The following is a 56,347-nucleotide window of genomic DNA, read 5'->3' as shown; positions in this document are numbered from 1 at the left end:
GCTTCACCGGGCAGCGCGGTCCCGCGCACGTCGCCGCAGCCGCAGAGCGCGGCCAGGGCGACGCACGCCAGCGCCAGCCCGCGCGTGATCGAGGCGGCCCGCATCAGCGCACCACCGGCAGGTTGCTCATGACGTTGCGCAGGATCTCCTGCGCGGCAAGACATTTGAACTCCGGATGTGCCGCCATGGCCGGATTTTCCACCTGGACCGTCACCACTTCCGCTGTCCCCTCCCGACCGGGCCGGTACACCGCCTGCCGGACACAGGCGGGTGCGCTCTGCTCCTGCTCGTCGATGTTGACGATGTTGCCACCACCGAGGTCGATCACGATCGGCTTGGGCGTCTCCGCGGGCGGCGCGGTCCGCTCCAGCCGGACCGCCACCGTGTTTCCCCCGGCCCACTTGCAGGAGTGCAACGTATCGGCATCGCCGCGCAACTGCCGGCCGATGCTGAGTTTCGCGACGTCGACGTCCACCAGTGCGCACGGATCGAGCCGGGCCAGCGACCGGCGCACGTCGGGCAGTTTCGGTCCGCCGCCGGCGAGGCGCGGCGCGAACCGCGTCACGGCTTCGTCGGCCACCGAGCACAGTTTGTCCGCGGCACCGGCGCCCTGCACCCTGGCGACGACGGCGAACTGCGGTTCGGTCGCGGCGGGCAGCAGCGCGCGCCCGCAGGTGCCGTCCGGCGCCGCGGTATCCCGCAGCACCGGTGCGCCGTCCACCGTTGCGCCGGTTTCCACGAAACCTTCGGTTCGCGCGATCTCGAAGCTGAATTGATAGCCACCGGCCGCCGCACCGCACGTGCCCCACCGGGTGGAGAGCGGTTTCTGCGTCCAGTCGCCCAGCGCGGGCACCAGCGGCTCCTTCATCGCCGCGCAGAGATCGACCGCCCGCAGCTTGGTCAGGTTCAGCGCACCGAGCGAATTCACCTGCGGCGCGGTCGATTCCTCGTCACCGCCCCAGGTGATCGCGCCGGCCACCACGGCGACGACCAGCAGCGCGGCACCGGCCAGCGCGCCGATCCGCAGCCGGGCCCGGCGTCGTCGCTCGTCGGTGATCCTGGCCGCGGCGACGAGCTGGCCCAGTCGCGTATCGAAGTCACCGCCCGGCTGGGTGGGCGGGGCGGCCGCACCGACGGTGGTGAACTGCGTCGCTTCGGGATCGGACCGCAATGCCGACAGTTCCGCGTCCTGTCGCCGGATCGCGTCGTGCACGGCGGCAGGCCACAGCGCGCCGCCGGTCCGCACGCCGCCGAGGAAGTCCAGGATCTGGCCGGGCGTCGGCCGGGCCTGCGGATCCTTGGCCAGACACGGTTCGACCAGCGCGCGGACCTCGGCGGGCAGGCCGGACAGGTCGGGATCGACATGCACGATGTTGTACAGCGTGGTCGGCAACGACGAGCCCGCGAACGGGCTCGTCCCGCCCGCCGCCATGGCGAGCACCGCGCCGAGGGAGAAGACATCGCTGGCGGGCGTCAACGGCAGTGATTCGGCCTGCTCCGGCGACATGAACGCGGGCGAACCGATGATCGATCCCGTCCCGGTCAGCTCCGAACGGCCCTCGGCGGCACGCGCGATACCGAAATCGATCACGCGCGGCCCGTCCTCGGCCAGAATGACGTTGGCGGGCTTGAGATCCCGGTGGATCAACCCGACGCCGTGAATCGCGTGCAAGGCCGAGGCCAGCCCGACGGCCAGGGTCCGGATCTGATCGGTGTCGAGCGGGCCGTACTCCTTCACCGCCTTGTCGAGCGGCACACCCGGCACGAATACCGAGGCCAGCCAGGGCATTTCGGAATCGACGTCGAAATCCACGACGGCGGCGGTGAACGCGCCCGACACCCGCGTCGAGGTCTGCACCTCGCGCCGGAAACGCGGCAGGAAATCCGCCTCGTCCACCAGGTGCGCATGCACCTGCTTGATGGCGACCAGGCGGCCGTCGGGTCCGACGCCGAGCAGCACCCGGCCCATCGCCCCGGCTCCGAGCTCGCCGAGCAGCCGGTACCGGCCGATCTGCGTCGGGTCTGCGGGCTCCAGGCGCGTCACCATCAGGACCTCCTCACTGCGTCGACAACTCCGGTCAGGACGGCTTCGGTAGTGGCACAGGCGGTATCGGCCGGCGCCCCCGCGGACGGACGCGCCGAGACGGCGATCAGGTCGCCGCGACCCCCGATGGTGGACCGCACCAGGTGAACCGTCACGCAGGTGCCGTCCTGATCGATCCGGCGGGCCGAGTCGAAGTCGCCGAGTTTGCCACCATCGACGAACAGTGTGGTGTATCTCGGGTCGGTATCGACGCGCTTCGCCTCGGTGAGCCGCACCGTGAGTTCGGTAGTGGTCCCGGACCAGGTGCAGGTGTGCACGTCTGCCGGGGTGGCACGGACGCCGGAGCCGAGCTGTGCGTCGAGAATGCCGGGTGCCACGGCGGCGCACGGATCCATCCGGACCACCGAGGGATCGGGCAGTTTCGCCTGCGGCGGATCCAGGACGAGCCGGGTGGCAACGGCTTTCAGGACTTCGGTCGCCGACCCGCACGAATCACGTGCGGCCGCACTGATCGTCACCTCGACCCCGACCGGGGCCCCGTCGCGCGCCGCGAGCGCGCGGCCGCACGAGCCGGTCTCCGCCGTGGTATCCAGCACGGTCCGGCCCGCGACCTGCTCGGACAGCGGTTTGCCGGACGCCACCGGGGTGCCGACCCGCACGCGCATCCGGGTCTGCCTGCCGTCCAATTCGATGAATCTGGTTTCGCAGACCGCTGATTCGGTCGGCTCGGCCTCCACCGGCTGCCCCAGTCCGCCGACCACATCGGGACCGAGCAGCGCACACGTGTCGATGAGCCGCAGCTGCGCGTCGGAAAGGTCCAGCGTGCGATTCGCCAGCGGATCGGGCCTGCTCGGCGGGTCGTCCCGGCTGAGCAGTACACCGGTGACCGTGCCCGCGGCCGCCAAGACCAGGACGGCCACGGCCGCAAGCCAGGTGCGGCCACGCCGTGGCGCCTCGGCGGCCGGATCCCCACCCGCGGCCGCCCAGCGGTCGGCGTCGGCCCGGTCCCGGGTGATCTGCTGCCGCACCGAGCCGGGCCAACCGGACCGGGCGGGCATCGTCGCCACCGAGTCGATCAGCTGGCGCGGCGTCGGCCGGTGCAGCGGATTCTTGTCCAGGCACGCCTCGACGACCGGGCGCAGCACCGGCGGGATCCGACTGGTGTCCGGCCGGTCGTGCACCACGTTGTACAGCGTCTGCGGAGCCGACGCGCCGAGGAACGGACTGTCCCCGGTCGCGGCCAGGTACAGCATCGCGCCCACCGAGAAAACGTCACTGGCGGTGCTGAGTTCGAGGCCGGACGCCTGTTCCGGCGACATGTACGCCGGGGAGCCGACGAGCGTGCCGGTGGTGGTCAGCTGGACATCGGCCTCTAGCGCCCGGGCGATGCCGAAGTCGATCACCCGCGGACCGTCCTCGGCCAGCAGCACATTCGTGGGTTTGAGGTCGCGGTGGATCATGCCCGCGCGATGGATCTCGATGAGCGCGGATCCGAGTCCGGCGGTGAGCAGGCGCAATCCGCCCAAGGGCAACGGGCCGTGCTGGTCGACGGCCTCGCGCAGGGCCGGACCGGGCACGAAAACCGAGGCCAGCCACGGATCCTCCGCGTCGGGGTCGGCATCCATGACAGCCGCGGTGTAGGCGCCGGTGACCCGTTGGGACGCTTGGACTTCCAAGCGGAAGCGGGCACGGAACTCGGCATTCCTGGCGAGGTGGCGGTGGATCATCTTGACCGCGACCAGGCGTCCGTCGGGAGCGCGCCCGAGCAGTACCCGACCCATCGCACCCTGGCCGATGACGGCGATCAACTGGTGCCGCCCCGCGGTGCGCGGGTCGTGCGGGCCGAGCGGTCTCACCGTGCGTCCTCCCCTGAAATGCTTGCCCCGGGATCGTACCGGCGCCGGTGCGAGGCGTCCCCACGAGCGGAATCCGGCCGCGATCCGTGTCACCGCTCGAGGCGAGGCGCGCAGTACTGACGCACTCGGCGCGCTGGTGTGACCTACACCCCCGTAAAGTCGTCTCAGAACAGCACCACACGAAGAACGCGGCACCCCGTGCAGCGCGAGGAGCACCAGTGTCACTCGATCAGCCACTCGCCCCGCTTCCCCAGGAGGGCATCGGCTTTGCCTCGGCGTGGCCCATCCGGGCGGGCGATGTGGACCCCTACGACCGGCTGCGGTTCGACGCCATCGCCCGCTATCTGCAGGACATCGCCTGGGAGAACCTGCACAAGACATTTCTGCACCACTCCGATCCGAACTGGATCGTGCGGCGCACGGTGATCGACGTCATCCGGCCGATCCTGTGGCCGGAGCAAGTGCAGCTACTGCGCTGGTGCTCGGCGATGTCGACCCGCTGGGCGAATATGCGCGTGCGGGTGACCAGCGGCAACGGCGGGCTGATCGAGACCGAGGGCTTCTGGATCAACATCAGCGAACTGACCCAGCGCCCCGCCCGGATCAGCGACGAGGGCCTCGCTTACCTGGCCCAGACCACCCAGGAACATCGGCTGCGCTGGCGGCCGTACCTCACCGACACCACCCCGATCGAATCCGACACCGATATGCCGTTTCCGGTGCGGGCGACCGATATCGACCAGTACAACCACGTCAACAACGCCTGTTACTGGCAGGCGGTGGAACAGTTCCTGGTCGAGTACCCGAAGCTGCTCGCAGGCCCGCACCGCGCGGTGATCGAGTACGTCGCGCCGGTGCTCGCCCGCCAGCACGTCACCGTGCGCAGCCGCTACGAGCCCGGCGACCGGACCGGACGGCCGGTGCTGCGGCTGTGGTTCGTGGTCGGCGGCACCACCACCACGGTCGTGCGCATCATGCCGCTGCCGCCGGAATAGCCCGCGCGACAGCGGAAGCCGACCGAGCGCCGCGCACCCGATCGGCTTCCCCGGCGTTCAGCCGCGCGCGGCCTTCAGCAGATCCGCCCGCGTGGTGAACTTGACCCGCGGCCGGCCCGCCGACTTGCCCGCGGCCCGTTCGGCCTGATCGATCGCCCGCCAGCCTTCCCGGTCCACCAGATCGGCCTGCCGCTCGCGCAGCAGCGATTTCAGCGCCGCCCGATCCGCTTCGGGCGCACCGAGTTTGCCCGCGGTGAAATCGGCGATGAGATGTTCGACGGTTTCCTCCGCATCGACCCGGTTCGAGCCGATCACGCCGCGTGGACCCCGCTTGATCCAGCCACTGACGTACACGCCCGGCAGCGGGCTGCCGTCCGCCTCGAGCACCCGGCCGTGCTCGTTCGGCACGATGCCGCGCCGCTCGTCGAAGGGCAGGTCCGCGACCGGTGCGCCGCGATAGCCGATCGAGCGCAGCACCAGTCCGGTCTCGATGGTCTCGGTGCGATCGGTCGCCCGGGCCATCAATTCGCCGCTGTCGGCGAACAATTCGTTGTGCGCGAACTCGATCGATTCGACTCTGCCGGTGCCGTGCAACGCCGTCGGCGAGGCCAGGTAGCGGAAGACGATCCGCTTGTTGGCGTCGTCGCGCGTGCCGCCCGCGTACTCCTCGGCGAGGGTGTACTTGAGCTTCAGCGACGGTTCGATGTCCGGGTCGTCCAGCACCGCCTGGCTCGCGTGATCGAGCTCCAGATCGGCCGCGTCGACGACGACATCGATGCCGTTGAGGTGGGCGAGCGCGAGGAACTCCGAGGACGTGTACGCCGCCTGCAGCGGGCCGCGGCGGCCGAGCACCACGACCTCGCGAATATTGCTACGCCGCAGCGCGTCCAGGGCGTGGTCGGCGATATCGGTCTTGGCCAGCTCGTCCGGGGACACCGTGAGCACCCGGGCCACGTCGAGTGCGACGTTGCCGTTGCCGACGATCACCGCCCGCTCGCCGGACAGGTCGAACTGCCGATCGGCGTAGTCGGGATGGCCGTTGTACCAGGCGACGAACTCGGTGGCCGAGTGGCTGCCCGGCAGTTCCTCGCCGGGCACGTCGAGGCGGCGATCGGTCGAGGCGCCCACCGCGTAGATCACCGCGTGATGGTGGCGCAGCAGCTCCTCGTGCGTGACGTGCGTGCCGACCTCGACATTGAGGTAGTACTGCAGCGTCTCACGCCGGAACGCGGACTCGAACAGACCCGACACCGTCTTGGTGCCCGGATGATCGGGCGCGACACCGCTGCGGACCAGACCCCACGGCGTGGGCACCCGGTCGAACATCTCGATCTCGACATCGGCCCGGCGCAGCAGCTCGTCGGCCGCGTAGCAGGCGGCGGGACCGGCGCCGACGATCGCGACCCGCAACGTGCCGAGATCCTTCGGCGGCCGCGGCGGCGTGACGATCGGGTCGAAGTTGGATTCGAGCGGATGCCGTTTGAAGTACGCGGCATTGATATCGCGGTATCGGGCCAGCGACGCGGTCAGATCGTCCTCGGAGAAGATGGCCTCCACCGGGCACGCGTCTACACACGCCCCACAGTCGATACAGGTGTCGGGGTCGATGTAGAGCATCTCGGTGGTCGCGAACTCCGGTTGGTCCGGGGTCGGACGGATGCAATCGACTGGGCACTCGGAGACGCAGCTGGCGTCGTTGCAACAACGCTGCGTGATGACGTAGGCCATATTGTCAAGATCCTCGAAATGTACGTGGGCTGTAGGCCACCCGGTGGGCAGAGGTGGACAAAAACGGCGCGTCGCGGAACCGTCGCGATGTGACGCCGCTTTCAGTTTGCCTCGAGTGTGGTCGAGGCCATGCGACTGGAGGCCTTACGGTATCTCCATGGTGCGGACTCTGATCCTCATGCGACACGGAAAGTCGGCATATCCCGACGGTGTCGGCGACCACGAACGCCCGCTCGCGCCGCGCGGGCAACGCGAAGCGGGATTGGCCGGCGAATGGTTGCGCCGGACCCAGCCACCGATCGACGCGGTGCGCTGTTCCACCGCGACCCGGACCAGGCAGACGCTGACGGCCACCGGCATCACCGCGCCGGTGGTCTACGAGGCGGGCATCTACGAGGCTTCGCCGCAGAGCCTGATCGAATTGGTCCAGCTCAGCGACGAGGAGGTCGCGACCCTGCTGGTGATCGGGCATGCGCCCGGAATGCCGTGGACGGCATGGGAGTTGGCGGGCAACCGCGGTTCGGCGCCGGCGATCGAACTCAGCCGGAAGTTCCCCACCTCGGCGCTCGCGGTGCTCGAGTTCGACCGGCCGTGGGCACAGATCGACCCGGGAGCAGGCGAGCTGGTGCGCTTCCACATCCCGCGCTGAGCGGCGCGGGCTCAGCGGAGCAGCTTGCCGCCGACCACCACGACCGCGCCGAGCACGACCAGCAGCACGAAGGCGGCGAATCCGCCGATCAGCCACCACACGAGCGCGACCGCGAGCACCACCGGCGCGACCGCGATCGCGGTGATCACGGGGCTTTCCTTGACCGTCGCCCAGGCCGAGCGGGCCCTGATCCGGTCGATGTCCTTACCTGGCATGTGACCAGGGTAGGCCCGATTCCAGGACTTTGTCGGACAGCGGTGCCATGCTCTGGCAATGGATTGGAAAATCGAGCTCATCGCGATCCCGGTCACCGACGTGGATCGTGCGAAGGACTTCTACACCAGCATCGGCTTCCACGCCGACCATGATCACCGGGTGGACGAGAACGTGCGTTTCGTGCAGCTCACCCCGCCCGGCTCGGGCTGTTCCATCTGCATCGGCGAAGGAGTCACCGACGCGGCCCCCGGCAGCGTCGTCGGCATGCAGATCGTCGTCGCCGACGCCGAGGACGCCTACAAACAACTGACCGCCGCGGGCGTCGCCGCCACCCCGGTCGAAGAACTCGCGTGGGGCAAGTTCACCTACTTCGCCGACCCCGACGGCAACAAATGGGCCATCCAGGAACTTCCGAACTACAGCTGAGCGCCAGGATCGGTTTTCAGCCCAGCTGCTTCAGATCGATGGTCAGCGGGCACGGCGACGACGTGGTGAAGGTGCCGGTCACCTCACCGTCGTCGACGTAGCCGAGTTCCTCGGTGAGCCGGAAGGCGACCAAGCTCAGCGGCTCGCTCAGGTCGATGATCCAGTACTGCGGGATGCCGGCGTCGGCGTACTCGCTCTTCTTCATGACGAAGTCGGTGCGCCGGGAGCCCGGCGAGATGATTTCGACGATGAGGCGGACGCCCGAGGCACGCAGGACCCCGTTCTCGGCATCGACCCGGTCGAACTCCTCCCGGTCCACCACAACCAGATCCGGTCGGCGGACCGTGGCCGGTCCGTCCTCCGGAACGAGCTGCAAATCGACATCGACATCGGGCACGGCGACCAGGTTCGCCGGAAGCTGCGCATCTACCTGGCTGGATAGCCGCAAGCCCGCGAAGTTGTGGCGCGGTTTCGGCGACGGCGAAATGGCGAGAACCCCCTCTTGCAACTCGTGGCGAACCAGCTCGTCCTCATCGAGTGCCAAATAGTCGGCAATCGTCAGCAGCCGCCACGGTTCCGGAAGTGCCGTCACCCTCGCTCCTCAGCTCGCCCCACCCGGTCGGCTCCAGTGTCCCACGCAAAGTACCGGATCGGCCGGAGGCTGTAGGGGGTCTTCGGCAGAATGGGGTTGCTTGGAGTGCACTCCAGGTGACTAGCGTCGACGGGGTTCAGACGGGAAGGCGAGTGTCGTGAGTGAAATGGCGCGGAGCGAACGGGACAGCGACTGGGAAACGCCGCGGTATTCGATCGGGGAGGTGTCCGAGCGGTCGGGGCTGACCCGGGACACGTTGCGCTGGTACGAACGGATCGGGCTGATGGACTACATCGGCCGCGACCACACCGGCAAGCGGCGGTTCAGTAATCGCGACCTGGAGTGGCTGACCCTGATCGGGCGGCTGCGCACCACCGGCATGTCGGTGGCGGACATGGTCCGGTACGCGGAGCTGGTGCGCGAAGGGGAATCCACGTTCCCCGAGCGGCTGGCGATGTTCCGGAAAACGCGGGCCGAAGTACTCGCCAAGATCGATGAACTCCATCAGACCGTGGCCGTGCTGGACTACAAGATCGACGTGTACGAGGGCAAAGCCCAGCCCGTGCGCCCGGCCCCGGTCACCGCACAGGAGAGCGAAGGGATCAGGGTATGACCGGCAACACGCTGCCCACCACCACCTTGGGCGCCAGTGGGATCGAGGTCGGCGGGCAAGGGCTCGGCTGCATGGGGATCAGCGCCTTTTACGGCAGCACCGACACCGTCGAGGCGCGGGCGATGCTGGACCACGCGCTCGAGCTCGGCGTCACGCTCTTCGACACGGCGGACGTGTACGGCGCGGGACGCAACGAGGAGTTCCTCAGCGAGTTCGTCCGGCGCAACCGCGAACGAGTGGTACTGGCAACGAAATTCGCGATCTACACCAAACCCGACGACCCGGCCTTCCGCGGTATCGACAACTCCCCCGCCTACATTCGGCGCGCCGTGGACGCCAGCCTGCGCCGGCTCGGCATCGACACCATCGACCTCTACTACATGCACCGCCGCGATCCCGCCGTACCGATCGAGGAGACCGTCGGCGTGCTGGCCGAACTGGTTGCGCAGGGCAAGGTCCGGGCGCTGGGCCTGTCCGAAGTGACCGGGCCGGAACTGCGCGCGGCGCACGCCGTGCATCCGATCGCGGCGATCCAGTCCGAATGGTCGGTGTTCTCCCGCGATGTCGAGCGGACGGCGGTGCCCGCCGCGGCGGAACTGGGCGTCACCTTCGTCCCGTATTCGCCGCTGGGCCGCGGCTTCTTGGCCGGATCATTCTCCTCCGCAAAGGAATTGGCGGACGAGAAAGACTTCCGGCACAGCATGCCCCGATTCACCGGTGACAACGCGGCGCACAATGTCGAGTTGCTGGCACCGCTGCGCCGGATCGCCGACGCGCGCGGGCTGACGCTGGCACAGGTCGCGCTGGCGTGGGTGCACAGCAGGGCGGCGGTGCACGGCGTGCCGGTGGTCCCGATCCCGGGGACCCGCAAGCGGACTCGGCTGGCCGAGAACGTGGCCGCCGCTACCCTGGCTCTGAGCGAGGACGAATTGGCCACGCTGGACCCGATCGCCGACCGGGTAGCCGGAAATCGTTACGCGGATATGTCTTTCAGCTCCGCGGGCCGGGAATAGCCACAACCACAACAGATCAGGAGTACGACGTGTCCACCCTGACACTCAATGTCCGCTTCACCGCCAAGCCCGGCCGGGAGGCCGACCTGCGCGCGGTGCTGGAGAACCTGGTCGGGCCGACCGTCGCGGAGCCGGGCTGCCTTCGCTACGAGCTGTACCTGCATCCCACCGACCCGGCCAAGGCCGTGCTGCTGGAGGAGTGGGTCGACGCCGACGCGTTGGCGGCGCATTTCGAGACCCCGCACCTGAAGCAGGGCGCGGCCGCGCTGGACGACATCCTGGTCGAACCGTTCCAGTTGCGACGGTTCACCGAGATCTAGGTCCGCGCCGAACCGGCGGCCCGGCTGCACCGATCGCGGTGTCGCCGGGCCGTTCTCGTACCCGGGCTCAGTGGCAGGTGCGCCCCCCGAGCGATGCGCTGATCACCGCGGGCGGCGTCCAGCCCGCGAGGAGATTCGCCCGCTCCTGCGGGGTGAGATCCTGCCGGGCCCAGATCCGGTGCGCGCTGCGGCGGCAGGCGGCGACCAGCGTGGGTGCGGTGCGGTTGCGGAACCTCATGGCATTTCTCCTTCGACGAACTCCCCATTCTTGTGCCGGGCACCGGCCGGCGGGAGGTCCACGCGACGATCTCTACGAGTTCTGTACAGCGCCGTAAATATGTGCGGACTCCGGTCCGCTTGAGCGTCACCCCACGGCACGCCCGGCCCCGAAGGGGGCTAGCATCCATGAAGGTGAAGCCCGATGAACCGCATGACCGCGTCTGGATCGACAAGCAGACGCCCGGCGTGTATCGCACCCTCGTGAAGGTCGCCGGCGAAGTGCGCGCCGCGGCCGCCGCCGTCGGCCTGGACCGCAAGCTCGTCGAGCTGATCAACATGCGCGTCTCCCAGCTCAACGGCTGTGCCGTCTGCCTGGACGTGCATCAGCGTGCCGCGCTCGCCGCGGGGAATACCGCACAGGAACTCGCGGTCCTGCCCGCGTGGGACCGCACGGATCTGTATTCACCGCTCGAACGGGCCGTCCTCCGGCTGGCCGAGGTCACCACGACGCTGCCGGACGAGGACACCGTGGACCGGGCGTACGCCGCGGCCCGCGAGGTCCTGACCGACGATCAGCTGTCCGTCGTCGTCTGGACGGCCACCACGATCGGCGCGTTCAATCGCGTGTCGATCCTCAGCAAGCACCCGGTACGCGCATCGAAGGAGAAGTCGACCATGACCACAGCCACTCCCGAAGCCAAGGTTGTCCGCAACGACGAGAAGCACCGCTACGAGGTGACCTACGGCGGCGAGCTCGCCGGGTTCGCCGAGTACGAGGAGCGCGGCGACGAGACGGTGTTCACCCACACCGAGATCGACGGCGCGTTCTCCGGTAAGGGGCTCGGCAGCGTGTTGGCGAAGCACGCCATCGAGGACACCGTCGAGCGGAAGCGGACGATCCGGCCGCTGTGCCCATTCATCAAGGCCTACCTGGACAAGCATCCGCAGTACGACGCGCATGTCGTCGGCAAAGGGATCCCTCAGTGAGTCAGCGCAGCGCACGAACCGAGGTCGCTGCGTCGGGAACGGCGGAGCCCAGCGTCAGCGAGGCACGGCCGTGAGCGATTTGGAAGCTCATCCAGAGGAAGCGCTCTGCGAACCGGAGCCCGGCCCGGGCCCGGTCGCGGAGTTCTATCCCGCGCGCGAGGTGCCGCTCGGCGGCGTGCGCGGCGTGTTCGTGGAACGCGTACTGCCGCAACGAGATCTGCCGACCGTGGGCGCGTGGTGTTTTCTCGACCACTTCGGCTCGCCCACGGTCACCACGACGGGCGCGTCCCCGGATATCGATCCGCACCCGCACATCGGTCTGCAAACGGTGACCTGGCCGTTCGACGGGAGGATTCGGCACCGCGACTCGGTGGGCTCCGATGTCGAGATCGAGCCGGGGCAGCTGAATCTGATGACCTCGGGGCACGGCATCGCGCACTCGGAATACGGTGTCGCGGGCGCGCACACCGGACACGGTCTGCAGTTGTGGATCGCGCTGCCCGGCAATCGAACCGGGATCGCACCGCATTTCGAGCAGCATCGTGCGCTGCCGATCTATCGGTCGGACGGCATCGAGGCGGTGGTGCTGATCGGCGCGCTGGCCGGACTCACTTCACCGGCGACCGCGTACACACCGATCGTCGGCGCGGACGTCCGGCTGGACGCGGGCGCCGAAGTCACCCTGCCCGTCGAGGCCGCCTTCGAGCACGCGGTGCTGGTGATCGAAGGCGAGGTGACGATCGACGGCACCCCGTTGACCGCGGGACCACTGCTGTATCTCGGCACCGAACGGACCGAACTGACGCTGTCCAGCACCGCGGGTGCGCATTTCGCGCTGATCGGCGGCGAACCGTTCGGCGAGGAACTGGTGATGTGGTGGAACTTCGTCGCGCGCAGTCACGACGAGATCGTCGCCGCCCGAAACGATTGGGAGAACCACGATCTCGAGCGGTTCGCCGATATCGCGGGTCACCGACCGGACCAGCGCATTCCGGCCCCGCCGCTGCCCGCGCTGCATTTGAAGCCGCGCAAGCGCCGGATCGGCCCGGCCCGCGGCTGATTCCGGCGCGGGCACCGGTCACGGTGCGGCGGTGAAGAATTCGTAGCTGTGGCCGTCCGGGGCGAGCACATAGACGCCCCGGCCGCCCGCGAGCTGGTTGACCGCGCGATCCCAGCCGTGCTCGACGCCGGACCCGAAGTCGACCTCGGGCCGCCGCGCGAGCCGCCGCAGCAGCGCGTCGAAGGTGTCGTCGTCGACCAGGAAACCGTAGTGGCCGGGCACGACGGTGACGCGATCGTCGAAATCGAGGGTGAGGTCGTCGTTGACCCACACCGGCGCGAAGGGACCGATCTGCCTGCCCACAGTCAGGCCGAGCAGATCAGCGAAAAACGTTGCGGCGGCATGCCGGTCGGCGGCGGGAACAATGGTGTGATTCAGGACTATGGTCACGGCTACCTCCGATAAGTATGCGATATGCATACGAATATACATGCGATACGCATACGACTGATAGCTGCGAGCTAGGCTGGGGGCATGAGCAGAAGGGCGATCGAACGCACCGGAAGCACCACCGACGGCGGGCCCGCACTGTTCCGGCTGGTGCGATTCTGGTCCCGGCGCTGGATCAACCGGACCTCGGCGGAGCTGCCCGACGAATTGCGCAGCGCCCAGCATGTACAGGTGGTCGAGGCGGTCGCGGCGACCGTCGAACTGGGCGGCGAGGCCACCATCGGCACCGTGGCACACCAACTCGGACTTGACCATTCGGGCGCGAGCCGGATGGTGCGCGATGCCACCGCGGCGGGCTACCTCGCCCGCGCCGCCGCCACGCACGACCGCCGCAAGACCTCCCTCGCGTTGACCGGCGACGGCGAACAGTTGCTCACCGAAGCCCACGTCTGGCAACGCCAGGTCTTCGCCGACCTCACCGCGGACTGGGACGACGCCGACCGCAAGCGATTCGCCGGTTATCTGCGCAGGCTCAGCGAGCAGCTACCGCGCTGAACCGAGTTGCGTTGCGCTCGAGGCCCTTCAGCTACGGGACCGCAGCGGGTATCGTGCCCGATCGAACACCGCGCAGGGGGCAGCGCCAGGAAAGAGCACGATGAGCATCTCCAGAATCTCCGCGACAATCTCCGCGACGACGATGTCGGCCATGGTGGCCACCGTCCTCACCGCGGGCACCGTCTACGCGGATCCCGCCGACACGCCCGACGGACCGCTCGATGTGCGCGGCATCTTCCAAGACATCGCCTACCAGGTCGCGGCGTCCCCGGACCGGCGGGCCGCCGTCACGACCATCGCGGACGGCCGTTTCGACGTGATCCGCGACGGACGGGTGGTCACACTCAGCGATCGCGACGGCAATGTCGTTGCCGCACTGCCGATGGCGCTGCGCGTCGGCGACCGGCGGGTCGAACTGCGGCCCGTGGTCGAGGACGCCGGACACCGCCTCGTGATCGACCCGGTCGGTCTGTCGGACGTGCCGCTGCGCGATGTCAGTGCCCAGGAGCGGTTCTTCGCCGAGGTGGAGAAGAACATGCCGATCGTATTGGCAGGGGCGGGAATCGGCGCCGCGGTCGGCTTCGTGCTCGGCTTCCCGCTCGGTCTGTTCGTGCTCGACTTCATCACGGTGCCGATCACGACGGTGCTCGGCGCCGCGATCGGCGCGGCGGCGGGCCTGGCCATGGCAGGCGGCCAGCCCGCGATCGACGCGGCGATGGACTACGCCTCCGGCGCACCTTGAGCACCGTCAGAGCGCGGTATCCGGGAGTTCGGCGAGTTGCTGGGTGCCGATGACCCGCAGCAGGTCCAGCTTGTCGGCGGCGTCGGTACCCGGACGCGGCAGGTAGACCAGGAGCCGTTGCGCGGCATTGGGCGTGAGCAGTGTTTCGCAGACCGTTTCGATCAGACCCACTTGCGGATGCAGGATGCGCTTGGTGTCCGAAAGACGCACCGCCACTTCGTGTTCGTCCCACAGCCGATCGAATTCTGTGCTCGCCGAACGTAAGACGGCGATGAACTCGGCGACATCGGCGTCGCCCGCCCGGCGGGCAGCGGTCGCGCGCAGATCGGCGACATGCTTACGACTCAGCCGATCCCAGTCCGGCGCCGGGAACACGGCGCGCGAATCAGGATCGGTGAACCAGCGGTAGGCGTAGTACCGATCCCACCCCTTGCGCGTGCCGTGGTCGCCGACCAGCAGGGTGTGCATACGGTTCTGCACCAGCACCTCGCCGAGATCGGTCACCACGGTGGCGGCCGTGTCGTCCAGTTTCGCCAGCAGATGCATCAGGCCGGGACCGACATGCCTGTCGTGCTGCTCGCGCGACGGCGCGGCGTGACCGCACAGGTGGTAGAGGTGGTCGCGTTCGTCGCTGCTGAAGCGCAGGCGCGAGCCAGCGCCGCCAGCACCTGGGTGGACGGCCGCGGCCCCCGCGCTTGCTCCAACCGGGTGTAGTAGTCCGTGGACATGCCCGCCAACAGGGCTACCTCGTCCCGGCGCAGGCCGGGTGTGCGCCGCCGGACACCGGGTGGCAAACCCACCTCCGCGGGCGTCAGCTGCTCACGGCGGCGGCGCAGGAAGTCGGCGAGCTCGGTGCGGTCCATGCCACCACTGTCCCCCGAAACGGCCGGCGCAACCAGGGATCGGCGATCCCCCGATCGCCCGTCTCTGGTGCGCATCGGGCGGTAGGTTCAGGCTGGTGCCATGACGACAGCTAAGATTCCCACAGTTCAGCTCGGTAAGGGCGGCCCCACCGTGAGCCGGATCGGGCTCGGTGCGATGGGCATGTCCGGTATGTATGGCGCCACCGACGACGCCGAGTCCACCGCCACCATCCACGCCGCGCTCGATGCAGGCGCGAACCTGATCGACACCGGCGACTTCTACGGCGCGGGCCACAACGAGCTACTGATCGGCAAGGCCATCGCGGCGCGGCCGCGCGAGGACATCGTGCTCAGCGTGAAGTTCGGCGGGCTGCGCGGACCGGGCGGCACCTGGGGCGGGGTGGACACCCGGCCCGCGGCCCTGCGCAACTTCCTGACCTACAGTCTGCAGCGACTCGGCGTCGACTACGTCGACATCTATCGTCCCACTCGCCTGGACCCGAACGTGCCGATCGAGGACACGGTCGGCGCGATCGGCGAACTCATCGAGGCCGGATATGTCCGGCAGGTGGGACTGTCCGAGGTGGGCGCGGACACCATCCGACGGGCCGCCGCCGTACACCCGATCACCGACCTGCAAATCGAGTACTCGCTGATCTCGCGGGGCATCGAAGCCGAGATCCTGCCGGTCTGCCGGGAATTGGGCATCGGCGTCACCGCCTACGGTGTGCTGTCGCGCGGGCTGCTGAGCAACTCGGTACAGGCCGGAACCACCTTCGCGGCCAACGATTTCCGAGCGCACAGCCCGCGGTTCCAGGGCGAAAACCTCGACCGGAACCTGGAACTCGTGGCCGCGCTCGCCGAGATCGCCACAGTCAAAGGGGTTTCGGTGGCTCAGCTGGCCATCGCCTGGGCGCTGACCCGCGGCGCGGACATCGTGCCGATCATCGGCGCGCGGCGTCGTGAACGCTGGACCGAGGCCGTCGGCGCGCTCGAGATCTCGCTCACCGAGGACGAGCTGGCCACCATCGAGGCCGCCGTGCCCGTAGATCGGATCGCGGGTACCCGTTATGCGTCGGAACAGATGGCCATGCTGGACAGCGAACGGTGAGTGCGCCCGCCGACTACTGGCGGCGGGGCCGGATCACCGCGGTGAATGCCGCTGTGGCGACGGACGTTCCGGAGGTGTCGGTGATGTTCACCGGCACCTCCAGCTCGATCGCCACCTTGGCGGCGATATCCGCGCGCACCCGCTGCAAGGTGTCGCCGGAGACTTCGGAGGTGGCGAGAAACGGTCCCGCATCGCCTTTGGCGCGGGCCCGGTATTCGATCCGCCCGTCCCTGGCCACGATGAAGGTCTCGCCCATCAGGTCGACGATCCCGGACACCGACGCACCCATCGCCGCGGTCTCGGCCAGCCCGAACAGCACCGCGGCGTGCAAGTCACCGTTGTGGTTCAGATGTTCCTCGCGCGGCGTCATGCGCACCACGTTGCGACCGGCATCGAACTCGACGCCTTCGATCCCCGTGAACTGGATGAACCCCAACTTCTGGAATCCCGCCATCACCAACTCCCCCATGGCCGCGCTGTCCATCGCATCTCCCGCCGAACTCCAGAACTGAAACGTGTTCTATTTACATACCCCGGCGGCGTGGGGGTTGTCTACGGTGTAGCGATTGTCTACGACGTAGTTTCACCGCGTACCGGTTACCGGTGCCGCGGCGTCGGCAGTTCGTAGCCCCGTTCGGCGAGGATGGCGCGCAACAGGTCCGGGCGGTTGGTGATCAGGCCGTCTATGCCGAGGTCGAGCAGAGCCGTTATAGTCGGCCGGTCGTCCACCGTCCACGGAATGACACGCATGCCGTGCCGGTGCGCGGCGTCGACCAGGTCGTCGGTGGTGAACGGCTGGTAAGCCGGATCTTCGATACTGCCGCTCTGCGGGTCGCCGTGCACCGGGGACACGGCATCGGCGCCGAAAGATGCTGCGGCGGCGACATACTGCCGCTGGAGCGAGCCCGGGAAGTCGTCGATGTCCAGGCCGCCCAGCCACGGTGAGGCGCCCGCTTGGCCCGCTTGCAGGAACTGCTGACCGTTCGTGAGAGCGACGAGCGGCAGCTCCGGAGCCACCTCCCGCATGCGCATCAACGCACCCCAGTCGAAACTCTGGATGGTGACCTGACTTTCGATGTGCGCGCGATGCACCTCGGCCGCGACGACCTGCACGAACTGCTCACGCGGAGCGGTCTGCTCCGGCGCGCCCGCCTCCACCTTCGTCTCGATGTTCAACCGCACATCGTCGGCGTGATAGCTGCGTACCAGGTCGAAAACCTCGGACAGCAAAGGCATGCGCGCACCCGGCGCGGTGCGCTGATCCGGAAAGGCGGCCAAACGCTGTGTGCCGCAGTCGATCGTCCGTACCTGCGCCAAGGTCAGGTCACGGATGTATCTGGTGCCGGGCACATACGGGAACTTCGGGTCACCGAGAAAGGCAGGCAGCGTGTCGATGCATTTGTCCGGGTTGGGATCTCGATCGTGGGTCACCACCGGGTAGCCGTCCGCGGTGATCTGCACATCCAGTTCCAGGGTGCTGACGCCGAGTTCCAGCGCGTTCGCGAAGGCGGGCAGGGTGTTCTCCACGACCAGGGCCGCACCACCCCGGTGCGCCTGCAGATCGAACTGGTGACCCGGGCCGTCGGCGGTGGCGGGGCCTGCCGCCGGCACACCGGCGAACAGGGCCAGCACCACCGATACCGCACACACATGCCGCATCCGTCCATCATGGCCGTCGCCGGCCACACCGCGGTGACAACCGGATGAATGTCTGCCGATCAGGACTCCAGCACCACTTTGCCGGTAGTCGCGCGCTGTTCGAGCGCGGCATGCGCGGCGGCGGCTCGGGCCAGTGGGAACGCTTGCACCGCAGGCACCATGCGTCCTTGTGCCGCGGCGGCCAGGGCGCGTTCCTCCTCGACGCGGACCTGTCGAGGCTTGGCCAGCAACAACGCCAAGGCATCGATGTACGTGATGCCCTGTTCCCGAAGCTTTTCCACATCGGGCGCGAAGGTCCCGCGTGAGGCATTGCCGTAGGTGAGGTATCGGCCGCCCGTACTGAGCAGATCTATTGCCGCCCGACCTTTTTCACCTTGCACGCCGTCCAGGACGACCGTCACGCTGCCGACCGCCCGCCGGACTTCGTCGACCCAGCCCGGCTCGTTGTAGTCGACGGCTAGATCGGCTCCGAGTGCGTCTACCGCAGCGACCTTCGCCGCACCGCCCGCCGCGCCGACTACTCGGGCACCGAGATAGCGCGCATGCTGCACGAGCAGTCTGCCGATCCCGCCCGCCGCCGAATGCACCAGCACCACATCATCGGCAGTGAGTTCGGCGATGTCGAGCACTTCGACCGTGGTGGTACCGGTGACGATCATGGCGACCGCCGACCCGAAATCGAGTTCGGCCGGAATCCGGTGCAGCATCGGCACTTCCGCGACCGCAAGCTCGGCGTATCCGCCGGACGCGCTCCGCGACGTCACCACCGGGACGCCGACCCAGTCGCCGGCGACGCCCGGGCCGACGGACTCGACGACACCGGCCACCTCGCCGCCGAAGATCGCAGGTAGTGCCGGCAGCGGTGGGCCGATCGGAAGACCCTCGCGCATCGCCGTTTCGATCAAATGCACGCCGGCCGCGCGCACCTCGATACGCACCTGCCCGGGGCCGGGAATCGGGTCCGGGACCGTCTCGTAGCGCAGGTTCTCCGCGGGACCGAAAGCGTGTAGGACTACGGCGTGCACAATGCCTCCTCGGCAGTTCGACTACTCGTCGAAGACAGCGTGCAACCTGAACATTAGTTCATGTCAATGACGGGGTCGGTCCCGGTCCCGGTCCGCCGCATGCTCCGGATAGTCGTCGCCCCGGTCGCGCACGTCGTCCCAGACCGCGAGCACCACGATGCCCGCCAACAGCAGCGGGCCGAGCACCGCCGCGACAATGCATTCCATGACCCGCCCGCTCAGGACGGTCCGCCAGGCCTTCTCGATAGCTCCGCTAGGACGGCGGCAGCGCGCGCCCCCTTTCGACCGTGACCCCGCGAGATCGCGATGTGCGGCGTGGTGAAGTCACCGAGATCGAAGATCTGGTGGTCGGTCATGAAGCGGCTCGCTTTCAACAACGGAGGGAACACATTTCGGCTGAGGCCACCAGCCGCAGTACCCGCCCACCCACAGCCAAACCCCATCAGCTGAAAATATTCTCACAGAAACTATTCCCCCCGAAGTAAACTTCTGGTCACGCTTCAGCCACTACCGAGTCCGGCCGGACAGGCTGCGCAAACGCTTCACCTCCCCCGATTTCCGACGTCCCGGACCGTGCCGTCGCGGTGCACGGACAGCAGCACGCCGGTCAACCCTCATCGACATAAGCCCTATGTCATATTGCACGGGTGACCTGGGAACTCACACTTCTCTAGCCGGTCGATATCTGGTTCATGAAGCTGTGCGAATCCGATCCAGTGACGGCCGCCTTGGTCGAGCAGGCGCTGGACCGACTAGCTGCCGTCGGTCCTGCGCTCGGCAGACCCCTCGTCGACACCCTCGAACACAGCCGGCTGCGCAATCTGAAGGAACTCAGACCTGGCTCCCGCGGACACTCGGAAATACGCATCCTGTTCGTATTCGATCCGGATCGCGAAGCCATCATCCTGGTTGCGGGTGACAAGGCCGGACGGTGGTCACACTGGTACGACGACGCGATCCCGTTGGCAGAGCAGCGCTTTGCCGACTATCGCGCCCAGAAGCACGATCGGAAGTTGGCCGTACCGCACCGGAGTGTTGATGGCCTGGTGGGACTGATTCAGAGCTCTTCGCCGGGCGGGAGGGTGGGGGCGGGGTGGGAGATGAAGGGGACGAGCCATTCGAGGCGGGGGCGGGTGGAGGCGTCGTATTCGAGGTAGACGGCCTGGTGGTAGTCGAATTGTTCGAGGAAGCCCTGGAGTTTGCGGTAGGCGTATTCACGGTGCGGCGTTGTGCCGCTGCCCTTTTCGGCTTCCAGGACAAGCAGGCGGTGGTCGGGGCCACCGCCGCGTGGGTCGTGCACGATCAGGTTCGGGCAGACGTGTTCGGCGCGGGCATCCGGCACACGCAGGTAGCGCTCCCGGATGACCTGCAACCCGCGCTCGTGGAAGAGGTTGTAGTCGACGTCGGCCCGCCACAACCCGGACCACGTCGCCAACCGTAGGTTGAGCGCTGCGGCGATGTGCGCCACCACCGTTCGCGCGTGCGCCCCGTTCTCGATCAGATCAGGACAGTTCTTCCACACCGACCGAATCGCGTCCCGCACGACCTCGCGAACGACATCGTCGGCCACCGGAGCCGTCATCCCGCAGATCATGCCACCGGATCAGGTGCCGAAGTGCCCGATCGCGCCGACGATCTCCACCACGCCCAGCGGGTCTTTCGGTGGGTCGCTCGGCGGACGCGGCTCAGAGTGCGTCTACCACGACGACGAGGACGAGGACCTGAACCAGCAGCGGGCCGGTCTCGACGAGACTGTAGAAGAGGGTGACACCACCGAGGTCCCATTCATAGGCGTTCGGAATTTCCTCTCCGCCGGCACGAAAAGGCCTGGCACCGTTGGCCAGTGGTAGCGGATCGTCCAGCAGATCGAGCAGTGCCGTGCGCACTCTGATTCGGAGGACCTCGGGCAGTTCGGATATCTGCTGCTCGGCTCGTGGAGCAACCTCTATGAGAACTCTACGGCCGGTCAAAAAGGTCTTCTCGCTGCAGATCCTCTCGGGTCAACGTGCGAAAAGAAGTGGGATCGGCCTCGTACTGGGCGATTCCCTCGCGGAATTGGACCGCGATCGCGGTTCGGCGCTCGTCCTCCCGCCGGAGCCGGTGCAACTCTTCGCGTTCAGCCTTCAGTTGCTGGTACTCGGCCAAACTGACGATCACCTCGACCGCACCGTCCGGCCCGGTGATCACGCGATGCGGATCGCCGGCGGGGAGAGGACTCGCGGGAGGCATGGGGCCAATAGTAGTGGATGGCGGCTCGGTGCTGCGGCTCATATCGGCTGCACCAGCGCCTATGCGACGCAAACGGCCCCCGCTCCGAGGAGCGGGGGCCGGATGTCGCGGTACCGGACTAGCGGTAGTCGCTGAAACCGTAGTCGTCGAGCGGGACTGCGGCGCCGGTGGTTTGACCGAAGCTGTCCGGGCTGTAGTAGGTGTCGTCGTAGGACGGCACCGCGTACGCGGCGGCACGGGCTTCTTCGGTCGGCTGCACCTGGATGTTGCGGTACCGGTTGATGCCCGTACCGGCCGGGATCAGCTTACCGATGATCACGTTCTCCTTGAGGCCGATGAGCTTGTCGGAGCGGCAGTTGATCGCCGCGTCCGTCAGGACTCGAGTGGTCTCCTGGAAGGACGCCGCCGACAGCCACGAATCGGTCGCGAGCGACGCCTTCGTGATACCCATCAGCACCGGGCGGCCGGCCGCGGGCTCGTTGCCCTCGGCGACGACGCGACGGTTGGAGGCCTCGAACTCGGAACGCTCGGTGAGCGAACCGGGCAGGAACTCCGTGGCACCCGAGTCGATGATCGTCACGCGACGCAGCATCTGGCGCACGATGACCTCGATGTGCTTGTCGTGGATCGACACACCCTGCGAGCGGTAGACCTCCTGGACCTCGTGGACCAGGTGGATCTGCACCTGACGGGGACCCATGATGCGCAGCACCTCGTGCGGATCCGCCGCGCCTTCCAGCAGCTGCTGGCCGACCTCGACGTGGTCGCCGTCGGAGAGCAGCCGCTCGGTGCCGTCGTCGTGCTTGAAGACACGCAGCCGCTGCCGCTTCGAGAGCTTGTCGTAGACAACCTCTTCGCCACCGTCATCCGGGATGATGGTGATCTTGTAGAAGCGATCGTCGTCCTCGAGCCGCACCCGGCCGGAGACCTCGGCGATGGGCGCCTTGCCCTTCGGCACACGAGCTTCGAAGAGCTCCTGCACGCGGGGCAGACCGCCGGTGATGTCATCGCCCGCGACACCACCCTGGTGGAAGGTACGCATGGTCAGCTGGGTACCGGGCTCACCGATGGACTGCGCGGCGACGATACCGACGGCCTCGCCGATGTCGACCAGCTTGCCGGTCGCCATGGAGCGGCCGTAGCAGGTCGCACACACGCCGGTGCCGGTGGTGCAGGTCAGCACGGAGCGGACCTTCACCTCGGTGATACCCGCGTCGAGCAGCGCCTCGATGGCCGGGTCGCCGAGGTCCGCGCCCTTGCCGACGACGACGTTGCCGTTGGCGTCGACCGCGTCGGACGCGAGCGTCCGGGCGTAGGCACTGGTCTCGACGTGCGCGTCGCGGATGATGGTGCCGTCCGGCTGCTTCTCCGCGATCGGCACCACGATGCCGCGCTCGGTGGCGCAGTCGTGCTCGCGCACGATCACGTCCTGCGAGACGTCCACCAGACGACGGGTCAGGTAACCCGAGTCGGCGGTACGCAGCGCGGTGTCGGCCAGACCCTTACGCGCGCCGTGGGTGTTGATGAAGTACTCCAGCACCGTCAGGCCCTCACGGAAGGAGGACTTGATCGGCCGCGGGATGAACTCACCCTTCGGGTTCGTCACCAGGCCCTTCATACCGGCAAGGGTACGAGTCTGGGTGAAGTTACCGGTGGCGCCCGAGTCGACGATCGTGATGATCGGGTTGTCGGCCGGGTAGTGCGCCCGCAGCGCGCGACCGACTTCTTCGGTCGCTTCCTGCCAGATCTTCACCAAGGCGTTGTTGCGCTCCTGGTGATCGAGCGCACCACGCTGGTACTTCTTCTCGATCTGGTCGGACTGCGCCTCGTAGCGCTCCATGATCTCGGTCTTCTCCGGCGGCACGAGCACGTCGGACATGGAGACCGTCACGCCGGAACGGGTGGCCCAGTAGAAGCCAGCGTCCTTCAGCTTGTCGACGGTCTGCGCGACCACGATCATCGGGTAGCGCTCGGCCAGATCGTTGATGATCGTGGCCTGACGCTTCTTCGGCATCTGCTCGTTGATGAACGCGTAGTCCGCCGGGAGCAGCTCGTTGAAGAGCACGCGACCGAGGGTGGTCTCCGCGATCCACGCGTCACCGCGCTGCCAGCCCTGCGGGAACTGCGCCGCCTCGATGTCCTTCGGCGGGCGCTGCTCGGTGAGCCGCACCTTGATCAGCGAACGCACGGTGAGCTCACCGCGGTCCACCGCCATCTGCGCCTCGGCGGGCGAGGAGTACACGCCGAACTCGGCGGAATCCTTTGCGGCCGGCTTGTATTCGCCCTTGCCACCCTCTTCCAGGCGGGTCAGGTAGAACAGGCCGGTCACCATGTCCAGACGCGGCATGGCCAGCGGGCGACCCGAGGCCGGCGACAGGATGTTGTTCGAGGACAGCATCAGGATGCGGGCCTCGGCCTGCGCCTCCGCGGACAGCGGCAGGTGCACGGCCATCTGGTCACCGTCGAAGTCGGCGTTGAACGCTTCACAGACGAGCGGGTGCAGCTGGATCGCCTTACCCTCGACGAGCTGCGGCTCGAATGCCTGGATGCCGAGGCGGTGCAGGGTGGGCGCGCGGTTCAGCAGCACCGGGTGCTCGGCGATGACCTCTTCGAGGACATCCCACACCTGGGGACGCTGCCGCTCGACCATCCGCTTGGCGGACTTGATGTTCTGCGCGTGGTTCAGGTCGACCAGGCGCTTCATCACGAACGGCTTGAACAGCTCCAGCGCCATCAGCTTGGGCAGACCGCACTGGTGCAGCTTCAGCTGCGGGCCGACGACGATGACCGAACGGCCGGAGTAGTCGACGCGCTTGCCGAGCAGGTTCTGGCGGAACCGGCCCTGCTTGCCCTTGAGCAGATCGCTCAGCGACTTCAGCGGGCGGTTACCCGGTCCGGTGACCGGGCGGCCGCGGCGGCCGTTGTCGAACAGCGCGTCCACGGACTCCTGCAGCATCCGCTTCTCGTTGTTGACGATGATCTCGGGCGCACCCAGATCGATCAGTCGCTTGAGGCGGTTGTTGCGGTTGATCACGCGGCGGTACAGGTCGTTCAGGTCGGAGGTGGCGAAGCGGCCACCGTCGAGCTGAACCATCGGGCGCAGCTCCGGCGGGATCACCGGAACGGCGTCGAGCACCATGCCCATCGGCGAGTTGCCGTTGGTCTGGAACGCCGCGACGACCTTGAGCCGCTTGAGCGCACGCAGCTTCTTCTGGCCCTTGCCGCTGCGGATGGTCTCCCGCAGGTTCTCGGCCTCGGCGTCGATGTCGAAGTTCTCCATCAGCTTCTGGATGGACTCCGCACCCATGGCGCCGGTGAAGTACTCGCCGTAGCGGTCGATCAGCTCGCGGTAGAGCACCTCGTCGACGATGAGCTGCTTCGGGGCCAGCTTGGTGAAGGTGGTCCAGATCTCGTCGAGCCGGTCCAGCTCACGCTGGGCCCGATCGCGCAGCTGACGCATCTCGCGCTCGCCGCCGTCCTTGACCTTGCGGCGCACGTCGGACTTGGCGCCCTCGGCCTCGAGCTCGGCCAGGTCGGCCTCGAGCTTCTGGGCGCGGGCCTCCAGGTCGGCGTCACGCTGATCGGCGACGGCCTTCTTCTCGACCTCCATCTCGGCTTCGAGGGTGCTGAGCTCGTTGTGGCGCAGCTCCTCGTCGACCCCGACGATGACGTAGGCGGCGAAGTAGATGATCTTTTCCAGATCCTTCGGCGCCAGGTCGAGCAGGTACCCCAGGCGCGAGGGCACGCCCTTGAAGTACCAGATGTGGGTGACCGGGGCGGCCAGCTCGATGTGGCCCATCCGCTCACGGCGCACCTTGGCACGGGTCACCTCGACGCCACAGCGCTCACAGATGATGCCCTTGAAGCGCACGCGCTTGTACTTGCCGCAGTAGCACTCCCAGTCCCGGGTGGGACCGAAGATCTTCTCGCAGAACAAGCCGTCCTTCTCCGGCTTGAGCGTGCGGTAGTTGATGGTCTCCGGCTTCTTCACCTCGCCGAAGGACCACTGGCGAATGTCGTCGGCGGTGGCCAGGCCGATCCGGAGTTCATCGAAGAAGTTGACGTCTAGCACGTAACTTCCTTTCCCCTGTAAGGGTCGAATTCGAGCAAAAAGTTCACTAGTTGGTGGAACGCGGGGTGCGAATGTCGTTAGAAACAAACGACATTCGCACTTACCGCCTAGTTCGCCAGGTCGTCGACGGTGGCGGCTTCGTTCCTGGACAGGTTGATGCCCAGGTTCGCCGCCGCGCGCTCGAGGTCCTCGTCGTCGCCGTCACGCATCTCGATCGCGGCGCCGTCCGAAGACAGCACCTCGACGTTGAGGCACAGCGACTGGAGTTCCTTGAGGAGCACCTTGAACGACTCCGGAATGCCCGGCTCCGGAATGTTCTCGCCCTTGACGATCGCCTCGTAGACCTTCACGCGACCGACCACGTCGTCGGACTTGATGGTGAGCAGTTCCTGCAGCGTGTAAGCCGCGCCGTAGGCCTGCATCGCCCAGCACTCCATTTCACCGAAGCGCTGGCCACCGAACTGGGCCTTACCGCCGAGCGGCTGCTGGGTGATCATCGAGTACGGACCGGTCGAGCGGGCGTGGATCTTGTCGTCGACCAGGTGGTGCAGCTTCAGGATGTACATGTAGCCGACCGCCACCGGGTACGGGAACGGTTCACCCGAACGCCCGTCGAGCAGCGTCGCCTTGCCGTTGTCGTCGACCATGCGCTCGCCGTCGCGGTTCGGCAGGGTCGAGGCCAGCAGACCGGTGAGCTCCTCCTCGCGGGCACCGTCGAAGACGGGGGTCGCGATGTTGGAGTTCGACGGTGCGCCGAGCATCTCCTCCGGCAGCGCCTTCGCCCAGTCGGGACGGGTCCCGTCCGTGGCGACGTCGACGTTCCAGCCGGCCTTGCCGATCCACCCGAGGTGGGTTTCCAGGATCTGGCCGATGTTCATACGACGCGGCACACCGTGGGTGTTGAGGATGATGTCGACCGGGGTGCCGTCGGGCAGGAAGGGCATGTCCTCGGTGGGCAGGATCTTGCCGATGACACCCTTGTTGCCGTGGCGGCCGGCGAGCTTGTCACCGTCTTGGATCTTGCGCTTCTGCGCGACGTAGACGCGCACCAGCTCGTTCACCCCGGGAGGCAGGTCGTCGTCGTCCTCGCGGGAGAACACCCGGATACCGATGACCTTGCCGGACTCGCCGTGGGGCACCTTGAGCGAGGTGTCGCGCACCTCGCGGGCCTTCTCCCCGAAGATCGCGCGCAGCAACCGCTCTTCCGGGGTCAGCTCGGTCTCGCCCTTGGGGGTGACCTTGCCGACCAGGATGTCGCCGTCGCGGACCTCGGCGCCGATGCGCACGATGCCACGCTCGTCGAGGTCGGCCAGGACCTCGTCGGAGACGTTGGGGATATCGCGGGTGATCTCCTCGGCACCGAGCTTGGTGTCGCGGGCGTCGATCTCGTGCTCTTCGATGTGGATCGAGGTCAGCACGTCCTCTTCCACGAGGCGCTGCGACAGGATGATCGCGTCCTCGTAGTTGTGGCCCTCCCACGGCATGATCGCCACGAGCAGGTTCTTGCCCAGCGCCATCTCACCGTTCTCGGTGCACGGACCATCGGCGAGCACCTGACCGGTCTCGACCCGCTGACCCTCGTCCACGATCGGCCGCTGGTTCGCACAGGTGCCCTGGTTGGAACGGGCGAACTTGCGCATCCGGTAGCTCTTGCGCGTGCCGTCGTCGGCCATCACGGTGACGTAGTCGGCGGAAACCTCCTCGACCACACCGCCCTTCTCGTTCACCACGACATCGCCGGCGTCGACGGCGGCGCGCAGCTCCATGCCGGTGCCCACCACGGGGGCCTCGGAACGGATCAGCGGCACGGCCTGACGCTGCATGTTCGCACCCATCAGGGCGCGGTTGGCGTCGTCGTGCTCGAGGAACGGGATCATCGCGGTCGCGACCGACACCATCTGACGCGGCGAGACGTCCATGTAGTCGACCTCGGACGCGGGCACGAGCTCGTTCTCCTCGTTGCCGCGGCGGCAGAGCACCCGGTCCTCGAGGAAGCGACCCTCCGCGTCGACCGGCGAGTTGGCCTGCGCGCGCACGTGCCGGTCTTCCTCGTCGGCGGTGAGGTACTTGACCTCGTCGGTGACCTTGCCGTCGATCACCCGGCGGTACGGCGTCTCGATGAAGCCGAACGGGTTGACCCGCGCGTACACCGACAGCGAACCGATCAGGCCGATGTTCGGGCCTTCCGGGGTCTCGATCGGGCACATGCGGCCGTAGTGCGAGGTGTGCACGTCGCGCACCTCCAGGCCGGCCCGCTCACGAGACAGACCACCCGGGCCCAGCGCCGAGAGGCGGCGCTTGTGGGTCAGACCCGACAGCGGGTTGTTCTGGTCCATGAACTGCGACAGCTGGGAGGTTCCGAAGAACTCCTTGATCGCGGCGACGACCGGGCGGATGTTGATCAGGGTCTGCGGCGTGATCGCCTCGACGTCCTGGGTGGTCATCCGCTCGCGGACCACGCGCTCCATCCGGGACAGGCCGACCCGGATCTGGTTCTGGATCAGCTCGCCGACGGTACGCAGGCGACGGTTGCCGAAGTGGTCGATATCGTCGATCTCGACCGGGACCTCTTCGCCGCCGGGGGCGGTCATCGCGCGGTCACCCGCGTGCAGGCGGACCAGGTACTCGATCGTGGAGACGATGTCTTCCTTGGTCAGCACCGAGCCGGTGACCTGCTCGCCGAGGTGGATGCCGAGCTTCTTGTTGATCTTGTAGCGACCCACGCGGGCGAGGTCGTAGCGCTTCTCCTTGAAGAACAGGTTCTCCAGCAGGGTCTGCGCGGACTCCTTGGTCGGCGGTTCGCCCGGACGCAGCTTGCGGTAGATGTCCAGCAGCGCCTCGTCCTGACCGGCGGTGTTGTCCTTCTCCAGGGTCGACATCATGATCTCGGAGAAACCGAAGCGCTCCACGATCTCTTCGGTCGTCCAGCCGAGCGCCTTCAGCAGCACCGTGACGGGCTGGCGGCGCTTGCGGTCGATGCGGACGCCGACGGTGTCGCGCTTGTCGACGTCGAACTCCAGCCACGCGCCACGCGACGGGATGACGCGCACGCTGTGCAGGTCCTTCTCGGTGGCCTTGTCGACCGAGTGGTCGAAGTAGACGCCCGGCGAGCGGACCAGCTGCGAGACGACGACGCGCTCGGTGCCGTTGATGATGAACGTGCCCTTGTCGGTCATCATCGGGAAATCACCCATGAAGACCGTCTGGCTCTTGATCTCACCGGTGTTGTTGTTGATGAACTCCGCGGTGACGAACAGCGGCGCCGCGTAGGTCATGTCCTTGTCTTTGCACTCGTCGATCGAGGCCTTGACCTCTTCGAACCGAGGATCAGAGAAAGACAGGGACATCGAGCCGGAGAAGTCCTCGATCGGCGACAGCTCCTCGAGCACCTCCTCGAGTCCCCCGACTAGCCCGACGTCGCCGCGCGCGGCAACTTTTTCACGCCATGACGGCGAACCGATCAACCATGCAAATGAGTCCGTCTGTAGATCGAGAAGTCCGGGCACCTCCAAGGGTTCACGGATCTTCGCGAAAGACACCCGCAACGGGGCTCCGGGGATTCCGGCAACTGCCTTGGTCTGGGTGGAGACTGCCAAGATGCGTCCTTCCAGCACCTCACGCGCGTCGCGTGGTGGTCCGCGACCGTCGCTTGTCTGCTACGAATTCCGCTGGTTACGACCCAAACAAAACCCGAACAGGCAACAACGGAAGTAACACCGGAAGGTGGAACTTACGTGTGCAAATCGAGGTATGGACAGGAGGCAGCCAGCGCAACGTCCAACCGTACACCAATCGTCACGGGGGTGTCAACCTACCACCCGTGCGCACATTCACGTGGCTGGCGCGCCGTGTCCGAATCGCTGGCTGCGTCGAGGACGACGGGGCGCTGGGAACCCACTGTGACAGCTGCCGCTGTTGTGAATAGCGTGACTGGTCGGGCGAAACTCGTCAAGTAGGCGCGAGAGCGACCGATCACTGGTCGACGATGTCGCTGGCCAGCCAGCGGTCGCCCACCTTCTGCATGTGCAGCACGATCGGACCTGCGACGCTCTGCTGTGCCACGCCGTTCTTGGTAGCACTGACCACCAGGTTGACCAGCAGTTCGGCCCGGTCGTCGGCGAGCAAGGTCACGCCGATCGGATCGGCCTTGGCATCCGCGCTCGTCTGCGCCTGCTTCACCGCCGAAATGGTGGTGTCGGCGTACTTGTCGAGATCGGCGAGCATCTTGCCGGTGAGCACCTGCTTGGCCGCGTCCCGGTACCCGTCGATGTTCTTCACGTCGTAGGCGTAGACGGTCCGCAACGCGTGATCGGCGGCCGCCCGCACCTCTTCGGTGGTCTTGTTGTCGACGAACGCCCGGTTCGAGTCGTCCACGCCCGGGCGCAGCGCGGCAACCACCGCGAATCCGCCGAGCAACACCGCGGCGATCAGGCAGCCCGCGACCAGAGTCCAGAACGAACGGTTCGATCGCGGCGCACGGACCCGTGCTGTGCGGGCACGCGCGGGCTCGGGGCGTTGCTCCGCGCGTGCTTGCCGCTTGCCGACCGGACGGGAAGTACCCGTCACGCGCGGCTTGCGGACCGGCGTGTTGCGCGGCGTGCCGGTGCGCGACGCACCGGTCCGCGACTGCTGTTCCGCGCCGGGTTGCCGCTTGGGCGTGAGCCGGTTGACCGGTTTACGAGAAGTCATGGTGTCGCTCCTACGATCCCGGTTTCGGCGCGGCGGGCGGCTGCTCGACCGGCGGCTGATCGACCGGCGGCTGATCGACCGGCGGCTGATCGCCGGCGGGCGGCTGCGGCGACTGGCCCTGCCCACCGCTGAGCAGCACCGGCTGGCTCAACGAGGAGATCTGCTCGGCCTTCCACACCTCGCCTGTTTTGGCGACGTCGACATTCCAGGTGTAGCGGTATTCGGCCGGCGGCTTGTCCTTGCCGAGCTCGGTCACCTGCAGCACCACCAGCGCGGAGGCCTTGTCCTTTTCGCTGTTCAGCGTGGTCACGGCGGCGCCGAGCACCTTGGAGGTCATGCCGACGTCGGTCTGCTTCGCGAGCTGCTCGGCCTGATCCTTGTTCTTCTCCGCCGACTCGAGCAGCGCGCCGGTCATCGAGGAGCGGGCCAGTGCGAGCGAGCCCGGCACGTCGTCGAGGTTCATCGAGGTCATGTTGAGCGCGGCCTGGCGGGCGGCGTCGAGGGCGTTGTCGCGGGCGTCCGCGCGTGGGGCGTCGCTGACCGCGGCACGGATCCAGCCCGCGCCGAACCAGACGGCGGCGACCAGGGCGACGACCATCAGCACCGCCGAGCCGGCCAGCACGAGAGTGCGCCAGATCCCGGAGCCGGCCCGCACGTCCGAACCCGCGGCCGTGTCCTGCTTGTCCTTTTTCATGTCCACGGCGGCAGCCCCCTCGGCCTGCGCCGCGTCCGCCGTGTCCACATCACTCACTGCTACGCCTCGAGTTTTCCTTCGCTTCGCTCACGCGTATTCACCTAACGTCGTCGGTCCGGTCACCGCTTCGGCGTGACGCCCATCAGGGTGGCCATCTGGATGGCGATCGGGCTCAGGTCGAGCCGTTCCGGATCGGTCTTGGGGGTGCTGTCCCAGGGCTGCACGATGTTCGGATCGGCGAGCGCGGCCCGCTCACCGCCGCGCACCGCGGTTGGGTTACCCTGCGGCACAAGGCATTTCGCATCCTTGTTGAACGGGAACTCGTCGCGGGTGTCGTCGAAGTCGGGGTTCTGCGCCTTCATCTGCTCGAGGATCCGCTGCGTTCCCTCGTACCCGACAGTACAGGCGGGCGGGTTGTTGGTTTCCAGCACGAGCCCGAAGTGGGTGGTGCCGTCGCCGGGCGCGGTGGCCGAGCCGCCGATCGAGAGCTGCGGGATCATCTGCAGCAGCGGGCGGATCGCGAAGAACTTGGGCGAGATCGCCAGCAGCAGCTGACGCAGGTTACCCAGGTCCTGGGTGAGCGCGCCGCCGCTCTCGTGCAGCAGCGCGCCGATCTGCTGCCCCGCGTCGTTGCCGGTACCGATCAACCTGCGGATATCCGGATCGCTGGAGCGCAGCTGCGCGGTCAGCTTGTCCAGGCCGTCGCTGAACTGACGGATCGCGTCGGACTGCTCGGCCTGGGTGCCGAGCGCGACCTTGCCGTCCCGGATCAGCTGAATGGTCTGCGGCAGCGTTTCGTTGAACGTGGTGGTGAACTTGTTCAGCGAATCGACGAAGACCTGCAGGTCGTCGCCCTTGCCGTTGAATGCCTTGCCGAGTTCGCGCACGGTGGTGTTCAGCGCGGCGAGATCGACCGAGCGGGTGAACGTGTCCACGCTGGCGACCAGCTGCTGCACCGGCACCGGCGTGGTGGCCGAGGTGATCACCGAGCCGTCGCGCAGGTAGGGCCCGGAATCGCGGTCCGGTTGCAAATCGACGTATTGCTCACCGATCGCGGATCGGTTGGCCACCACGGCTTTCGCGGACGCGGGGATCTCCGGCGAATCCGAGTCGATGATCAGGTTCATCAGCACGCCGTCGCCGGTGAGTTCCAGGGTGCCGACCCGGCCGACCGGCACGCCGCGATAGGTCACCTCGGCGCCCTTGTAGATGCCGCCGGTCTGGTCTGCCTGCACTTTCACGCCGTACTGGCCGAAACCCAGCATATGGTCGAGCCGGATGTACTTGGCGCCGACGAACACCACGCCGACCACCGCGACGACCACGAACGCGAGCAGCTGCCAGCGCACCAACTTCGTCATCGCGGACCACCCACTCCCAGTTGCTCCAGAATCGCCCCGACCGGATTCGGCGGCACGCCCGGCGCGGGCGGCTGGGCCATGTTCGGCGGCAGCGGCAGGATCGAGATCGTCGGCCAGCCCGCACGCGGGCCGTTGCCGTTGTAGTACGGGTTGGTCGGATTCACCGGCACCGGCGGACCGAAGGTGGGCGGGATGTACTCCGGATTCGGTTTGCCCACACCGAGATTGCTCAGCGTGACGCCGATCTGCTGATCCACCGACAGCCAGGTGTTCACCGAACCGCCGAAGGTGGATTCCAGCGTGGAGTCCGGGAAGGGATAGGTCGGGATCAGCGGGAACGCGGTGACCAGATCCGGTGCGGACTTGCCGAGTTCCTGCAGCGTCGGACGCAACGAGGTGAGGTCGCGGATCAGATCGTCTTTCGAGTGGTCGAGCACATCGAAACCGGCCTGCCCCACCCGGTCCAGCTGGGTCAGCAGACCGACGAGCTGGGGTCGCTGCTGCTCCAGGATCTGCACGCCCTCGGGCAGTTCGTCGAGGATCTTGCCGATCTGCTCGGTCTGCTGACTGACCCGGCTGCTCAGCACGTCGAGGCCGTCGAGTGCCCGCGTGATGTCGTTGACCTGGTCGTCGAGACCTTTGATCAGCGTGTTCGCCTGATCGAGCAGCGAGCGCACCCGCTCCTCCCGGCCGCCGAGGGTCTTGTTCAGTTCCGTGACGATCGGTTGCAGCTGGGCGACGCCACCACCGTTGAGCAGCAACGACATCGCGCCGAGCACCTGCTCGATCTCGGTGGCGTGCCGGGTGCGATCGACCGTGATCACCGCGCCGTCGCGCAGCTTCGCGGCGGCCGGATCGGCCGGCTTGGACAGCTCGATGAACTTCTCGCCCAGCAGGTTCGACTGCCGCACTTCGGCGTGCGCGTTGTCGGGCAGGTCCACCGAGGAGTTCACCACGGTGCGCACCGTCGCGGTCCACTGGTCCTTGCCGATGGTGATCTCTTCGACCCGGCCGACCGGCACGCCCTCCACCTTGACCGCGGACTGCGGCACCAGATCGAGCACGTCGTCGAACTGGATATCGATGCGCATCGGATGGTCGCCGACGTCCGCGCCGCCGGGCAGCGGGACGCTGTAGATGCCGTCGGATGCGCACGAGGTGACCAGGGCGGCGGCCAGGCCGGTCGCCAGCGCGATACCGAAACCCCTTGTGACGGAACGGATTCTGCTACTCACCGCGCACCTCCCTGAGACGGCGGCAGCTGGTCCGACGGCGTGCCGGGCACGGTGCCGGGCACCGGAGCGCGCTGCTGGTTCTCGCCGCTGAGAATGCCGAACGGCAGGATCAGCGTCGGCGTCTTCACCCCCGCGGTGATCTGATCGGAGATCTCCTGGCAGTGGTCCAGGATCGGGCGCATCTGCCGGCCCAGCGCCTCGAATTGCGGATCGCCCGGCCGCAGCTTGGACACATCGACCAGCTTGCACATCACGCCGAACGGATCCTGCAGGTCGGTGAAGTTGGCCCGCATGTCGAGGGTGCCGGATTCGGCGTTGTGGATGTTGATCAGGTTGCTCAGCGCCACCGGCAGTACCGGCAGCGCCGCCGCCAGATCGTCGCGCTGTTTGGCCAGCGTCTCGGTGAGCTGGGTCAGGCCCTCGGCATTGCTGGCGATCAGCTCACGGTTGTTGTCGATGAACCGGGCGACGTCGCCGAGCGCGACGGACAGCAGGTTCAGCGCGGCGCCGAGATCGTCACGCTCGTTCGCGAGGAAGCTGGACAGATCGGCGAGCTGGACGTTGAACTGGCGCACCTGCGCGTCGTTGCGGGCCAGCATGGTGACGAAGGTCTGCAGATTCTTGACCGTGTCGAAGATGTCACCGCGCGCGTCGGACAGGTACTTGGCCGCCTTGGACAGCTGAGTGAGGCTGTTGGCCAGCGCTTCACCGTTGCCGTCGAGGTTCGCCGCGCCGGTCCGGACCAGGTCGTTGACCGCGCCCTCTTTGTTGGCGCCGTTGGGGCCCAACGCATCCGAGAGTTCGGTGATGCTCTTGTACAGCTGGTCGACCTCGACCGGGGTGACCGTGCGATCGCGCGCGATGGTCGCCGTGCGCGGCATTTTCGGCCCGCCGGTGTACACCGGGGTGAGCTGGATGTAGCGGTCGGACACGATCGAGGGGGTGATCTGCGCGGCCCGCGCGTCGGCGGGCACATCGAAGCGGCGATCGACGCTCATCACGATCTTGACCTGATCGCCCTGCGGTTCGACCGAATCCACCGAACCGACCGGGACACCGAGGATTCGCACGTCCGAACCCTCGTAGATGCCCACCGAACGATCGAAGTACGCGGTGATCCTGGTGGTGGTCATCCGGTCGAACAGCCACCACAGCACCCCGGCCACGATCAGCACGGCCACCAGGACGAGCGCGATCGCGACCTTGGTCCCCCGGCCCGAACTACGCAGTGCGGTCAGCCGATCCGCCATGTCAGTTACCTCCCATGGTGCGGATCGGCGGACGGTTGCCGGGGATGTCGGGCAGGGCGGGCGGAAGCAGGTTCACGATCACCGCGTCGAACCAGCGACCGGTGCCGAGCACGTTGGCGTAGATCCCGTAGAACGGAGCCGCGAGCTCCAAAGTCTTGGAAATGTTCTGCTGGTTGGCATTCAGCAGATCGATCGAGCCGCGCAGGTTCTTCAGCGCCGGGCCGATCTGCTCCTCGTTGTCGTGCACCAGGGCGGTCAGCTCGGCGGATACGGTCTTGGCGCCGTCGAGCAGCTGCGCGATGGACTGCTGCCGGATGTTCAGCTCGGCCAGCAGTTGCCCGCCCGAGCTGAGCAGGCGCTCGAATTCCGCGTTGCGATCGGCGAGCACCTGGGTGGTCTGCCTGGTCGCCGCGAACAGCTTCTTGAGCTGCTCGTCCCGCTTGGCCAGCGTCTCCGAGAGCCGGGCGACGCCGTCGATCGAACCGCGGATCTCCGGCGGCGTGGTCGCGAACGCGTCGGAGAGCACCCGCATGCTGGTGGCCAGCTGAGCGGTGTCGATCTGGTCGATGTTCTCCGCGGCGTCGGAGAACGCGTCCACCACGTCGTACGGAGCGACGGTGCGCGACAACGGGATTCGCTTGCTCGGGTCGGCGGTGCCGGAACCCTTCGGGTCCAGCGCCAGATACTTCTGCCCGAGCACCGTCTTGATCTGGATCGAGGCGGTGGTCTCGCTGCCGATCCAGGCGTTCTGGGTCCGGAAATCGACGAGCACCTTGGCACCGTCGAGCCGGACGTCGTCCACCGCACCGACCTTGACGCCCGCGATCCGGACCTCGTTGCCCTTCTTCAGGCCGGCCGCCTCGGAGAACTCGGCGGTGTATTTGGTGCCCGCACCGATGATCGGCAGCCGGTCCAAGAAGAAGGCCGACATCGTCACCAGCAACACCAGCACCAGTCCGAGCACGCCCATGAAGGCGGGGCTGCGGCGTCCGAGCAATACGCGGTCGTCCATCAGCGGGCCTTCCCGGAGCAGCGCGGCGCGGCGTTGGTGTACAGCGGCTGGTTGATCGTCGGCAGCCCGGCGGGCAGGTTGAGCTGCGGCGCGTCCACCGCGCCCGGCCCGACCACGATGTCGATACCGCACAGGTAGAACTGGAACCAGGAGCCGTAACTGCCCACGCGCCCGAGCTTTTCCATCTTCAGCGGCAGGTTCGTCAAAGCCTCGTTGACCTCGTCCTTGCGCTCGTTCAGCGTGCCGGTGAGCTGGCTCAGTCCGGCAATCGAGCCCTGCAGCGTGGGCCGCACGGGGACCAGCAGATCGCCGGTGGCCGAGGCCAGGTTGCCGAGCGAGGTGACCGAGCGGCCGATGGTGTCGCGTTCCGCGGACAACCCGCTGACCAGGGCTTCGGTATTGACGATGAGCTGATCGAACTGGTCGTCGCGCTGGTTCACGGTGTCGAGCACCGCGGTCAGGTTGCGCACCAGCTCACCGATCACGGCGTCCTTGTCCGCGATCTTGTTGGTCAGGCTCGCCGTGGTGGTCACCAGATCGTGGATGGTGCCCTGCTCCCCCTGGAACACCTGGATGATCTCGAACGAGAGCTTGTTCACGTCGTCGGCGGTCAGCGTCCGGAACAGCGGACGGAAACCGTTGAACAGCGTGGTGAGGTTCAGCGCGGGACGGGTGTGCTCCAGCGGGATGGTGCCGCCCTTGTTGAGCTTGCGGCCCTGCTCGCCGGTGCCCTGCTCGAGCGCGATGTAGCGCTGACCGACCAGGTTCCGGTACCGGATGGTGGCGATGGTCGAGGCGGGCAGCCAATCACGGTCGGTGAGTTCGAATTTCACCTCGGCCAGCCGCTTGTCCACGATCGAGACATCGGTGACCTTGCCGACCCGCACACCCGCGACGCGCACCTCGTCGCCCGGGTTCAGCGAGGTGACATCGGTGAACCGGGCCTTGAACGCGGTACCGCCGCCGCTGTAGTTCGCGATGGACAGCGCGAGCACCGTCGTCGCGAACAACGTCACGATGACGAAGATGATCAACTTGGTGAGCGGCCCGCCGAGGCCGCGCAGCTGCTGTTTGATCGCGTTCATCGCACGCTCACCTCGCTGCCGCGGAACGCGGGCGCACCGGCCCTGGTCACCCAGCTCGGTACCTGGTCAGGCGAAACACCTTGGGCCGCACCGTAGATCGCGCCCAGCGAGTGCTGTTCCATGGGCGAGCCCGCGATGGTCGCGACGTTGCCCGCGGGATACACGCCGTACTGCGGCGGTGACATCTGCCCCGCGTTGATATCGCCGGGGTTGCGGCTGGGAACGGCGTAGGAGCCGTCGTTGCTCGGACCGCCGGTGGTGTACTGCCCCGGATCGACGCCGAGCGGCTTCTCCGGAATGCACCACGGTCCACGGGTGTCCAGCCACCGCGGCTCGTCCTGGTTGGGCAGGTACCTGCCGCGGTTGTTGGTCAGCTCGATGGTCACCCGCGACCCGGGCTGGGCCTCCCCCTTGCCGAGGATCCGGTCGATGCGCGGCTTGAGCTGCGCGAAGTTCGCCATCGCGCACGGGAAGGTCGGCGAGTAGGTGGCCAGGTCCTCCAGCAGCGGACGCGAATCCGCGGCCAGATCGATGATGTTGTCGCGGTTGGCCACCAAGAAGTCGGCGGTGTCCGACGAGGTCGGCGTCAGCACGGCGTACAGCGAGTCGATGTCCCAGCGGCGCTGCACGATGGTCGCGTTGGTGGTGCGCAGGTTGTCCAGCGCCTGCACCAGCTGCGGCGCCGCGTCGGAGTAGGTGGCCGCGACCGTGGCGAAGCTGCGCAGATCGTCCTGCAGGTCCGGCAGCACGCCGTTGACCTCGCGGAAGATGGTGTCGAGCTTGTCCACGCTCTCGCCGAGCGCGAGGCCCTGACCCGACAGCGCCTGGGAGAGCGCGCCGAGGGTGGCGGCGAGGTCCTGCGGCGGAATCGCCTGCAGCAGCGGCATCAGATCGTCGAGCAGCTTGCTCAGCTCGATCGCGTTGCCGCTCTTGTCCTGTTGCAGCGTTACGCCGTTGGTCAGGTGCGTCGCGCTGCGCTCGGCCGGGATCATCAGATCCACATAGCGCTCGCCGAACAGGGTCTTGGGTAGCAGGCGCGCGGTCGCGTTGGACGGGATCTGGTCGGCCTTGTCCGGCTGAATGGCCAGGTTCAAGGTCACCTTGCCGTTGTCCGAACGGCTGGAGCGCACCTCGCCGACCGTGACGCCGCGGACCTTCACATCCGCGTTCTTGGTCAGCGCGTTGCCCACGCTGTCGGTCACCAGGTCGACGTCGACGGTCTTCACGAACTGCTTGTTGTAGATCGCGATGGTGGTCGCCAGGAACAGCGCGACCACCACGAAGAAGGCGATGCCGAGCAATCGCACCCGGAGCTTCTCGGTCGAGCGCCACAGCTGCACGCGGTTCATCCCGCCACCCGCACCGTCGTGGTCGTCCCCCAGATCGCCAGGCTCAGGAAGAAGTCGAGCACGTTCACCAGCACGATCGCGGCGCGTACCGCGCGACCGACCGCGACGCCGACACCCGCGGGTCCGCCGGTGGCGTGGAAGCCGTAGTAGCAGTGCACCATGATGATCACGAAGGCGAAGACCAGCACCTTCAAGAACGAATAGAGCACGTCTTCCGGTGGTAGGAACAGGCTGAAGTAGTGGTCGTAGGACCCGCTGGACTGCCCGTTGAACCAGATGCTGATCATCCGGGACGCGAGGAAGGTGCCGAGCAGGCCGACGATGTAGAGCGGGATGACCGCGAGGAAGCCGGCGATCACGCGGGTGGTGACCAGGAACGGCACACCGGGCACGGCCATCACCTCGAGCGCGTCGATCTCCTCGGAGATCCGCATGGCGCCGAGCTGGGCGGTGAAACCGCAGCCCACCGTCGCCGAGAGCGCCAAAGCCGCGACCAGCGGCGCGATCTCGCGGGTGTTGATGTAGGCGGTGAGGAAGCCGGTGAGCACGGAGCTGCCGAGCGCGTCGAGGGCCTTGAAGCCCTGCAGGCCGACCACGACGCCGACCGAGCCGGACATGAACACGATGACGCCGATGGTGCCGCCGATCACCGCGAGCGCGCCGCTACCGAAGGTCACCTCGGCGAGCAGCCGCATGACCTCCTTGCGGTAGTGCACGGCGGTGCGCGGAATCCAGGCGATGGCGCGCGAGTAGAACGACATCTGCTCGCCCGCCCGGTCGATCACCTTCAGCGGTGACCGTGCGATATTTCCCGCCCGGCGAAGCGATTTGGCGAGAGCAGGGTTGCGGTACTGGGTGGCCACCGGTCAGGCGCCCTTGGCGGGGACGATCTGCAGGTACACCAGCGTCAGGATGAGGTTCACGAAGAACAGCACCAAGAACGTGATCACCACGGATTGGTTCACCGCTTCACCTACTCCTTTCGGGCCCCCTTTCGGATGCAATCCCTTGTACGCGGCGATCACGCCGGCGATCACGCCGAATATCAGCGCCTTGATCTCGCCGATCCACAGGTCGGGCAGCTGGGCCAGCGCGGAGAACGAGGCCAGGTAGGCGCCCGGCGTACCGCCCTGCAACAGCACGTTGAAGAAGTAGCCGCCGGCGATACCCACCACCGAGACCAGGCCGTTCAACAGCAGCGCGACCAGGGCCATGCCGAGCACCCGGGGCACCACCAGCTTGCGGATCGGGTCGATGCCGAGGACCTCGAGCGCGTCGATCTCCTCACGGATGGTGCGCGAGCCGAGATCGGCGGCCACCGCCGACCCGGCCGCGCCCGCGATGATCAGCGAGGTGACGACCGGCGCCGCCTGCTGCACTGTGGCGAGCACGCTCGTTGCGCCGGTGAACGATTCGGCGCCGAGCTGCTTGATCAACGAACCGGTCTGCAACGCGACGACGGCACCGAACGGGATAGCCACCAGTGCGCTGGGGAGGATCGAGACACTCGCGATGAACCACGACTGCTCGATGAACTCTCGCCACTCGAACGGCCGGCGGAACGTCTTGCGCAGCACGTCGAGGAACAGCGCAAAAATGTTGCCGGCCTGGCCGAACCCCGACTCCAGTGGAGTCCGCAATCGCGCCAGGGAGGAATTCACGAACGCAGATGTTACCCGTTAGTTGGGTTTGGTCTAGTCGTGGTGTCGTACGCGCCGCTCTGGTAACTGCCGAGGTCGCTGTTGTTATAGGCCATCACCTGCGTGTCGTCGTTCTGCGCAAGTGATTCCCGAATCGCGACCTGAGCCGCGTGCGGCAGGGTGTGCATGATCTCGCGGACGCGCTCCTTGCGGCGCAGCACGGCTTGGCGCACGGGCATGCCGGGGGTCGCCTGCATCTGCGGGATGATGCCCTCGACCTCTTCGGCGCCGCCGTGGTGGTGGCCGGCGTCGAACATCGCTTGCTCGCGCGCCATCTGGGCCTCGTCCTTCTCCTCGGACATGCCGATCGGACCCTGCATGCGGCCGTTGAGGAACTGCTTGACCACCGGCTCCTCGGAGGTGAGCAGCACCTCGCGCGGGCCGAACATGACCAGCTGGCGCCGGAACAGCATGCCGATGTTGTCCGGCACGGTGCGGGCCAGGTTGATGTTGTGCGTGACGATCAGAATCGTGGCGTCGATCTGTGCGTTGATATCGATCAGCAGCTGGCTCAGGTATGAGGTGCGCACCGGGTCGAGGCCGGAGTCCGGCTCGTCGACGAGGATGATCTGCGGGTCGAGCACCAGGGCGCGGGCGAGGCCGGCCCGCTTGCGCATACCGCCGGAGATCTCGCCGGGCAGCTTGCCCTCGGCGCCGAGCAGACCGGTCAGCTCGAGCTTCTCCATGACGATCTTCTTGATGTCGGATTCCGACTTCTTCGTGTGCTCGCGCAACGGGAAGGCGACATTGTCGAAGAGGTTCATCGAACCGAACAGCGCGCCGTCCTGGAACAGCACGCCGAAAAGTTTGCGGATCTCGTAGAGCTCCTTGTTGGAGCACGTGGTGATGTCCGTATCGCCGATATAAATGGAGCCACGCTCGGGACGCAGTAGTCCGATCAGCGACTTCAGGAACACCGACTTACCGGTACCCGACGGGCCGAGCAGGGCGCTGACCTCACCGGACGGCAGCGTCAGGGAGACGTCCTGCCAAATTCGCTGCGAACCGAAGGACTTCGTAACACCCTCGGTCCTGACCTCGACGCCCACGCCAACCTCCAGAATTATTCAGCGAGCAGCCCACCGGCGAACCGCGTGCTGGGTTCCGCGGTGTGTCACGTCACAGTGGGTTCGGCCACTGTATCTCATGACCGAGACGGGGCACACCCCAACCTGACTGAAGAGTAACCTCGTTTCACTCGCAATTTCCGGATTGTTGGCGCAGGACTTCGTAAATAGCAAACGGGCGGTCCCCCGAGAGGGGGACCGCCCGTCGGCGATATCGGTCGGAATTACTTGACCGAGACCTTGGCGCCGGCTTCTTCCAGCTTCGCCTTGGCAGCCTCGGCGGCCTCCTTGGCGACCTTCTCCAGGATCGGCTTCGGGGCGCCCTCGACCAGGTCCTTGGCTTCCTTCAGGCCCAGGCCGGAGACGATCTCGCGGACCACCTTGATGACCTGGATCTTCTTGTCGCCCGCACCCTCGAGGATGACGTCGAACTCGTCCTGCTCTTCGGCGGCGTCGGCCGGAGCGGCAGCGCCACCCACAGCGGCGACGGCGACCGGAGCAGCCGCGGTGACCTCGAACTTCTCCTCGAACTTCTTGACGAAGTCCGACAGCTCGAGCAGGGTCATGTTGCCGAAGGTCTCGAGCAGTTCGTCAACGTTGGCCATGATGTTGTTCCTTTCGGTAGTTGTTGTCTTCGAGGGCGAATCGCGCGCGAATCACCCCGCAGGGGTTATTCAGCGGCAGCGGTTTCGCCACCGGATTCGGCCTGCTTCTTCTCCACGAGCGCGGCGGCCAGGCGGGCCACCTGCGAGGCGGGAGCGTTGAACAGACCGGCGGCCTTGGCCATGTTGCCCTTCATCGCACCGGCCAGCTTGGCCAGCAGGACCTCGCGGGACTCCAGGTCGGCGATCTTCTCGACCTCGGCCACGGACAGCGCGGCGCCGTCCATGTAGCCGCCCTTGATGATGAGCGCCTTGTTGTCCTTCGCGAAGGTCTTGAGGGCCTTCGCGGCGTCGACGGGCTCACCGCTGATGAACGTGATCGCGGTCGGGCCGACGAACAGCTCGTCGAGACCTTCCACGCCCGCCTCGGCGGCGGCACGCTTGACCAGGGTGTTCTTGGCGACGGAGTACGTGGCTCCGGCGCCGAGCGCGCGCCGCAGCTCGGTGAGCTTGCCGACCGACAGGCCACGGTATTCCGTGACAACGGTGGCCGTCGAGCTCTTGAACTGCTCCGCGATCTCCTCGACCGCAGTGACCTTCTCGGGTTTCGCCATACTTCGCCTCCTCTCTGATGGTCGGTTCGTTTCGAACTACCGATCAGGGACGGCGACAAAACAAACGCCCCGGACGCAAGGCGTTCCGGGGCGCAACAGGAATCATCGATCCCGGCGCGATGGCCCGGATCGGGTTCCCCAGCCTCGGTTCTCCCTGCGTGGGCCGCCGGCAATGTCGCCGGACCTTCGATCGAACCCATGCGGGCTCGACGACCAACGGTCTTCGGTAGAACGGATTGGGTAGTGATCGAACTCGTCGATGACTGTCGTCCAATGTACCCGGACCACCCGTCATCTGCCAAAACGGGGTGGACACAGGGAAATAACGCACCGTCGTCCGCCGGAATCGCGGTGTTCCAGCTCACATTTCGGTCCTGAATGTGGGCGAAATCGCGCCTTACAAGTGTTACGCAGGGTGACATTAACCTGTTTGACTGCACAACTATGGCAACCTCCATAGTCGATCCACCGGTGCTGCTGGAACGACGTTCCCAGCGGTATCTCGCCCTCGCCGTGATCTGCATGGCCGAACTGTTGGTCATGCTCGACAACACCCTGGTCAATGTGGCTCTACCGTCCATCGGGGTGCAGCTCTCGGCCGGTGTCAGCAGCCTGCAATGGGTTGTCGACGCGTTCACCCTGACCTTCGCCGGCCTGCTGCTGGCCTTCGGCAACCTCGGCGACCGCTACGGTCGCCGCCGCGTGATGATGATCGGCCTGGTCGGCGTGGCCGTCATGTCGGTCGCGGGCGCGCTGTCGGAGTCCATGACCCAGGTCATCGCCGCGCGCGCCGCCATGGGCATCTTCGCCGCCGCGGTCTTCCCCGCCACCCTCGCGCTGATCATCAACATCTTCACCGAGAAGCGCGAGCGCGCGCTCGCCATCGCGGCCTGGACCGCGGTCGCCGGATTCGCCATCGCCATCGGCCCGATCTCCGGCGGCTGGCTGCTCGCCCAGTTCTCCTGGCATTCCGTCTTCTGGATCAACGTGCCGGTAGCCGCGATCGCGCTGGCCGCGACGCTCAAATGGGTGCCCGAATCCCGTGCGGCACAGGTCGGCAAGCTCGACCTGCTCGGCATCGTCTTGTCCATCACCGGCATCACGCTGGTCGTGTGGGCGATCATCGAGGGACCGCGCAACGGCTGGCTCTCGACGATCACCCTCGGGACGGCCGCCTTGGGCGTCGTCCTGCTCGCCGCCTTCATCGCGTGGGAATTGCGCACCCGCGCACCGATTCTCGATATGCGCCTGTTCCGCAATCGCCGTTTCTCGATGCCCGCCCTGGCCATTGCCATCGGCTACTTTTCGATGTTCGGTTTCTTGTTCCTGATCACCCAATATTTCCAGGGCGTCCGCGAATACACGCCGCTCGAATTCGGTATCGCCTCATTGCCTTTCGCTTTCTCGGTCGCGCTCGGCGCGCCCATTGCCACGATGCTCGCGCAGAAGGTCGGCACCACGCCGGTCATCGTGACCGGTCTGCTGATCACCGGACTCGGGTTGTACCTGGGCGGACAGGTGGACGTCGACAGCAGCTACGTCACCGACGTGCTGCCCTCGATGGTCTTCATGGCGCTCGGCCTGGCCATCACGCAGGGACCTGCCACCGAATCCATCATGGGCGCTTTGCCTTTGGACGAGGCGGGCGCGGGCTCGGCGGTCAACGACACCACCCGCGAGATCGGCGGCACCCTCGGTGTCGCGGTACTCGGCTCGATCGTGGCCTCGTACTACACGACCCGGATCAGCGCCCGGCTCGAGGCGATACCGAACACCCTGATGAACGCGAAGGAGAAGGGCCTGGTCGAAGCCAGCCCGTTGAGCGTGCTGGAACTCCGCAACCGCCCGCTCGCGCCGTTCTTCGAGAGCCAACGCGAAAACCTCATCGTCGCAATGAAATCCGCGGCACTCGAGGGTTCGCACACCGCCTCACTGGTGGCGGCCGGGGCGGTGGTGGTCGCCGCCGTCATCGTGGCGATCTTCCTGCCCTGGGGTGTGCAGGACGGCGAGTCCGTGCTGCTGGGCTGGCGGAAGCCGGCCGACGACGAATAGCCGTATCGTCTCCGATTCCCGCCTGATCCGCCCGGCCGGATCCGGCGGGAATCACCGCGCCTGCGCCACCAATCGCTTCAGCAACTCCCTTGCGCCGGTACGGAATTCGGCGGACGCAACCAGACCGTCCGCGCCGACGTCGGCACGCAGCACCGGCAGCCGCGCCGGGACACCGGGATCCACCGCGGCACCCACATATCCGAGCACGCCGGCCAGGGTAGCCGTCGCGCCTTCACCACGACCGGGCGCCGCGACAGTCAGCCACGCAGTGGGCTTTTCGTAGAGGTCGGCGGTCCCGACGGTCCAGTCCAGCAGGTTCTTGAGGCTGCCTGGCAGAGTACCCGCATATTCCGGCGTGCAGAACAGCACCGCGTCGGCGGCGGAAAGCTCTTCACGCAGCGCGAGAACCGACGGATGCCCGCTGCCGTCGTCATCGGGATTGAAGGCCGGAAGCTCGGTGAGTCCGTCGTACCAGCGGGTTTCGATATCGGCCGGGGAGATCGCCTGCACTGTGCGCAGTGCAGCGGAATTGGTCGAGGCACTGCGCGTGCTTCCGGAGATCAGCAGAACAACGGTCACCTCAGGACCAACGACGACCGTCGGCGAAATAGTCCGTGACATGCGAACGGCGGGAACGCGATTCGCGTTCCCGCCGTTGCGGTCTGACTCGGGTGCTACCTACGCGTCCTCGTCGAGGAGGTTGCGGGTGCGGTTCGGGTCCACCGGGATGCCCGGTCCGGTGTTCGTCGAAACCGTCACCTTCTTCAGGTAGCGGCCCTTGGCGGTCGACGGCTTGACACGCAGGATCTCGTCCAGCGCGGCGCCGTAGTTCTCCACCAGCTTGGCGTCGTCGAAGGACGCCTTGCCGATCACGAAGTGCAGGTTGGCCTGCTTGTCGACGCGGAAGTTGATCTTGCCGCCCTTGATGTCGTTGACGGCCTTGGTCACATCGGTGGTGACCGTGCCCGTCTTCGGGTTCGGCATCAGGCCGCGCGGGCCCAGGACGCGCGCGATCCGGCCGACCTTGGCCATCTGGTCCGGGGTGGCGATCGCGGCGTCGAAGTCCAGCCAGCCGCCCTGGATCCGCTCGATCAGGTCCTCGGCGCCCACGGCGTCGGCACCGGCGGCCTCGGCCTCGGCGGCCTTCTCACCGGCGGCGAACACGATGACGCGGGCGGTCTTACCGGTGCCGTGCGGCAGGTTGACGGTGCCGCGGACCATCTGGTCGGCCTTGCGGGGATCCACACCGAGACGCACGGCGACCTCGACGGTCGCGTCGGTCTTGGTGGTGGCGGTCTCCTTGGCCAGCCGCGCGGCGGCCAGCGGGGAGTACAGCTTGTCGCGATCGACCTTCTCGGCCGCGGCGAGATACGCCTTGCTTCGTTTTGCCATGATTCTCTGTCCTTAATTGTCTGGTTCAGCCGTGGTTATCGGGCCTGGCCGGCCCTCCCACCGTGAGCGTTTGCGCTGACGCTCAGCCTTCGACGGTGATACCCATCGAGCGAGCGGTACCCGCGATGATCTTCGCCGCCTGATCGATGTCGTTGGCGTTCAGATCTTCCTGCTTGGTCTTGGCGATCTCCCGGACCTGGTCCATGGTGACCTTCGCGACCTTGTTGCGGTGCGGCTCAGCCGAGCCCTTCTGCACACCGGCGGCCTTGAGCAGCAGCTTGGCGGCAGGCGGGGTCTTCAGCTTGAAGTCGAACGACCGGTCCTCGTACACCGAGATCTCGACCGGAATGACGTTGCCACGCTGCGACTCGGTCGCGGCGTTGTACGCCTTGCAGAACTCCATGATGTTGACGCCGTGCTGACCGAGCGCCGGACCCACCGGAGGGGCGGGGTTCGCCTGGCCGGCCTGGATCTGAAGCTTGATGATCCCGGCGAGCTTCTTCTTCTTGGGGGGCATCTTTCTTTCCTAGGTGTCTGTTTTCCTTGCTCTTTGCAAGTGCTGGCGTTGCGATCCGCGGCCGGGCAGAGTCATCCGGCCGCGAACGTAACAGGTCTAAATCTTCGCAACCTGGGTGAAGCCGAGCTCGACCGGGGTCTCGCGACCGAAGATCGAGACGAGCACCTTGAGCTTCTGCTGCTCGGCGTTGACCTCGGAGATGCTGGCGGGCAGCGTCGCGAACGGGCCGTCCATCACGGTCACCGACTCGCCGACCTCGAAATCGACCTCGATGGCGGGCTTGGTGACCGACTCGGCGGCGGACTCGGTGGTGCTCGCGGCCGCGGCGGCCGGCGCCTTCTTCTGCTGCGCGGCCGGGACCAGGAACTTCACCACGTCGTCGAGGGTCAGCGGGGACGGGCGTGAGGTGGCGCCGACGAATCCGGTAACACCGGGGGTGTTGCGCACCGCGCCCCACGACTCGTCGTTGAGTTCCATCCGGACCAGGATGTAGCCGGGCAGCACCTTGCGGTTGACGTTCTTGCGCTGGCCGTTCTTGATCTCGGTGACCTCTTCGGTCGGCACCTCGACCTGGAAGATGTAGTCCTCGAGGTCGAGGTTCTGCACGCGGGTCTCGAGGTTGGCCTTCACCTTGTTCTCGTAGCCGGCGTAGGAGTGGATGACGTACCAGTCACCGGGGGCGCGGCGCAGCGCGGCCTTCATCTCGGCGACCGGATCGGCCGGTTCGGCGTCGACAGGAGCTTCGGGTGCGGCCGGCTCGGCGACCTCGGAGTCCACGTCCTCGGAGTCTTCGACGGTCGCGTCGGCCTCGGTGGACTCCGCCACCGCGTCGTCGACCGGGAACTCGTCGTGTGTGTCGTTCTCCGGGGTGCTCACTGGGGCACTCGCTTCCTGTGTCGTCACGTACATCCTCTGCGTGCCGGGCCGGGCGCGCGGCGGAACTACTCCGCCCGTCTCCGCCCCGGGATCGGCTGGCGGCGTCGGCGTAGAGCTACTAGCCGAACAGCCAGTTGACACCCTTGATGAACGCCAGATCCAACCCACTGATGAACGCGACCATGAAAATCACGAACACCAGAACAACGCTCGTATAGGTGACCATCTGTTTCCGGTTGGGCCAGATCACCTTGCGCAGTTCCGCGATGACCTCGCGCAGGAACTTGATCAAACGCTTGAACGGATTACCCGTCTTGCCGCGTTCGGCCCGATCGGTCTTGGCTGCCTTACGCGACGAAGGACGATCGAGCGTGGCGATCGAGCCCGTGTCCGACGAGGTACCGCGGGTCCGCCGGGCGGATCGCTTGCCGCTGGGCCGAGCCACCGCGGCGGTGTCATCGCCATCGTCGGCATGCGAGCCGTGGCGAGTATCCCGCTCGTCGACCACGTCGATCCTTTCGTCGCTGGCATGCTGGTTCTTTCGAGCGACCATGCAAGCTGTCGCTACGGAAGGCAGGGGCGACAGGACTTGAACCTGCAACCTGCGGTTTTGGAGACCGCTGCTCTGCCAGTTGAGCTACGCCCCTTCGGTTGGACCGTGTTGGCTGTCCAACCACTGTTCGATATTCAGTTGTACTCCGTTGTCACCACATGACACGCGCGCTGCCTTGGCAGTTGCCGGCCCCGTCGGCGAATCCTCGCGGACTCGCCTGGAACCAGCCCTACAGAGCAGCGCGCAGCGGCTGGTGACCCCAGAAACCTCAGTGTACGTTACCGGCCGCGTCGTTAGCTAATCAGGGTCAGTCGACCAGGTCAGAACCGGTTCCCCAGTTCACTGTTCGGCGACCCCGCCGGCTCACGACAGCTGCACGGTGGCCGTCGCGCGCCCGAAGATCTTGCGCCCCGCCGACTTCGCCACGATGGCGACGACCGCGGTCCGCGTCTCCGGATCCACGGACTTCACCTTACCGGTGAATTCGATCTCGGCGGCCTCATCGGTCCCCACATACACCGGGCTGGTGAAGCGGACGTTGTACTCCTTGACCGCGCCGGGATCGCCGAGCCACGAGGTGATGAAGCCGCCGCCCAGACCCATGGTGAGCATGCCGTGCGCGACCACGTTGTCCAGGCCGACGAGCTTGATGACGTCGTCGCTCCAGTGGATCGGGTTGGCGTCGCCGGAAACGCCGGCGTAGTTCACCAGATCGCCACGGGTGAGCCGGACGGTGCGGGCGGGCAGCTCGTCGCCGATCGCGACGCTGTCGAAGCTCAGCGCGCGCTTGCTCGGGGTGATCTCGGGCACCGAGGCGATCGGCGTCGGCGTCGCGGCGGCCTGGATCGCGCGCGGCCGGTGCTGCGGCGCGTCCTCGCCGATGCCGTGCATCAGCACGTTGCGCACCGCGTCGTTGAGATTGGGGTCGATATCGCCGCCGCTGCGCCCGATCAGCGTGGTGTAGGTGGTGAGCACCAGCTCGTCGTTCTGCGCGGTGACGATGTTCTTGGTGACGATGATGTCGCCGCCGAAGGCCTGCCGGAACGAATGCAGGTGCACGTCGCAGACCAGCTGATCGCCGACCCGGATCGGGCGGTGGAACTCCAGGATCTGATCGGTCTGCATGATCTGGCTCAGGTCGTAGCCCGTGACGATCTGCTCGAACAGCTTGCGCTGGGCCAGAATGCCGACCAGGGAGATGAAGGTGAGCGGCGCGAGCAGGCCGTCGTAGCCGTACTCCTGCGCGAGGTCCTCGTCCCAGTGCACCGGGTGGTAGTCCTGCACGGCGCGGGCGTATTCACGCACCTTCTCGCGGCCGACCTCGTAGTAGTCGTCGACGCGATAGTGGTGACCGACCATGGCCGCCGCGTGCGCGGCGGGGTCCGATGTCTCGTCCGCCTGAACCGCTTCGTCTGTACCGGTGTTGATTGTCACGGGTGGACTGTACCTATCTGACCCCGTCACCCGGAGTCGGCGGAGCGGGAACGACTACGCCGTAGAAGCGCTCGGCTCCGTCGTTACCGCGTTGGCGGCTGTAACTCTGGTCGCGCTCACTCACTTACCGCTCCGGACCGTGAAATGCGTCAGGGCCGGACATAGTGTCCGGCCCTCGCATTGGCACGTTCCGAGATTACCGAGAGCGGCTCACGCTCCCGGCGCCGATCCACGCGGCAGCTTCACGCGTGGCGGACTAGCGGGATTCTTTGTGTCCCCGGTGCGTGCCGCAGTTCGGGCAGAACTTCTTCAGTTCCAGCCGATCCGGGTCGTTGCGCCGGTTCTTCTTGGTGATGTAGTTGCGGTGCTTGCACTGCTCGCAGGCCAAGGTGATCTTTGGCCGGACATCGGTGGACTTCGCGGCCACGATATTCCTTCTTTCGGGTCAACCAGATGGTCTGATCGGTCTTTGGTAGCGATGGCCGGACTTGAACCGGCGACACAACGATTATGAGTCGTTTGCTCTACCGACTGAGCTACACCGCCACGGGGTCGCATTGCCTGGTGCCGCGCCCAACCTTGGAGATGCCGAGTCGGTCACCACCGGCAATCCGGCGAGCCCCCTAACGGAATCGAACCGTTGACCTTTTCCTTACCATGGAAACGCTCTGCCGACTGAGCTAAGGGGGCATGACTACTTTCGCGCCGAGCTCCAAACACTCGACCCCGGCGCGGCGAAGTCTTGAACGAGATTACACACCTTCGGGTCCGGACTCCAAACCGTGTGGTCAGAGCCGGTTTGCGGCCGCCCGGCGAGCGGCCGCGGACGACTTACCGGTAGTTGACGAACTGCAGGGCGATGCCGAAATCCTCGCCCTTGAGCAGAGCGATCACGGCCTGCAGATCGTCGCGCTTCTTGCTCGACACCCGCAGTTCCTCCCCCTGGATCTGCGCCTTGACCCCCTTGGGCCCCTCGTCGCGGATCTTTTTGGTGATCTTCTTCGCATGCTCGGTGTCGATGCCCTGCACCAGCGAGCCGGTGATCTTGTACGTCTTGCCCGAGGCGACGGGCTCGCCCGCGTCGAAGGCCTTGAGCGAGATATCGCGGCGGATCAGCTTCTCCTTGAACACGTCCAACGCCGCCTTGACCCGCTCCTCGGCCTCGGCGGTCAGCACGATCTTGTCCTCACCGGACCATTCGATGCCGGCGCCGGTGCCACGGAAGTCGTAGCGGGTGGTCAGCTCCTTCTCCGCTTGATGCAGAGCATTGTCGACCTCCTGACGGTCGACCTTGCTGACAACATCGAAAGACGAATCGGCCACACTTCGCTCCTGTCCTGACGGTTCCCATGGAGGCACGTTCACCGGGTGAACCGGTCACGTCAGTTCTACCCGACGACGCGACCCCACCCGTCCCACATGGCCGATAGCCAGGCGGTTTGCATTAGGGGTGGAGGTTCGATGTATTCTGCTCAGCGCGCCGAAAGCGCGACGGCAGATTGCCCGAGCGGCCAATGGGAGCGGACTGTAAATCCGTCGGCGAAAGCCTACGTAGGTTCGAATCCTACATCTGCCACCGAATGCCCCCGTCGATCCTGGATCGGCGGGGGTATTTCGTTTCCGCGACCCCGGCACGAAGATTCCCGGCGCGCCGCGGGCGTGTCAGCCCCGCAGCGTGGCCGGATCCGTCGCGTTCAACGTCACCACGAGCATCTCCCCTGCGTAACGCGGAGCGGATTCCAAATCCTTTGCGATACGGTCGAATTCGTTCACGAGCCGACCTTGGATCGCGACGCAGCCCCGCGTGCACGGCCCGCAGATGATCGCCGAGGGTCACGGCCCAGTGCGCACACAGCAGGCATCGGATCCGCGAGGGCCAGGCCCTCCCGAATCGCCACCCGGCACAGCGCGCGCGGGCGTTAGCCTGGTCGGAGAGCGCAATTTTGCTTTGGTAGCAAAGTAACTTGATAAGCAGAGGTCATTGAGAGGCGGCAGAGATGTCAACGGGTCGGCGGGCCGGCGCGGGCATGGCGGTGGAGGAGAGCGTCCGGAGCCTGCTGCTGCTCATGCCACGGGTGGTCGGACGGGCGAAGAAGATGCGCGTTCCCGAAGAGCTGCAATCGTTTTCGCTGGCGCCCCGGCATCTGTCGCTACTGGCGAACCTGGTTTTCGAGGGCCCGATGACGGTCAACGATCTGGCCGCGCGGCTCGAGGTCGCACCCACCACGGTGAGCCTCATGGTGAGCGATCTGAGCAAACAGGGTGTGCTGGAACGGCGCTCGGACGAAGCAGATCGCCGGCGCACGATCGTCGCGATCGCCGCGGCGCACGAGAAGTCGGTCAACGACTGGCTCGGCGGCAGCGCGCGGGCATGGCGAAAGGTGCTGGCGCCGTTGGACGCCGAACAGCGCAGGCTCTTCGTGGACACCCTGCGCGCCTACGAGGACGAGCTGGCGGCCGAACACGAGTGAGCGGCGTGGCGCGCTCAGTAGTCGCGCCTGCCCCCCGCCATATCCTCCAGCCGGGCGATCCGTTCGGCCATCGGCGGATGGGTGGAGAACCACCGAGCGGCCCGCTCACCGACCCGGAAGGGGTTGGCGATCATCAGGTGCGACTGGGCGGTCAATTGCGGCTCCGGCGGCAACGGAGCGGCCTGCACGCCCCGTTCCAGCTTGCGCAGCGCCGACGCGAGCGCCAGCGGGTCACCGGTGAGCTCGGCGCCGGACTGGTCCGCCTGGTACTCCCGCGAGCGGGAAACGGCCAGTTTGATCAGGCTCGCCGCGATCGGCCCGAGCAGCGAGACGAGCAGCACGCCGAGCATATTCGGGCCCTCGCCGTTGCGGTTGCCGCCGAACGCCGAGGCGAAGAAGGCCAGGTTGGCCAGGCCGGAGATGACCGCGGCGAGCGCACCCGCGACCGACGAGATGAGGATGTCGCGGTTGTAGACGTGCGAGAGTTCGTGCCCGAGCACGGCCCGCAGCTCACGTTCGTCGAGAATCTGCAGGATGCCGCTGGTACAGCAGACCGCCGCGTGCCGCGGGTTGCGGCCGGTGGCGAAGGCGTTGGGCGCGTTGGTGGGGCTGATGTAGAGCCGCGGCATCGGCTGCCGGGCCGTGGTCGCCAGCTCGCGCACGATGCGATAGATCACCGGCGCCTCCAGCTCGCTCACCGGCTGCGCGTGCATGGCCTTCAACGCGAGCTTGTCGCTGTTGAAGTACGCGTACGCGTTCATGCCGACGGCCAGCAGGATGGCGATGATCAGGATCGTCGGGCTGCGAAACATCGCACCGGCGAACACGATCAGCGCCGAAAGGCCGACCATCAATCCGAACGTCTTCAGCCCGTTCGCATACACTGTCCCGCCTCTCCGCGTATTCAGGCCGGACTCGCCTGCCGCAAGACTTAGGTTGGCGCCCACCGGTAGGGCGCGACGTCGAGTTCGCCCGTTCCCGGCGAGTTACCCTTGTGCTGACGAAATCAGTTGTCGAGCGGCATTCGCTCCCGCGAATCCCGACTAACCGGCCGATTGCATCACACGAGGTCAACGACGGCGACTCGGCAAAGGTTCCTTGGCGAATCGCACAACACGTAGCTCAGCCGACGCGTTCGATGGTGTAGCGGACCAGCCGCTCGAGCGCGTCGTTGGCCGGGCCCTGCGGCAGCGCGGAGAGCTCGGCGTGCGCGAGGTCGGCGTAGCCGTGCAGCTTCTCCTTGGCCAGCACCATGCCGTGCGAGCGGCCGAGCAGTTCGAGCGCCTCCTCGACCTCCGCGTCGGTGCCGAGCGGCTGGGCGAGCAGCTTGCGCAGCCGGTCGCCGTCGGCGCCCTCGTCGCGCAGCGCGTACAGCACGGGCAGGGTGTGCACGCCCTCGCGCAGGTCGGTGCCGGGGGTCTTGCCGGACTGCTCGGTGGCCGAGGAGATGTCGATGATGTCGTCGGAGATCTGGAAGGCGGTGCCGACCGCGTCGCCGAGCCGGGCGAGCCGCTCGACATGATCCAGCGAAGCCCCCGAGAAGGTGCCGCCGAAGCGGCCGGCGGCCGCGATGAGCGAACCGGTCTTCTCCCACACCACGCGCAGGTAGTGCTCGACCGGATCCTGGGTCTCGCGGGCCCCCATGGTCTCGCGCATCTGGCCGGTGACCAGCTCGGCGAAGGTTTCGGCGATGATCCGCACGGCGTCGGGACCCAGCGTGGAGGTCAGTCGCGAGGCGTGCGCGAACAGGTAGTCGCCGGCCAGGATGGCGATGTTGTTGCCCCAGCGCGAGTTCACGCTCGGGGCGCCGCGGCGCATGGTGGCCTCGTCCATCACGTCGTCGTGGTACAGCGTGGCCAGATGCACCAGTTCCACGACGGTGCCCGCGGTGACGAGCGCGGGGTCGCTCGCACGCGGGCCCAGCTGACCGGTCAGCAGGGTGAACAGCGGACGGAAGCGCTTGCCGCCGGCCTTGGCCAGGTGCAGGGCCGCCTCTTGCAGGAACTCCTCGCCGTCGGACAGTTCGGCGACCAAGAGTTTCTCGACCTCTTCCAGGCCGGCGCGCACGGTCGCGGCGAGTTCGGTGTCACCGAGATCGACCCCGGCGACCACCGTGCTCTCGTCCGTAACAGCCGATGTGCTCATTTCTTCTCCCGCCGATGCGTCCGACCCCACGGTAGAGAACCTAGCGTGTCCTCAGCCGATGGCCCATGAACACCGTCACTATGCGGTGTATCAGACACTTTGGCACACCATTTTCGGTGCGCCGCGCGCGCCCGCGCCGCCGGGGACCCGTGCAAGTATTGAAGTCATGGGTTCACCGGAAGTCACCCCCGCGAGCGGGGACGCGCTGCCCGCACAGGCCGAGGTGCTGGTCGTGGGCGCGGGCCCGGCCGGTTCGGCATCGGCGGCCTGGGCCGCGCGCGCCGGACGCGAGGTGGTGCTGCTCGATTCCGCCGTCTTTCCCAGGGACAAGACCTGCGGCGACGGGCTGACGCCGCGCGCCACGGCCGAACTGGAGCATCTCGGGCTGGGCGAATGGGTGCGCGCGCACACCGTCAATCACGGCCTGCGGATGACCGGTTTCGGCCGCGAAGCGCTGCTGAGCTGGCCTGCCGGTGCGTTCCCCACCTACGGAAGTGCGGTTCCCCGAACCGAACTCGATGACAAGCTGCGCGAGACCGCGATGAAGTCCGGCGCGCGGATGATCGACGGCACGAAGGTAATCGATGTCACGCGAGACGGGGACCGGGTCACCGGCGTGACGGTGCGCACGGCCACCGGCACCCACACCATCGGGTGCACGCTGCTGATCGTCGCCGACGGTGTGCGGTCGCCGGTCGGCCGGCTGCTCGGCCGCACCTGGCATCGCCAGTACGCCTACGGCACCGCGGCCCGCGCCTACATCAAGTCCGGCCGCAGCGACGATCAGTGGATCACCTCGCATCTGGAGCTGCGCGACGCCGCGGGCGCCCTGGTGCCCGGCTACGGCTGGGTGTTCCCGCTCGGCAACGGCGAGGTGAACATCGGCGTCGGCTCGCTGGCCACCGAACAGCGGCCCTCGCACATCGCGCTGAAACCGCTGCTGGAGCACTACACCAAGCAGCGCTTCGAGGAATGGCAGTTCGAGGGTTCGCTGCGCGCGGTGGCGTCGGCGCTGCTGCCGATGGGTGGCGCGGTCTCCCATGTCGCCGGGCGCAACTGGGTGCTGGTCGGTGACGCCGCGGGCTGTGTGAACCCGCTGAACGGCGAGGGCATCGACTACGGCCTGGAGGGCGGGCACATGTTGGCCGGGCTGCTGGACGAGCCGGATCTCACCACGATCTGGCCCGAGCTGCTGCGGGCCCGCTACGGCCGCACCTTCTCGGTGGCGCGCCGGATCGCCGGGCTGGCCACCCATCCGAAGATGGTGCCGATCGGCGGCCCGCCGGTGATGCGCTCGAAGTACTTGCAGCGCACCGCCGTCCGGGTGATGGGCAACCTGGTCACCGACGAGGACGTCGACCTCACCGCGCGCGCGTGGCGGGCGGCGGGCCGGATGTCGATGCGCGTCGACGACCTCCCTCCGTTCGCCTAGCCACGAGACGGACGGCGGTGGCGTGATGAGTGGACGACCGCACAGCGCGCCGCCGCTGGCACTGCTGCCGCATCTGCGGCGCGCCCGCGATCTCGCGGATCGACGGTATGCCGACCCGCTCGATCTCGACGAGTTGGCCGCCGCCGCAGGGGTTTCCAAGTATCACTTCTTGCGGGCGTTCGCCGCGGTCTACGGATTGACACCCGCCGCGTACCTGACCGAGCGGCGGATCGAGCGCGCGCAGGATCTGCTGCGCGCGACCAACCTGACGGTCACCGAGGTCTGCATGCTGGTCGGCTACAGCAGCCTCGGCTCCTTCAGCAGCAAGTTCCGCAAGCTCGTCGGGGTGACGCCCTCGGAGTACCAGGCGAAGTTCGCCGACGGCGCGCCCCGTATTCCGGGTTGTTTCGTGTTCATGCACGGCCTCAGCGACCGCACCCGCGAAACCTAGACCGCCGTAGGGTTTTCGATGCGGAACACCGCGCTGCGCGGTGCGGCGGCGGCGAATTCGTCCGGATCGGCCGAGGTCACCAAGCCGAGTTTGACGAAGAACGGCACACCGTGCGGTACCTCGCGCGGGAATTCGCGCAGCACGGCGGGGCGCTCGTCGGCCGGGAGTTCGACGAGATCCACCCGGTTGCGCCTGCGTCCCTCGGCCAGGATGCCCCAGCTGCTCTTGCGGGCGTTGCGCACCCACTCGGCCTGGCCGTGTCCGACCACGTAACGCGCGCCGCGCACGGTCAGCGGCGAGACCGGCGTGGTGCGCAGCTCGCCCGAGGCGCGACCGGGCACCGAGAGCACCCGCATCGTGCCGAGCGGAACGCCCAGTCGGTTGAGCGTGATCACCACGCGGTTCATCGGTTTGAGCCAGCCGGGCAGGCCCAGTTTCGTCACCATCGCAACTCCTTTCAGGTCGCCCAGGGCAATTCGCCGTCGGCGATGCGTTTCGCGGTGCGCTCCACCCAGCGCAATTCGGTGGCGCGCAGTTCGCGGTCGAGTTCGGTCTCCACCAGCACGATCGGTGGAATCTCGGTCGAATGTGCCGCAGCCAGTGCCGCATCCAGCTCGGCCAGGTCGGTGCGCAGGACCTGTGCACGGCGCGTGAGCAATTCGGCCGCGCGGTCGGGGGTCAGGTTGAGGATGTGCGCCAAACCCGCTGCGAACCGCGGGTATTCGTTGACCGGTTCGGCGAGGTACTCGTCGAGCAGCGAGTCGAGTTCGGCGCGGCCCGCAGCGGTGATGGTGAACGTGGTGCGCTCGGGCCGCGCGCCGGCGCGGCTGCTGCCGGTCGGTGCGATCAGATCGTGCGCGGCCAACCGGGCGACGGCGTCGTAGACCGACCCGCCGCGCATCCGCACCACCCGTCCGACCTGCCGGTCCCGGATCAGCGCCTGCATCTCGTAGGGGTGCATGGGTCGCTCGTTGAGCAGGCTCAACACCGCCAACGCCAGCG

The 56,347-nt window shown here is 67.0% G+C and carries 58 protein-coding genes, 4 tRNA genes and 2 pseudogenes (2 of these 64 cut by a window edge); 18 read left to right on the top strand and 46 right to left on the bottom strand.

All coding sequences use genetic code 11. The features are described 5' to 3' along the window. The 3 genes in view from TY25_RS40115 to TY25_RS40105 are tightly spaced (each overlapping or abutting the next) and all read right to left on the bottom strand, a layout consistent with a single transcriptional unit that may run on beyond the window. A protein-coding gene (locus TY25_RS40115; protein ID WP_042265488.1) for a DUF7373 family lipoprotein crosses the window boundary here: on the bottom strand, positions 1–104 show its 5' end (the start). 1,102 nt of this gene lie to the left of the window's left edge; 104 of the gene's 1,206 nt are visible here — the first part of the coding sequence; it begins with the start codon at positions 102–104; the stop codon falls past the left edge of the window. Further along, a complete protein-coding gene (locus TY25_RS41135; RefSeq protein WP_052383502.1) occupies positions 104–2,047 on the bottom strand; it encodes a serine/threonine-protein kinase in 1,944 nt (647 codons plus the stop codon). Before TY25_RS41135 ends, TY25_RS40115 begins: the two co-directional genes overlap by 1 nt. After that, positions 2,047–3,900, bottom strand: a complete 1,854-nt coding sequence (locus TY25_RS40105; protein WP_042265486.1) for a serine/threonine-protein kinase — start codon at positions 3,898–3,900, stop codon at positions 2,047–2,049. The genes TY25_RS41135 and TY25_RS40105 overlap by 1 nt, the downstream gene beginning before the upstream one ends. A gap of 218 nt (positions 3,901–4,118) precedes the next feature. On the opposite strand from TY25_RS40105, the gene TY25_RS40100 reads away from it, so the two are divergent. Beyond that, entirely contained in the window at positions 4,119–4,895 is a 777-nt protein-coding gene (locus TY25_RS40100) for an acyl-[acyl-carrier-protein] thioesterase (protein ID WP_014988452.1), read from the top strand. 57 nt (positions 4,896–4,952) lie between these two features. Here TY25_RS40100 and TY25_RS40095 read toward each other — a convergent pair whose 3' ends face one another. Further along, on the bottom strand, positions 4,953–6,623 hold the full coding sequence (locus TY25_RS40095) for an FAD-dependent oxidoreductase (RefSeq protein ID WP_042265484.1): 1,671 nt from the start codon (positions 6,621–6,623) through the stop codon (positions 4,953–4,955). Between the two features lie 157 nt (positions 6,624–6,780). Between TY25_RS40095 and TY25_RS40090 the strand changes: the two genes are divergently transcribed. Continuing rightward, on the top strand, positions 6,781–7,272 hold the full coding sequence (locus TY25_RS40090; protein WP_042265482.1) for a SixA phosphatase family protein: 492 nt from the start codon (positions 6,781–6,783) through the stop codon (positions 7,270–7,272). An 11-nt stretch (positions 7,273–7,283) separates the two neighbouring features. Here the strand turns inward: TY25_RS40090 and TY25_RS40085 are convergent, their stop codons facing one another. Next, complete coding sequence (locus tag TY25_RS40085) at positions 7,284–7,487, bottom strand: hypothetical protein (protein WP_029901871.1); 204 nt, start codon at positions 7,485–7,487, stop codon at positions 7,284–7,286. 58 nt (positions 7,488–7,545) lie between these two features. Between TY25_RS40085 and TY25_RS40080 the strand changes: the two genes are divergently transcribed. Continuing rightward, positions 7,546–7,914: a glyoxalase superfamily protein gene (locus TY25_RS40080; protein WP_042265481.1), complete on the top strand. Its 369-nt coding sequence runs from the start codon at positions 7,546–7,548 to the stop codon at positions 7,912–7,914. A gap of 16 nt (positions 7,915–7,930) precedes the next feature. On the opposite strand, the gene TY25_RS40075 is transcribed toward TY25_RS40080, so the two are convergent. After that, a complete protein-coding gene (locus TY25_RS40075; RefSeq protein ID WP_042265478.1) occupies positions 7,931–8,506 on the bottom strand; it encodes a Uma2 family endonuclease in 576 nt (191 codons plus the stop codon). Between the two features lie 166 nt (positions 8,507–8,672). On the opposite strand from TY25_RS40075, the gene TY25_RS40070 reads away from it, so the two are divergent. The 3 genes from TY25_RS40070 to TY25_RS43315 are packed head-to-tail and all read left to right on the top strand — an operon-like array spanning position 8,673 to position 10,452. After that, positions 8,673–9,119 (top strand): MerR family transcriptional regulator, encoded by a 447-nt coding sequence (locus tag TY25_RS40070; RefSeq protein ID WP_042265571.1) that lies wholly within the window; start codon positions 8,673–8,675, stop codon positions 9,117–9,119. Continuing rightward, positions 9,116–10,132 (top strand): aldo/keto reductase, encoded by a 1,017-nt coding sequence (locus tag TY25_RS40065; protein WP_042265475.1) that lies wholly within the window; start codon positions 9,116–9,118, stop codon positions 10,130–10,132. Before TY25_RS40070 ends, TY25_RS40065 begins: the two co-directional genes overlap by 4 nt. Before the next feature lie 29 nt (positions 10,133–10,161). Beyond that, entirely contained in the window at positions 10,162–10,452 is a 291-nt protein-coding gene (locus tag TY25_RS43315) for a putative quinol monooxygenase (protein ID WP_042265474.1), read from the top strand. Between the two features lie 67 nt (positions 10,453–10,519). On the opposite strand, the gene TY25_RS43470 is transcribed toward TY25_RS43315, so the two are convergent. Continuing rightward, positions 10,520–10,690: a hypothetical protein gene (locus tag TY25_RS43470; RefSeq protein ID WP_162836689.1), complete on the bottom strand. Its 171-nt coding sequence runs from the start codon at positions 10,688–10,690 to the stop codon at positions 10,520–10,522. Positions 10,691–10,857: 167 nt separating this feature from the next. Between TY25_RS43470 and TY25_RS44850 the strand changes: the two are divergent. From TY25_RS44850 to TY25_RS40050, 3 genes and pseudogenes are all read left to right on the top strand, one after another. Then, positions 10,858–11,325 (top strand): annotated as a pseudogene (locus TY25_RS44850) (carboxymuconolactone decarboxylase family protein); the annotation flags it as partial. A gap of 21 nt (positions 11,326–11,346) precedes the next feature. Next, complete coding sequence (locus tag TY25_RS44845; protein WP_425297064.1) at positions 11,347–11,658, top strand: GNAT family N-acetyltransferase; 312 nt, start codon at positions 11,347–11,349, stop codon at positions 11,656–11,658. 70 nt (positions 11,659–11,728) lie between these two features. Further along, positions 11,729–12,718, top strand: coding sequence for a pirin family protein (locus TY25_RS40050; protein WP_042265470.1), 990 nt, complete (start codon positions 11,729–11,731; stop codon positions 12,716–12,718). Between the two features lie 18 nt (positions 12,719–12,736). Here TY25_RS40050 and TY25_RS40045 read toward each other — a convergent pair whose 3' ends face one another. Beyond that, positions 12,737–13,108 (bottom strand): VOC family protein, encoded by a 372-nt coding sequence (locus tag TY25_RS40045; RefSeq protein ID WP_042265467.1) that lies wholly within the window; start codon positions 13,106–13,108, stop codon positions 12,737–12,739. An 84-nt stretch (positions 13,109–13,192) separates the two neighbouring features. On the opposite strand from TY25_RS40045, the gene TY25_RS40040 reads away from it, so the two are divergent. Both TY25_RS40040 and TY25_RS40035 read left to right on the top strand, forming a co-directional pair. Beyond that, positions 13,193–13,663, top strand: coding sequence for a MarR family winged helix-turn-helix transcriptional regulator (locus TY25_RS40040; RefSeq protein WP_042265465.1), 471 nt, complete (start codon positions 13,193–13,195; stop codon positions 13,661–13,663). A gap of 100 nt (positions 13,664–13,763) precedes the next feature. Beyond that, positions 13,764–14,405, top strand: a complete 642-nt coding sequence (locus tag TY25_RS40035) for a DUF8020 domain-containing protein (RefSeq protein WP_042265462.1) — start codon at positions 13,764–13,766, stop codon at positions 14,403–14,405. Between the two features lie 6 nt (positions 14,406–14,411). Here the strand turns inward: TY25_RS40035 and TY25_RS40030 are convergent. Continuing rightward, a pseudogene (locus TY25_RS40030) lies at positions 14,412–15,268 on the bottom strand (helix-turn-helix transcriptional regulator). Positions 15,269–15,368: 100 nt separating this feature from the next. Here TY25_RS40030 and TY25_RS40025 point away from each other — a divergent pair. Continuing rightward, the gene (locus tag TY25_RS40025; protein ID WP_042265460.1) at positions 15,369–16,379 is read left to right on the top strand and encodes an aldo/keto reductase; all 1,011 of its coding nucleotides are present in this window, start codon (positions 15,369–15,371) and stop codon (positions 16,377–16,379) included. Positions 16,380–16,392: 13 nt separating this feature from the next. On the opposite strand, the gene TY25_RS40020 is transcribed toward TY25_RS40025, so the two are convergent. The 4 genes from TY25_RS40020 to TY25_RS43130 all read right to left on the bottom strand — a co-directional run bounded on the left by TY25_RS40020 (position 16,393) and on the right by TY25_RS43130 (position 19,270). Beyond that, positions 16,393–16,863, bottom strand: coding sequence for a PaaI family thioesterase (locus TY25_RS40020; RefSeq protein ID WP_042265457.1), 471 nt, complete (start codon positions 16,861–16,863; stop codon positions 16,393–16,395). Positions 16,864–16,976: 113 nt separating this feature from the next. Continuing rightward, positions 16,977–18,038 carry a glycerophosphodiester phosphodiesterase family protein gene (locus TY25_RS40015; protein ID WP_042265569.1) on the bottom strand — a complete coding sequence of 354 codons (1,062 nt, stop codon included), beginning with the start codon at positions 18,036–18,038 and terminating at the stop codon, positions 16,977–16,979. Between the two features lie 59 nt (positions 18,039–18,097). Then, positions 18,098–19,063, bottom strand: a complete 966-nt coding sequence (locus TY25_RS40010) for a zinc-binding dehydrogenase (RefSeq protein ID WP_042265456.1) — start codon at positions 19,061–19,063, stop codon at positions 18,098–18,100. Between the two features lie 63 nt (positions 19,064–19,126). After that, positions 19,127–19,270: a hypothetical protein gene (locus TY25_RS43130; protein ID WP_156055193.1), complete on the bottom strand. Its 144-nt coding sequence runs from the start codon at positions 19,268–19,270 to the stop codon at positions 19,127–19,129. Between the two features lie 485 nt (positions 19,271–19,755). On the opposite strand from TY25_RS43130, the gene TY25_RS42290 reads away from it, so the two are divergent. After that, complete coding sequence (locus TY25_RS42290; RefSeq protein WP_226887156.1) at positions 19,756–20,220, top strand: type II toxin-antitoxin system RelE/ParE family toxin; 465 nt, start codon at positions 19,756–19,758, stop codon at positions 20,218–20,220. Here the strand turns inward: TY25_RS42290 and TY25_RS40005 are convergent. From TY25_RS40005 to rplJ, 18 genes are all read right to left on the bottom strand, one after another. Beyond that, complete coding sequence (locus tag TY25_RS40005) at positions 20,121–20,645, bottom strand: hypothetical protein (RefSeq protein WP_146154126.1); 525 nt, start codon at positions 20,643–20,645, stop codon at positions 20,121–20,123. The two genes, TY25_RS42290 and TY25_RS40005, sit on opposite strands and share 100 nt — an antisense overlap. A 103-nt stretch (positions 20,646–20,748) precedes the next feature. Continuing rightward, complete coding sequence (locus TY25_RS40000; protein ID WP_042265451.1) at positions 20,749–20,949, bottom strand: hypothetical protein; 201 nt, start codon at positions 20,947–20,949, stop codon at positions 20,749–20,751. Positions 20,950–21,019: 70 nt separating this feature from the next. Next, a complete protein-coding gene (locus TY25_RS39995; RefSeq protein WP_146154125.1) occupies positions 21,020–21,334 on the bottom strand; it encodes a hypothetical protein in 315 nt (104 codons plus the stop codon). Positions 21,335–21,410: 76 nt separating this feature from the next. Then, positions 21,411–25,364: a DNA-directed RNA polymerase subunit beta' gene (locus TY25_RS39990; protein ID WP_042265448.1), complete on the bottom strand. Its 3,954-nt coding sequence runs from the start codon at positions 25,362–25,364 to the stop codon at positions 21,411–21,413. Positions 25,365–25,471: 107 nt separating this feature from the next. Next, positions 25,472–28,978: a DNA-directed RNA polymerase subunit beta gene (gene rpoB, locus TY25_RS39985; RefSeq protein WP_014988479.1), complete on the bottom strand. Its 3,507-nt coding sequence runs from the start codon at positions 28,976–28,978 to the stop codon at positions 25,472–25,474. 358 nt (positions 28,979–29,336) lie between these two features. Next, complete coding sequence (locus TY25_RS39980) at positions 29,337–30,053, bottom strand: hypothetical protein (RefSeq protein ID WP_042265445.1); 717 nt, start codon at positions 30,051–30,053, stop codon at positions 29,337–29,339. Positions 30,054–30,063: 10 nt separating this feature from the next. Then, complete coding sequence (locus tag TY25_RS41130) at positions 30,064–30,804, bottom strand: hypothetical protein (RefSeq protein ID WP_052383501.1); 741 nt, start codon at positions 30,802–30,804, stop codon at positions 30,064–30,066. A gap of 62 nt (positions 30,805–30,866) precedes the next feature. Next, complete coding sequence (locus tag TY25_RS39970) at positions 30,867–32,108, bottom strand: MCE family protein (RefSeq protein WP_042265443.1); 1,242 nt, start codon at positions 32,106–32,108, stop codon at positions 30,867–30,869. Further along, positions 32,105–33,343 carry an MCE family protein gene (locus tag TY25_RS39965; RefSeq protein ID WP_081869396.1) on the bottom strand — a complete coding sequence of 413 codons (1,239 nt, stop codon included), beginning with the start codon at positions 33,341–33,343 and terminating at the stop codon, positions 32,105–32,107. The genes TY25_RS39970 and TY25_RS39965 overlap by 4 nt, the downstream gene beginning before the upstream one ends. Next, complete coding sequence (locus TY25_RS39960) at positions 33,340–34,593, bottom strand: MCE family protein (protein WP_042265440.1); 1,254 nt, start codon at positions 34,591–34,593, stop codon at positions 33,340–33,342. The genes TY25_RS39965 and TY25_RS39960 overlap by 4 nt, the downstream gene beginning before the upstream one ends. A gap of 1 nt (position 34,594) precedes the next feature. Beyond that, entirely contained in the window at positions 34,595–35,605 is a 1,011-nt protein-coding gene (locus TY25_RS39955) for an MCE family protein (RefSeq protein WP_042265438.1), read from the bottom strand. Further along, the gene (locus TY25_RS39950; RefSeq protein WP_226887155.1) at positions 35,605–36,690 is read right to left on the bottom strand and encodes an MCE family protein; all 1,086 of its coding nucleotides are present in this window, start codon (positions 36,688–36,690) and stop codon (positions 35,605–35,607) included. The genes TY25_RS39955 and TY25_RS39950 overlap by 1 nt, the downstream gene beginning before the upstream one ends. Next, on the bottom strand, positions 36,687–38,039 hold the full coding sequence (locus tag TY25_RS39945) for an MCE family protein (RefSeq protein ID WP_042265436.1): 1,353 nt from the start codon (positions 38,037–38,039) through the stop codon (positions 36,687–36,689). The genes TY25_RS39950 and TY25_RS39945 overlap by 4 nt, the downstream gene beginning before the upstream one ends. Beyond that, positions 38,036–38,800: an ABC transporter permease gene (locus tag TY25_RS39940; protein ID WP_226887528.1), complete on the bottom strand. Its 765-nt coding sequence runs from the start codon at positions 38,798–38,800 to the stop codon at positions 38,036–38,038. The genes TY25_RS39945 and TY25_RS39940 overlap by 4 nt, the downstream gene beginning before the upstream one ends. 105 nt (positions 38,801–38,905) lie before the next feature. Then, positions 38,906–39,700, bottom strand: a complete 795-nt coding sequence (locus tag TY25_RS39935; protein ID WP_042265435.1) for an MlaE family ABC transporter permease — start codon at positions 39,698–39,700, stop codon at positions 38,906–38,908. 11 nt (positions 39,701–39,711) lie between these two features. Next, the gene (locus tag TY25_RS39930) at positions 39,712–40,788 is read right to left on the bottom strand and encodes an ABC transporter ATP-binding protein (protein WP_014988490.1); all 1,077 of its coding nucleotides are present in this window, start codon (positions 40,786–40,788) and stop codon (positions 39,712–39,714) included. A 242-nt stretch (positions 40,789–41,030) separates the two neighbouring features. Continuing rightward, positions 41,031–41,411 (bottom strand): 50S ribosomal protein L7/L12, encoded by a 381-nt coding sequence (gene rplL / locus TY25_RS39925; RefSeq protein WP_014988491.1) that lies wholly within the window; start codon positions 41,409–41,411, stop codon positions 41,031–41,033. Between the two features lie 65 nt (positions 41,412–41,476). Further along, positions 41,477–42,022, bottom strand: a complete 546-nt coding sequence (gene rplJ / locus TY25_RS39920) for a 50S ribosomal protein L10 (RefSeq protein ID WP_014988492.1) — start codon at positions 42,020–42,022, stop codon at positions 41,477–41,479. A gap of 444 nt (positions 42,023–42,466) precedes the next feature. Between rplJ and TY25_RS39915 the strand changes: the two genes are divergently transcribed. Further along, positions 42,467–44,074: an MFS transporter gene (locus TY25_RS39915; RefSeq protein WP_042265433.1), complete on the top strand. Its 1,608-nt coding sequence runs from the start codon at positions 42,467–42,469 to the stop codon at positions 44,072–44,074. Positions 44,075–44,125: 51 nt separating this feature from the next. On the opposite strand, the gene TY25_RS39910 is transcribed toward TY25_RS39915, so the two are convergent. The 11 genes from TY25_RS39910 to TY25_RS39860 form a co-directional block, all read right to left on the bottom strand. Continuing rightward, complete coding sequence (locus TY25_RS39910) at positions 44,126–44,653, bottom strand: NADPH-dependent FMN reductase (protein WP_081869394.1); 528 nt, start codon at positions 44,651–44,653, stop codon at positions 44,126–44,128. Between the two features lie 99 nt (positions 44,654–44,752). Beyond that, the gene (rplA, locus tag TY25_RS39905) at positions 44,753–45,466 is read right to left on the bottom strand and encodes a 50S ribosomal protein L1 (RefSeq protein ID WP_014988495.1); all 714 of its coding nucleotides are present in this window, start codon (positions 45,464–45,466) and stop codon (positions 44,753–44,755) included. Between the two features lie 82 nt (positions 45,467–45,548). After that, complete coding sequence (gene rplK / locus TY25_RS39900) at positions 45,549–45,983, bottom strand: 50S ribosomal protein L11 (RefSeq protein WP_014988496.1); 435 nt, start codon at positions 45,981–45,983, stop codon at positions 45,549–45,551. 96 nt (positions 45,984–46,079) lie between these two features. Next, entirely contained in the window at positions 46,080–46,859 is a 780-nt protein-coding gene (nusG, locus tag TY25_RS39895; protein WP_042265430.1) for a transcription termination/antitermination protein NusG, read from the bottom strand. Between the two features lie 118 nt (positions 46,860–46,977). Next, a complete protein-coding gene (gene secE / locus TY25_RS39890; RefSeq protein WP_228833088.1) occupies positions 46,978–47,412 on the bottom strand; it encodes a preprotein translocase subunit SecE in 435 nt (144 codons plus the stop codon). Between the two features lie 21 nt (positions 47,413–47,433). Continuing rightward, positions 47,434–47,506: transfer RNA gene (locus tag TY25_RS39885), tRNA-Trp, on the bottom strand. A gap of 269 nt (positions 47,507–47,775) precedes the next feature. Continuing rightward, entirely contained in the window at positions 47,776–48,840 is a 1,065-nt protein-coding gene (locus TY25_RS39880; protein WP_042265560.1) for a fused (3R)-hydroxyacyl-ACP dehydratase subunits HadA/HadB, read from the bottom strand. 262 nt (positions 48,841–49,102) lie between these two features. Further along, positions 49,103–49,273, bottom strand: coding sequence for a 50S ribosomal protein L33 (rpmG, locus tag TY25_RS39875; protein WP_014988500.1), 171 nt, complete (start codon positions 49,271–49,273; stop codon positions 49,103–49,105). A 43-nt stretch (positions 49,274–49,316) separates the two neighbouring features. Then, a tRNA-Met gene (locus tag TY25_RS39870) sits at positions 49,317–49,392 on the bottom strand. 71 nt (positions 49,393–49,463) lie between these two features. Next, positions 49,464–49,536 (bottom strand) — tRNA-Thr (locus TY25_RS39865). Between the two features lie 141 nt (positions 49,537–49,677). Beyond that, positions 49,678–50,169, bottom strand: coding sequence for a YajQ family cyclic di-GMP-binding protein (locus TY25_RS39860; RefSeq protein WP_029899391.1), 492 nt, complete (start codon positions 50,167–50,169; stop codon positions 49,678–49,680). 170 nt (positions 50,170–50,339) lie between these two features. Between TY25_RS39860 and TY25_RS39855 the strand changes: the two genes are divergently transcribed. Further along, a tRNA-Tyr gene (locus TY25_RS39855) sits at positions 50,340–50,422 on the top strand. Positions 50,423–50,843: 421 nt separating this feature from the next. Then, the gene (locus TY25_RS39850; protein WP_226887154.1) at positions 50,844–51,317 is read left to right on the top strand and encodes a MarR family winged helix-turn-helix transcriptional regulator; all 474 of its coding nucleotides are present in this window, start codon (positions 50,844–50,846) and stop codon (positions 51,315–51,317) included. 14 nt (positions 51,318–51,331) lie between these two features. On the opposite strand, the gene htpX is transcribed toward TY25_RS39850, so the two are convergent. Together htpX and TY25_RS39840 are read right to left on the bottom strand one after the other, a co-directional pair. Further along, positions 51,332–52,201 carry a zinc metalloprotease HtpX gene (gene htpX, locus TY25_RS39845; RefSeq protein ID WP_226887153.1) on the bottom strand — a complete coding sequence of 290 codons (870 nt, stop codon included), beginning with the start codon at positions 52,199–52,201 and terminating at the stop codon, positions 51,332–51,334. Positions 52,202–52,439: 238 nt separating this feature from the next. Continuing rightward, positions 52,440–53,462 (bottom strand): polyprenyl synthetase family protein, encoded by a 1,023-nt coding sequence (locus TY25_RS39840; protein WP_029899394.1) that lies wholly within the window; start codon positions 53,460–53,462, stop codon positions 52,440–52,442. Positions 53,463–53,628: 166 nt separating this feature from the next. Here TY25_RS39840 and TY25_RS39835 point away from each other — a divergent pair, with 166 nt between their 5' ends. Both TY25_RS39835 and TY25_RS39830 read left to right on the top strand, forming a co-directional pair. Continuing rightward, the gene (locus tag TY25_RS39835; protein ID WP_042265428.1) at positions 53,629–54,894 is read left to right on the top strand and encodes a geranylgeranyl reductase family protein; all 1,266 of its coding nucleotides are present in this window, start codon (positions 53,629–53,631) and stop codon (positions 54,892–54,894) included. Positions 54,895–54,919: 25 nt separating this feature from the next. After that, positions 54,920–55,345 carry a helix-turn-helix transcriptional regulator gene (locus tag TY25_RS39830; RefSeq protein ID WP_042265427.1) on the top strand — a complete coding sequence of 142 codons (426 nt, stop codon included), beginning with the start codon at positions 54,920–54,922 and terminating at the stop codon, positions 55,343–55,345. Here the strand turns inward: TY25_RS39830 and TY25_RS39825 are convergent. Continuing rightward, a complete protein-coding gene (locus TY25_RS39825; protein WP_042265426.1) occupies positions 55,342–55,791 on the bottom strand; it encodes a deazaflavin-dependent nitroreductase in 450 nt (149 codons plus the stop codon). The two genes, TY25_RS39830 and TY25_RS39825, sit on opposite strands and share 4 nt — an antisense overlap. Before the next feature lie 11 nt (positions 55,792–55,802). After that, positions 55,803–56,347 carry the 3' portion of a PadR family transcriptional regulator gene (locus TY25_RS39820; RefSeq protein WP_042265425.1) on the bottom strand. It continues 28 nt past the right edge of the window, so only the last 545 of its 573 coding nucleotides appear in the window; the start codon falls outside the window, past its right edge; it ends in the stop codon at positions 55,803–55,805.

Source organism: Nocardia brasiliensis NBRC 14402, from assembly GCF_000308475.2.
In the GTDB taxonomy this organism is placed as follows: domain Bacteria; phylum Actinomycetota; class Actinomycetes; order Mycobacteriales; family Mycobacteriaceae; genus Nocardia; species Nocardia brasiliensis.
This window is presented reverse-complemented; position numbering and strand designations above follow the sequence as displayed.

Coding starts and splice junctions, on each gene's coding strand:
- secE (WP_228833088.1), bottom strand. CDS start 47,412: ATGGTCGCTCGAAAGAACCAGCATGCCAGCGACGAAAGGATCGACGTG.
- TY25_RS39950 (WP_226887155.1), bottom strand. CDS start 36,690: ATGAACGCGATCAAACAGCAGCTGCGCGGCCTCGGCGGGCCGCTCACC.
- TY25_RS40085 (WP_029901871.1), bottom strand. CDS start 7,487: ATGCCAGGTAAGGACATCGACCGGATCAGGGCCCGCTCGGCCTGGGCG.
- TY25_RS39825 (WP_042265426.1), bottom strand. CDS start 55,791: ATGGTGACGAAACTGGGCCTGCCCGGCTGGCTCAAACCGATGAACCGC.
- TY25_RS39995 (WP_146154125.1), bottom strand. CDS start 21,334: ATGAGCCGCAGCACCGAGCCGCCATCCACTACTATTGGCCCCATGCCT.
- TY25_RS39835 (WP_042265428.1), top strand. CDS start 53,629: ATGGGTTCACCGGAAGTCACCCCCGCGAGCGGGGACGCGCTGCCCGCA.
- TY25_RS39945 (WP_042265436.1), bottom strand. CDS start 38,039: ATGAACCGCGTGCAGCTGTGGCGCTCGACCGAGAAGCTCCGGGTGCGA.
- TY25_RS39960 (WP_042265440.1), bottom strand. CDS start 34,593: ATGGCGGATCGGCTGACCGCACTGCGTAGTTCGGGCCGGGGGACCAAG.
- TY25_RS40005 (WP_146154126.1), bottom strand. CDS start 20,645: ATGACGGCTCCGGTGGCCGACGATGTCGTTCGCGAGGTCGTGCGGGAC.
- TY25_RS40090 (WP_042265482.1), top strand. CDS start 6,781: ATGGTGCGGACTCTGATCCTCATGCGACACGGAAAGTCGGCATATCCC.
- TY25_RS40035 (WP_042265462.1), top strand. CDS start 13,764: ATGAGCATCTCCAGAATCTCCGCGACAATCTCCGCGACGACGATGTCG.
- TY25_RS39955 (WP_042265438.1), bottom strand. CDS start 35,605: ATGGACGACCGCGTATTGCTCGGACGCCGCAGCCCCGCCTTCATGGGC.
- TY25_RS43470 (WP_162836689.1), bottom strand. CDS start 10,690: ATGAGGTTCCGCAACCGCACCGCACCCACGCTGGTCGCCGCCTGCCGC.
- rplL (WP_014988491.1), bottom strand. CDS start 41,411: ATGGCCAACGTTGACGAACTGCTCGAGACCTTCGGCAACATGACCCTG.
- TY25_RS42290 (WP_226887156.1), top strand. CDS start 19,756: ATGAAGCTGTGCGAATCCGATCCAGTGACGGCCGCCTTGGTCGAGCAG.
- TY25_RS40070 (WP_042265571.1), top strand. CDS start 8,673: ATGGCGCGGAGCGAACGGGACAGCGACTGGGAAACGCCGCGGTATTCG.
- rplA (WP_014988495.1), bottom strand. CDS start 45,466: ATGGCAAAACGAAGCAAGGCGTATCTCGCCGCGGCCGAGAAGGTCGAT.
- TY25_RS40065 (WP_042265475.1), top strand. CDS start 9,116: ATGACCGGCAACACGCTGCCCACCACCACCTTGGGCGCCAGTGGGATC.
- TY25_RS39850 (WP_226887154.1), top strand. CDS start 50,844: ATGTCAACGGGTCGGCGGGCCGGCGCGGGCATGGCGGTGGAGGAGAGC.
- TY25_RS40095 (WP_042265484.1), bottom strand. CDS start 6,623: ATGGCCTACGTCATCACGCAGCGTTGTTGCAACGACGCCAGCTGCGTC.
- TY25_RS44845 (WP_425297064.1), top strand. CDS start 11,347: ATGACCACAGCCACTCCCGAAGCCAAGGTTGTCCGCAACGACGAGAAG.
- TY25_RS40015 (WP_042265569.1), bottom strand. CDS start 18,038: ATGCGGCATGTGTGTGCGGTATCGGTGGTGCTGGCCCTGTTCGCCGGT.
- TY25_RS39915 (WP_042265433.1), top strand. CDS start 42,467: ATGGCAACCTCCATAGTCGATCCACCGGTGCTGCTGGAACGACGTTCC.
- TY25_RS40040 (WP_042265465.1), top strand. CDS start 13,193: ATGAGCAGAAGGGCGATCGAACGCACCGGAAGCACCACCGACGGCGGG.
- TY25_RS39940 (WP_226887528.1), bottom strand. CDS start 38,800: ATGTCGTTCTACTCGCGCGCCATCGCCTGGATTCCGCGCACCGCCGTG.
- rplK (WP_014988496.1), bottom strand. CDS start 45,983: ATGCCCCCCAAGAAGAAGAAGCTCGCCGGGATCATCAAGCTTCAGATC.
- TY25_RS41135 (WP_052383502.1), bottom strand. CDS start 2,047: ATGGTGACGCGCCTGGAGCCCGCAGACCCGACGCAGATCGGCCGGTAC.
- TY25_RS43130 (WP_156055193.1), bottom strand. CDS start 19,270: ATGGAATGCATTGTCGCGGCGGTGCTCGGCCCGCTGCTGTTGGCGGGC.
- TY25_RS40020 (WP_042265457.1), bottom strand. CDS start 16,863: ATGGACAGCGCGGCCATGGGGGAGTTGGTGATGGCGGGATTCCAGAAG.
- TY25_RS40080 (WP_042265481.1), top strand. CDS start 7,546: ATGGATTGGAAAATCGAGCTCATCGCGATCCCGGTCACCGACGTGGAT.
- TY25_RS39840 (WP_029899394.1), bottom strand. CDS start 53,462: ATGAGCACATCGGCTGTTACGGACGAGAGCACGGTGGTCGCCGGGGTC.
- TY25_RS39830 (WP_042265427.1), top strand. CDS start 54,920: ATGAGTGGACGACCGCACAGCGCGCCGCCGCTGGCACTGCTGCCGCAT.
- TY25_RS39970 (WP_042265443.1), bottom strand. CDS start 32,108: ATGACGAAGTTGGTGCGCTGGCAGCTGCTCGCGTTCGTGGTCGTCGCG.
- rplJ (WP_014988492.1), bottom strand. CDS start 42,022: ATGGCGAAACCCGAGAAGGTCACTGCGGTCGAGGAGATCGCGGAGCAG.
- TY25_RS40025 (WP_042265460.1), top strand. CDS start 15,369: ATGACGACAGCTAAGATTCCCACAGTTCAGCTCGGTAAGGGCGGCCCC.
- TY25_RS39980 (WP_042265445.1), bottom strand. CDS start 30,053: ATGACTTCTCGTAAACCGGTCAACCGGCTCACGCCCAAGCGGCAACCC.